General features: G+C 35.9%; 53 protein-coding genes and 1 other annotated feature (2 of these 54 cut by a window edge). Of the genes, 46 read left to right on the top strand and 7 right to left on the bottom strand.

The annotated features are described in order from the left end of the window. The 16 genes from secA to C7437_RS06520 form a co-directional block, all read left to right on the top strand. Positions 1 to 1748 carry the 3' portion of a preprotein translocase subunit SecA gene (gene secA / locus C7437_RS06600; protein ID WP_111438822.1) on the top strand. The gene continues 766 nt to the left of window position 1, outside the view, so only the last 1748 of its 2514 coding nucleotides appear in the window; its start codon lies off the left edge, out of view; the stop codon is at positions 1746 to 1748. A 96-nt stretch (positions 1749 to 1844) separates the two neighbouring features. After that, positions 1845 to 2946, top strand: a protein-coding gene (gene prfB, locus C7437_RS06595) for a peptide chain release factor 2 (RefSeq protein ID WP_111439014.1) whose coding sequence is annotated in 2 segments (ribosomal slippage) — positions 1845 to 1916 and positions 1918 to 2946 — 1101 coding nt in all. Because the reading frame shifts where the segments join, the coding sequence is not laid out codon by codon here. A gap of 213 nt (positions 2947 to 3159) precedes the next feature. Then, positions 3160 to 4029, top strand: a complete 870-nt coding sequence (locus C7437_RS06590) for a YitT family protein (protein WP_111438821.1) — start codon at positions 3160 to 3162, stop codon at positions 4027 to 4029. 50 nt (positions 4030 to 4079) lie between these two features. After that, the gene (cccB, locus tag C7437_RS06585; RefSeq protein WP_111438820.1) at positions 4080 to 4427 is read left to right on the top strand and encodes a cytochrome c551; all 348 of its coding nucleotides are present in this window, start codon (positions 4080 to 4082) and stop codon (positions 4425 to 4427) included. A gap of 278 nt (positions 4428 to 4705) precedes the next feature. Continuing rightward, positions 4706 to 5392, top strand: a complete 687-nt coding sequence (gene ftsE, locus C7437_RS06580; protein ID WP_111438819.1) for a cell division ATP-binding protein FtsE — start codon at positions 4706 to 4708, stop codon at positions 5390 to 5392. Beyond that, the gene (gene ftsX / locus C7437_RS06575) at positions 5382 to 6269 is read left to right on the top strand and encodes a permease-like cell division protein FtsX (protein ID WP_111438818.1); all 888 of its coding nucleotides are present in this window, start codon (positions 5382 to 5384) and stop codon (positions 6267 to 6269) included. The genes ftsE and ftsX overlap by 11 nt, the downstream gene beginning before the upstream one ends. A gap of 28 nt (positions 6270 to 6297) precedes the next feature. Beyond that, complete coding sequence (locus C7437_RS06570; RefSeq protein ID WP_111438817.1) at positions 6298 to 7707, top strand: murein hydrolase activator EnvC family protein; 1410 nt, start codon at positions 6298 to 6300, stop codon at positions 7705 to 7707. Between the two features lie 496 nt (positions 7708 to 8203). Beyond that, complete coding sequence (locus C7437_RS06565; RefSeq protein WP_111438816.1) at positions 8204 to 8782, top strand: peroxiredoxin family protein; 579 nt, start codon at positions 8204 to 8206, stop codon at positions 8780 to 8782. A 70-nt stretch (positions 8783 to 8852) separates the two neighbouring features. Beyond that, positions 8853 to 10274 (top strand): S41 family peptidase, encoded by a 1422-nt coding sequence (locus tag C7437_RS06560; protein WP_111438815.1) that lies wholly within the window; start codon positions 8853 to 8855, stop codon positions 10272 to 10274. A gap of 81 nt (positions 10275 to 10355) precedes the next feature. Next, positions 10356 to 11525 (top strand): PDZ domain-containing protein, encoded by a 1170-nt coding sequence (locus C7437_RS06555; RefSeq protein ID WP_111438814.1) that lies wholly within the window; start codon positions 10356 to 10358, stop codon positions 11523 to 11525. A gap of 10 nt (positions 11526 to 11535) precedes the next feature. Then, the gene (locus C7437_RS06550) at positions 11536 to 11799 is read left to right on the top strand and encodes a CsbA family protein (protein ID WP_111438813.1); all 264 of its coding nucleotides are present in this window, start codon (positions 11536 to 11538) and stop codon (positions 11797 to 11799) included. 392 nt (positions 11800 to 12191) lie between these two features. After that, complete coding sequence (locus tag C7437_RS06540; protein WP_111438811.1) at positions 12192 to 12413, top strand: hypothetical protein; 222 nt, start codon at positions 12192 to 12194, stop codon at positions 12411 to 12413. A 77-nt stretch (positions 12414 to 12490) separates the two neighbouring features. Continuing rightward, positions 12491 to 12790, top strand: a complete 300-nt coding sequence (locus C7437_RS06535; protein ID WP_111438810.1) for a hypothetical protein — start codon at positions 12491 to 12493, stop codon at positions 12788 to 12790. A gap of 69 nt (positions 12791 to 12859) precedes the next feature. Next, complete coding sequence (locus tag C7437_RS06530) at positions 12860 to 13423, top strand: hypothetical protein (RefSeq protein WP_111438809.1); 564 nt, start codon at positions 12860 to 12862, stop codon at positions 13421 to 13423. Between the two features lie 83 nt (positions 13424 to 13506). Further along, entirely contained in the window at positions 13507 to 13773 is a 267-nt protein-coding gene (locus C7437_RS06525; RefSeq protein WP_111438808.1) for a hypothetical protein, read from the top strand. Between the two features lie 145 nt (positions 13774 to 13918). Then, positions 13919 to 14512, top strand: a complete 594-nt coding sequence (locus tag C7437_RS06520; protein WP_111438807.1) for a hypothetical protein — start codon at positions 13919 to 13921, stop codon at positions 14510 to 14512. Between the two features lie 482 nt (positions 14513 to 14994). On the opposite strand, the gene C7437_RS06515 is transcribed toward C7437_RS06520, so the two are convergent. Then, on the bottom strand, positions 14995 to 15300 hold the full coding sequence (locus tag C7437_RS06515) for an AzlD domain-containing protein (RefSeq protein WP_111438806.1): 306 nt from the start codon (positions 15298 to 15300) through the stop codon (positions 14995 to 14997). Further along, a complete protein-coding gene (locus tag C7437_RS06510; protein ID WP_111438805.1) occupies positions 15300 to 16025 on the bottom strand; it encodes an AzlC family ABC transporter permease in 726 nt (241 codons plus the stop codon). Before C7437_RS06510 ends, C7437_RS06515 begins: the two co-directional genes overlap by 1 nt. Before the next feature lie 113 nt (positions 16026 to 16138). Between C7437_RS06510 and C7437_RS06505 the strand changes: the two genes are divergently transcribed. From C7437_RS06505 to C7437_RS06470, 8 genes are all read left to right on the top strand, one after another. Then, positions 16139 to 16780, top strand: a complete 642-nt coding sequence (locus C7437_RS06505; RefSeq protein WP_111438804.1) for a TVP38/TMEM64 family protein — start codon at positions 16139 to 16141, stop codon at positions 16778 to 16780. Then, complete coding sequence (gene lepB / locus C7437_RS06500) at positions 16773 to 17324, top strand: signal peptidase I (protein ID WP_211309976.1); 552 nt, start codon at positions 16773 to 16775, stop codon at positions 17322 to 17324. Before C7437_RS06505 ends, lepB begins: the two co-directional genes overlap by 8 nt. Positions 17325 to 17430: 106 nt before the next feature. Further along, positions 17431 to 20928 carry a helicase-exonuclease AddAB subunit AddB gene (gene addB / locus C7437_RS06495; RefSeq protein ID WP_111438803.1) on the top strand — a complete coding sequence of 1166 codons (3498 nt, stop codon included), beginning with the start codon at positions 17431 to 17433 and terminating at the stop codon, positions 20926 to 20928. 1 nt (position 20929) lies between these two features. After that, positions 20930 to 24631 (top strand): helicase-exonuclease AddAB subunit AddA, encoded by a 3702-nt coding sequence (gene addA, locus C7437_RS06490; RefSeq protein ID WP_111439012.1) that lies wholly within the window; start codon positions 20930 to 20932, stop codon positions 24629 to 24631. Positions 24632 to 24642: 11 nt separating this feature from the next. After that, entirely contained in the window at positions 24643 to 25839 is a 1197-nt protein-coding gene (locus C7437_RS06485; RefSeq protein WP_111438802.1) for a DUF418 domain-containing protein, read from the top strand. 46 nt (positions 25840 to 25885) lie between these two features. After that, positions 25886 to 26782, top strand: coding sequence for a fumarylacetoacetate hydrolase family protein (locus C7437_RS06480; protein WP_111438801.1), 897 nt, complete (start codon positions 25886 to 25888; stop codon positions 26780 to 26782). Positions 26783 to 26837: 55 nt separating this feature from the next. After that, entirely contained in the window at positions 26838 to 27200 is a 363-nt protein-coding gene (locus tag C7437_RS06475; RefSeq protein WP_111438800.1) for a YisL family protein, read from the top strand. A 155-nt stretch (positions 27201 to 27355) separates the two neighbouring features. Then, positions 27356 to 28789 (top strand): alpha-amylase family glycosyl hydrolase, encoded by a 1434-nt coding sequence (locus C7437_RS06470; RefSeq protein ID WP_111438799.1) that lies wholly within the window; start codon positions 27356 to 27358, stop codon positions 28787 to 28789. A gap of 82 nt (positions 28790 to 28871) precedes the next feature. Here C7437_RS06470 and C7437_RS06465 read toward each other — a convergent pair whose 3' ends face one another. Further along, positions 28872 to 29723 (bottom strand): DegV family protein, encoded by an 852-nt coding sequence (locus C7437_RS06465; RefSeq protein WP_111438798.1) that lies wholly within the window; start codon positions 29721 to 29723, stop codon positions 28872 to 28874. A gap of 21 nt (positions 29724 to 29744) precedes the next feature. Further along, positions 29745 to 30557, bottom strand: a complete 813-nt coding sequence (locus tag C7437_RS06460) for a Cof-type HAD-IIB family hydrolase (protein WP_111438797.1) — start codon at positions 30555 to 30557, stop codon at positions 29745 to 29747. A 135-nt stretch (positions 30558 to 30692) separates the two neighbouring features. On the opposite strand from C7437_RS06460, the gene C7437_RS06455 reads away from it, so the two are divergent. Further along, entirely contained in the window at positions 30693 to 31451 is a 759-nt protein-coding gene (locus C7437_RS06455) for an alpha/beta fold hydrolase (RefSeq protein WP_111438796.1), read from the top strand. 50 nt (positions 31452 to 31501) lie between these two features. After that, positions 31502 to 31816 carry a metal-sulfur cluster assembly factor gene (locus tag C7437_RS06450; protein ID WP_111438795.1) on the top strand — a complete coding sequence of 105 codons (315 nt, stop codon included), beginning with the start codon at positions 31502 to 31504 and terminating at the stop codon, positions 31814 to 31816. Positions 31817 to 31945: 129 nt separating this feature from the next. On the opposite strand, the gene C7437_RS06445 is transcribed toward C7437_RS06450, so the two are convergent. Then, positions 31946 to 32641 (bottom strand): Crp/Fnr family transcriptional regulator, encoded by a 696-nt coding sequence (locus C7437_RS06445; RefSeq protein ID WP_111438794.1) that lies wholly within the window; start codon positions 32639 to 32641, stop codon positions 31946 to 31948. 162 nt (positions 32642 to 32803) lie between these two features. On the opposite strand from C7437_RS06445, the gene C7437_RS06440 reads away from it, so the two are divergent. Then, positions 32804 to 34930 (top strand): ATP-dependent Clp protease ATP-binding subunit, encoded by a 2127-nt coding sequence (locus tag C7437_RS06440; RefSeq protein ID WP_111438793.1) that lies wholly within the window; start codon positions 32804 to 32806, stop codon positions 34928 to 34930. Positions 34931 to 34969: 39 nt separating this feature from the next. On the opposite strand, the gene C7437_RS06435 is transcribed toward C7437_RS06440, so the two are convergent. Continuing rightward, entirely contained in the window at positions 34970 to 35158 is a 189-nt protein-coding gene (locus C7437_RS06435; protein WP_111438792.1) for a DUF2929 family protein, read from the bottom strand. Positions 35159 to 35326: 168 nt separating this feature from the next. Here C7437_RS06435 and C7437_RS06430 point away from each other — a divergent pair, with 168 nt between their 5' ends. From C7437_RS06430 to C7437_RS17500, 8 genes are all read left to right on the top strand, one after another. Further along, positions 35327 to 36262, top strand: a complete 936-nt coding sequence (locus tag C7437_RS06430) for a beta-ketoacyl-ACP synthase III (protein WP_111438791.1) — start codon at positions 35327 to 35329, stop codon at positions 36260 to 36262. 27 nt (positions 36263 to 36289) lie between these two features. Next, positions 36290 to 37522 carry a beta-ketoacyl-ACP synthase II gene (gene fabF / locus C7437_RS06425; protein ID WP_111439011.1) on the top strand — a complete coding sequence of 411 codons (1233 nt, stop codon included), beginning with the start codon at positions 36290 to 36292 and terminating at the stop codon, positions 37520 to 37522. An 859-nt stretch (positions 37523 to 38381) separates the two neighbouring features. Further along, positions 38382 to 39392, top strand: coding sequence for an ABC transporter ATP-binding protein (locus C7437_RS06420; RefSeq protein WP_281269927.1), 1011 nt, complete (start codon positions 38382 to 38384; stop codon positions 39390 to 39392). Continuing rightward, a complete protein-coding gene (locus C7437_RS06415; RefSeq protein WP_111438789.1) occupies positions 39389 to 40336 on the top strand; it encodes an ATP-binding cassette domain-containing protein in 948 nt (315 codons plus the stop codon). The genes C7437_RS06420 and C7437_RS06415 overlap by 4 nt, the downstream gene beginning before the upstream one ends. A 1-nt stretch (position 40337) precedes the next feature. Further along, positions 40338 to 41300: an oligopeptide ABC transporter permease gene (gene opp4B, locus C7437_RS06410; protein ID WP_111438788.1), complete on the top strand. Its 963-nt coding sequence runs from the start codon at positions 40338 to 40340 to the stop codon at positions 41298 to 41300. A gap of 30 nt (positions 41301 to 41330) precedes the next feature. Beyond that, positions 41331 to 42242: an ABC transporter permease gene (locus tag C7437_RS06405; protein WP_111438787.1), complete on the top strand. Its 912-nt coding sequence runs from the start codon at positions 41331 to 41333 to the stop codon at positions 42240 to 42242. 22 nt (positions 42243 to 42264) lie between these two features. Beyond that, positions 42265 to 44031, top strand: a complete 1767-nt coding sequence (locus tag C7437_RS06400; RefSeq protein WP_111438786.1) for an oligopeptide ABC transporter substrate-binding protein — start codon at positions 42265 to 42267, stop codon at positions 44029 to 44031. A 64-nt stretch (positions 44032 to 44095) separates the two neighbouring features. Continuing rightward, positions 44096 to 44317, top strand: a complete 222-nt coding sequence (locus C7437_RS17500; RefSeq protein ID WP_484278508.1) for a YuzI family membrane protein — start codon at positions 44096 to 44098, stop codon at positions 44315 to 44317. On the opposite strand, the gene trpS is transcribed toward C7437_RS17500, so the two are convergent. Beyond that, positions 44274 to 45263, bottom strand: a complete 990-nt coding sequence (gene trpS / locus C7437_RS06395) for a tryptophan--tRNA ligase (protein WP_111438785.1) — start codon at positions 45261 to 45263, stop codon at positions 44274 to 44276. The genes C7437_RS17500 and trpS overlap by 44 nt on opposite strands. 39 nt (positions 45264 to 45302) lie before the next feature. Further along, positions 45303 to 45528, bottom strand: a binding site (T-box leader). Between the two features lie 206 nt (positions 45529 to 45734). On the opposite strand from trpS, the gene C7437_RS06390 reads away from it, so the two are divergent. The 11 genes from C7437_RS06390 to pepF form a co-directional block, all read left to right on the top strand. After that, entirely contained in the window at positions 45735 to 46943 is a 1209-nt protein-coding gene (locus C7437_RS06390) for a putative glycoside hydrolase (protein ID WP_111438784.1), read from the top strand. Positions 46944 to 47062: 119 nt separating this feature from the next. Next, positions 47063 to 47428, top strand: a complete 366-nt coding sequence (locus C7437_RS06385) for a hypothetical protein (RefSeq protein ID WP_111438783.1) — start codon at positions 47063 to 47065, stop codon at positions 47426 to 47428. A gap of 299 nt (positions 47429 to 47727) precedes the next feature. Next, positions 47728 to 48123, top strand: a complete 396-nt coding sequence (gene spxA, locus C7437_RS06380) for a transcriptional regulator SpxA (RefSeq protein ID WP_111438782.1) — start codon at positions 47728 to 47730, stop codon at positions 48121 to 48123. A 204-nt stretch (positions 48124 to 48327) separates the two neighbouring features. Continuing rightward, positions 48328 to 49974: a peptide ABC transporter substrate-binding protein gene (locus C7437_RS06375; protein ID WP_111438781.1), complete on the top strand. Its 1647-nt coding sequence runs from the start codon at positions 48328 to 48330 to the stop codon at positions 49972 to 49974. A 211-nt stretch (positions 49975 to 50185) separates the two neighbouring features. Then, on the top strand, positions 50186 to 51115 hold the full coding sequence (locus C7437_RS06370) for an ABC transporter permease (protein ID WP_111438780.1): 930 nt from the start codon (positions 50186 to 50188) through the stop codon (positions 51113 to 51115). Continuing rightward, complete coding sequence (locus C7437_RS06365; RefSeq protein WP_111438779.1) at positions 51115 to 52041, top strand: ABC transporter permease; 927 nt, start codon at positions 51115 to 51117, stop codon at positions 52039 to 52041. The genes C7437_RS06370 and C7437_RS06365 overlap by 1 nt, the downstream gene beginning before the upstream one ends. Positions 52042 to 52055: 14 nt before the next feature. After that, positions 52056 to 53111: an ABC transporter ATP-binding protein gene (locus tag C7437_RS06360; protein ID WP_111438778.1), complete on the top strand. Its 1056-nt coding sequence runs from the start codon at positions 52056 to 52058 to the stop codon at positions 53109 to 53111. Next, positions 53104 to 54024 (top strand): ABC transporter ATP-binding protein, encoded by a 921-nt coding sequence (locus C7437_RS06355; protein ID WP_111438777.1) that lies wholly within the window; start codon positions 53104 to 53106, stop codon positions 54022 to 54024. Before C7437_RS06360 ends, C7437_RS06355 begins: the two co-directional genes overlap by 8 nt. A gap of 245 nt (positions 54025 to 54269) precedes the next feature. Further along, complete coding sequence (mecA, locus tag C7437_RS06350; RefSeq protein WP_111438776.1) at positions 54270 to 54938, top strand: adaptor protein MecA; 669 nt, start codon at positions 54270 to 54272, stop codon at positions 54936 to 54938. A gap of 91 nt (positions 54939 to 55029) precedes the next feature. Further along, positions 55030 to 56175, top strand: coding sequence for a competence protein CoiA (locus C7437_RS06345; RefSeq protein ID WP_111438775.1), 1146 nt, complete (start codon positions 55030 to 55032; stop codon positions 56173 to 56175). A 50-nt stretch (positions 56176 to 56225) separates the two neighbouring features. Next, on the top strand, positions 56226 to 57671 hold the 5' portion of the coding sequence (pepF, locus tag C7437_RS06340) for an oligoendopeptidase F (protein WP_111438774.1). It continues 375 nt past the right edge of the window; 1446 of the gene's 1821 nt are visible here — the first part of the coding sequence; the start codon lies at positions 56226 to 56228; the stop codon falls past the right edge of the window.

Raw genomic sequence — 57671 nt, 5'->3', positions numbered from 1 at the left:
CAAAAGGTGTAACGTTAACAGATGCTGGCGTTGAGAAAGTAGAAAAAGCTTTCGGAATTGAAAACTTATTTGATTTAACACATGTTCGCTTGAATCACGCAGTAAATCAATCATTAAAGGCACATGTTTCGATGCTTATAGATGTAGATTACGTCGTGCAAGACGGAGAAGTAGTAATTGTTGATTCGTTCACTGGTCGTTTGATGAAAGGTCGTCGTTACAGCGATGGATTACATCAAGCAATCGAAGCAAAAGAAGGATTAGAAATACAAAATGAATCCATGACAATGGCAACAATTACATTCCAAAACTTCTTCCGTATGTACGATAAATTATCAGGTATGACTGGTACAGCGAAAACAGAAGAAGAAGAATTCCGTAATATTTATAATATGAATGTTATTGCGATTCCAACTAATCGTCCGATTAAACGAGATGATCGTGCAGACTTGATATACGCTTCTATGAACGGAAAATTCGAAGCAGTCGCTAACGATATAGCTGAAAAAAATAAAAAAGGTCAGCCCGTTTTAATTGGTACAGTTGCGATTGAAACTTCTGAAATTATTTCCAAGGCTCTATCAAAACATGGGATTAAGCACAATGTATTAAATGCGAAAAACCATGAGCATGAAGCAGAAATAATTGCCACTGCTGGACATCTTGGATCTGTTACGATTGCCACAAACATGGCAGGACGTGGTACAGATATTAAACTTGGTGAAGGTGTTGTAGAGGTTGGTGGACTTGCGGTTATTGGTACAGAGCGTCATGAATCTAGACGTATCGATAACCAGTTACGTGGACGTGCAGGTCGTCAAGGAGATCCAGGGGTTACACAGTTCTATCTATCCATGGAAGATGATTTGATGCGCCGTTTTGGTTCAGATAATATGCGTGCCATGATGACGAAGATGGGAATGGAAGATTCTCAACCAATTCAATCTAAAATGGTATCACGAGCAGTAGAATCTGCACAAAAACGTGTGGAAGGAAATAACTTCGATGCACGTAAACGTTTGTTACAATATGATGATGTATTGCGCCAACAACGTGAAATTATTTACAAAGAACGTTTAGAAGTATTAGAAACAGAAAATATGCGTGCTCTCGTAGAAACAATGTTATTTGAAACAATTGAGCGTTTAGTTGCTTCTCATACAAGTGCAGTTAATAATGCGGAATGGAATCTAAAAAGTATAGAAGACTACATTCATGCAAACTTATTGCCTGAAGGTAGTGCGAAAAATCTATCTTTTGAGGGATTAACAAGTTCTGAAGAAATCGTTGAAAAGATTAAAGAAGAAGTAATTCGCTTATATAATGAAAAAGAAGAAAGCATGACTCCAGAACGCATGCGTGAATTTGAAAAAGTTGTATTGCTACGTTCGATTGACTCCAAATGGATCGATCATATTGATGCAATGGACCAACTTCGCCAAGGGATTCACCTTCGTGCATATGGACAATCAGATCCACTTCGAGAATACCAAAACGAAGGATTTGCTATGTTTGAAGAAATGGTGCAATCCGTTCAAGAAGATGTTGCTAAATATGCGATGAAAGCAGAAATACGCAATAATTTAGAGCGTGAAGAAGTGGCAAAAGGTCAAGCAGTCAATCCGAAAGAAGATGGAGAAGCTGTGAAGAAACAACCAGTACGTAAAGAAGCAGCTGTAGGTCGTAATAACTTATGTCCATGCGGAAGCGGGAAAAAATATAAAAACTGCCACGGAGCAGTGCAATAACAAAAGCGGAAGCTCCTAGCTTTGCGCTAGACAGATACTCAGTAAGTTAACTATAACTAAATAGAATTTATAAAACTCGGAGGAACAAATATAATGATGGAAATTGCAGCGGTACGAAATGAATTAGATAGAACAGCGAAAAAATTGGTCGACTTCAGGGGGTCTCTTTGACTTAGAAAACAAAGAGGCACTTATGCAAGAATTAGAAGAAACGATGACTTTTCCTGATTTTTGGGACGACTCGCAAAATGCACAAAAAGTAATTAGTGAGTTAAATGCTTTAAAAGCAATTGTTGAAGAATATAATGATCTTGTAGATATTCAAGAAAACTTAGAAATGACGTTAGAATTGATCAAAGAAGAACCAGACGAAGAATTACAAGAAGAACTTGGTTCCGAACTAAAAGAGTATACATCTAAACTTGCGGACTTTGAATTGCAAATGTTATTAAGTGAAGAATATGATAAGCGTAATGCAATTTTAGAATTACACCCAGGTGCTGGTGGTACAGAATCACAAGACTGGGGTTCTATACTATTACGTATGTACCAACGCTGGGCAGATAAACGTGGGTTTAAAGTGGAAACACTCGACTATTTACCAGGGGATGAAGCTGGTATTAAATCAGTAACACTTCTTATTAAAGGGCATAATGCATATGGATATTTAAAAGCTGAAAAAGGTGTCCATCGTTTAGTTCGTATCTCACCATTCGATTCGGCAGGTCGTCGCCATACGTCATTCGTATCGTGTGAGGTTATGCCAGAGTTTACAGATGAGATTGAAATTGAAATTCGTACAGAAGATTTGAAAATTGATACGTATCGTGCAACAGGGGCTGGTGGTCAGCATATTAATACGACCGATTCAGCGGTTCGTATTACGCATTTACCAACAAATAGTGTTGTTACATGTCAATCAGAACGTTCACAGATTAAAAACCGTGAACAAGCGATGAAATTATTGAAATCTAAATTGTATCAATTGAAAATAGAAGAAAAAGAAGCGCAATTACTAGAAATTCGTGGAGAGCAAAAAGAGATCGGCTGGGGAAGTCAAATCCGTTCTTACGTATTCCACCCATATTCGATGGTGAAAGACCACCGAACTGGGGAAGAAAGCGGAAATGTAAATGGAGTTGTGGATGGAGATATCGATCCATTTATTCATGCTTATTTACGCTCAAGAATTGAATAAATAATTTCAAAAACCAATGTTATGTTTATCTAGCATTGGTTTTTTTGTGTCTAAGTATTGTACTGTAGCTGTGTTGTTCGTTTACTTGGAAGTGAAAATATTACAAACGTCCAATTCATCCCTTTACCGCGCCACACTATTGAAGTTCCCAAAAAGTATCCAAATTGTTATACTAATTGCAGATTAGAAAAAAGGTTGAAAGAGGATAGATGAATGAAAAGAAAACAAACTACAAGTAAAGCTCTTCCTTCCTATATCGAAAAAGGAAGAGATTATGTATATGTCATAATTGGAGCAGCAATAATTGCGATTGCCTTTAATGTATTTCTACTACCAAACCAAATCGCATCTGGTGGTGTTAGCGGTATTAGTACACTTTTACAATCCGTTTTTGGGTGGCAGCCTGGGATTGTTCAGTACGCATTTAATATTCCCTTATTTATAGCTGGTATCATTTTTCTTGGCAGTCAGTTTGGGTTGAAATCTTTTGTCGGCACACTCACACTTCCTGCAGTTGTTTTGGCAACGTCGAACGTTGAACCTTGGACAATGGATCCATTACTTGGTGCAATATTCGGAGGGATTTCAGTCGGACTTGGTTTAGGAATTGTATTTCGCGGTGGTGCTTCAACTGGAGGAACAGATCTTGCTGCACAAATCATTACAAAATACACAGGTTTTTCACTTGGCACTAGTGTTTTAATGATCGATGGATTAATCGTGTTTAGTGCTGCACTGGTTTTTGATATTGAAAAAGCGTTATTTGCTTTAATCAGTTTGTTTGTCACAACGAAAACAATAGATATTATACAGCTCGGATTCAGCCAATCGAAAATGGTGTATATCTTCACGAATAAACAAGAAGAAATGAGAGATACTATATATAAAGAAATCGATCGTGGTGTAACAAAAATACCTGCGATTGGAGGCTATACAGAAGAAGAACGTCCGATTTTAATGGTTGTTGTGCATCAAAGAGAGTTCACAAAGTTGAAACACTTTGTGAAAATGATTGATCCTAGTGCTTTTGTTATAGTATCGGATGCCCATGAAGTTTTAGGGGAAGGTTTCAAAAAGTATTAAGTTTGGTATAATTAGTATGTAATTCAATTATAATTGAGGGAGATAATGGCATGAATAAAAAATTATTAGCTGTACTATTTGGATCTGCTTTAATGCTAGCCGCTTGTGGTGGAGACGATAGTGCAAAGGAAACAGATACTACTAAAACTGAGCCAGCAGAAACAACTGAAACTGCTTCTGTTGATGCTGAAAAAATCGTAGGCCAAAGTTGTATTAGTTGTCATGGTACCAATTTAGAAGGACAAGGTAGCTTCCCTGCACTAAAAGACGTAGGAGCTCGTTTGTCAGAAGAAGAAATTTTAACTGTTATTGAAAAAGGTCGTGGAGCAATGCCTGGTGGAATTATCTCTGGTGAAGATGCAAAAGCAGTAGCACTATGGTTATCTGAAAAAAAATAATTATTTTTTATACAATATAAGAAAATCTGTTGCTCATTTTGAGTAACAGATTTTTTTTGAATTAATTAGAGAGAAATCGTGGATATGTATCGAATAAGGTAAATGGGTAATAAGTATATGCGTGATTAGACCTATCATAAACTATTTATCCATGCTAATTAGCAAAAGTGATTAAGAAATATGTTGAAATTGAAATGAAACTGTAACATTAGAATTGCTGTCAGGTGGTATAATAGGCATGTCGTATTTTTTTAAATGCAAAATTAGGTGGTTTATAAATGATAGAGATGATAAATGTTTACAAAAAATATCCAAATGGTATTGTTGCAGCGAATGGTATTAATGTAGAAATAGAGCAAGGTGAGTTTCTTTATGTAGTAGGACCAAGTGGAGCAGGTAAATCAACATTCATAAAAATGATGTATCGAGAAGAGCGTCCCACTTCAGGTGAAATAATCATCAATGGAACGAACTTAGCAAAATTAAAAGCGAGCAGAGTTCCTTATTTAAGAAGGCAAATCGGCGTAGTTTTTCAAGATTTTAAACTATTACCAAAGTTAAATGTCTATGAAAATGTAGCATATGCTTTAGAGGTGATAGAAGAGGCTCCTAGTGTGATACGCACAAGAGTTATGGAAGTTTTAGAATTAGTAGGGTTAAAACATAAAGCAAGAATGTTCCCGACAGAACTTTCGGGTGGAGAGCAACAACGTGTGTCGATTGCTCGTTCAATTGTGAATACTCCTAAACTAGTAATTGCAGATGAACCTACAGGAAACTTAGATCCTGAAACATCATGGGAAATTATGAATATTTTTGAAGAAATTAATGCTCGAGGCACAACAATTATTATGGCAACGCACAATAGAGAAATTGTAAATACGATTAAACATCGAGTGATTGCAATTGAGGGTGGCTTAATCACTCGAGATGATGCAAGAGGAGATTACGGTTATGAAGGCTAGAACATTAGGGCGTCATTTTAGAGAAAGTTTTAAGAGTATTGGTCGAAATGGCTGGATGACTTTTGCATCGGTTAGTGCAGTAACTGTCACATTGTTACTTGTTGGTGTGTTTGTCGTAATTATGATGAACTTAAGCAAAGTAGCCGATGATTTAGAAAAAGATGTTGAAATAAAGGTAATGGTAGAGTTAACAGCAGATGAAGCAGCACGTGCTACCTTAGAAGAAGAAATAACTAATATTAGTGGTGTTGCAGAAATTCTTTATTCTCCAAAAGAAGAGGAACTAAATGATTTAGTCATGGATTTTGGAGAAGACCTACGTTTATTTGAACAGGAAAATCCATTACATAATGTATTTTACGCGAAAGCAGTAAATCCACAAGAAACAGAAGCGGTAGCATTAGCGATCGATGAGTTAGACAATACGTTTGAAGTGAAGTATGGAAAAGGGAAAATAGAAAAACTATTTTCTTTCTTGAATACTAGTAGGAATGTTGGATTAGTGCTAATTATTGCATTGTTATTTACGGCAATGTTCTTAATTTCCAATACAATTCGAATTACGATTGTTGCTAGACGACGAGATATTGAAATTATGAAATTAGTTGGTGCGACAAATTGGTTTATCCGTATTCCATTTGTTTTAGAAGGTATTTGGCTTGGAATACTAGGTGCAATAATTCCGATTACACTCGTAACATTCCTATATTATAAAATTTATCATATGCTATCACCGAAGTTAGAACAGGGAAAATTATTTGAACTCCTTGAATTTTCACCATTTATTTACCAAGTGAATGCCTTAATCCTTTTAATGGCTGTATTCATTGGTATATGGGGTAGCTTTATGTCCGTTCGTAAATTCTTGAAAGTTTAAGAGATAGTTTGAGAGGAGCAAGAAAAAGTTGAAGAAGAATTCTAAATGGGCCCTAAAGATAATGGCGATTGCAACAACTGGAGCACTTTTAGTGACAGGTCCAAGTGCATTTGCAGATACATTAAGTGATTTAAAAAATCAACAACAGCAATTAGAAAAAAAGCAAGAAACGCTTAATTCAAACATTCAAGAAACAGAAGGTAAAATAAATTTAAATAGCTCAAAAGTTGATCAAATAATGGCTCAAATTAAAATGCTAGATACAAAAATTTTAGATACGGAAGCAAAAGTTGCTGAGGTATTAAGTCAAATAGAGTTAACTACTACTGAAATTGAAAAACTTCGTGCTTCTATTGATGCATTGGTAATCAAAATTGAGGAACGCGATGCACTTTTAAAAGAGCGAATTCGTGCAGTTCAGGTGAGTGGTGGGTCTGTTAGTTATATTGATGTTTTACTAGGAGCAAATAGTTTTGTAGATTTTATTGACCGTTTTTCAGCTGTCAATACATTGATGGAAGCAGACCGTAGTATATTAGAAGAACAAGCGAATGATAAGCTTGCTTTAGAAGAACAGCGAGCTAGTGTAGAGAAAAAACTAAAAGAACAAGAAGCTAGAAAAGCACAATTAGTTGAATTGAAAGCTTCATTAGATGCACAAAAGAACTCTAAAAATACGTTAATTGATCAATTAGAAGTAGAGCAAAGTAAATTGAACGAACAAAAAGAAGGATTAGAGGGACACTTAGACGAAGTATTAAATGTGAGTCAAGACGTTCAAAATAAAATTACTGCAGAACAAGTACGTATTGCAGAAATAGCAAGAAAAGCAGCGGAAGAGAAGAAACGTCAAGAAGCGGCAGAACGTCAGCGTCAAGCGGATGCAGAAAGTCAACGTCAAGCAGCTGCAAAAAGTCAGAGCCAGAGTCAAAGTCAGAGTCAGAGTCAGAGTCAAAGTCAAAGTCAAAGTCAGCAATCGTCAAGTGAGTCTAATACTTATACAGCAGCCCCAGTAGTTTCTTCGGGATCTTGGACGAAACCTGCCTCTGGGACATTTACATCTAGTTATGGAACAAGAATTCATCCTATTTCAGGTGTACGTAAAACACATTACGGAATAGATATTGCAAATAGTACTGGTACACCTGCAGTTTCAGCAGCTGATGGTATAGTTTCATACGCGGGTCCTTTTAGTACATATGGAAACGTAGTAATGGTAACACACTCGATTGATGGACAAACGATTACTTCATTGTATGCACATTTGAGCAGAATCAGCGTAAGTGTTGGTCAATCTGTTTCAAAAGGTCAGCAAATCGGAGCAATCGGAACAACTGGTAATTCTACTGGTCCACATTTACATTTCGAAATTCACATAGGAAACTGGCAAGGTATGGACAAAAACTCAGTAAATCCATTACGATATATTAGTCTTTAATAGCTAATTTGCATACTATTCATTGAGGAACGCTCTGGATAGTATGTAAGCCTTATACATTGGTTATTTAATAAGAAATAAAATGCCTGAGAAAGCTACTAGCGTCGCTTTCTCGGGCATTTCTCTTTTTAGAAATTATGATAATATACAGTAAAAAGCTGCGGAAAAATTCTTCGCAGCTTTTAATTGTATTTTTATAGGGGATTGTGTAACTTAGAGGCTTTGTGTGGAACTCGAGAGGATTTGTGTGTAACTTGAGATGCTTTGTGTGGAACTGAGAGGCTTGTGTGGAACTGGAGATGCTTTGTGTGTAACTGAGAGGCTTGTGTGGAACTTGAGATGATTTGTGTGGAACTCGAGATGATTTGCGTGGAACTGGAGATGCTTAGTGTGGAACTCATAGCACTTACGCTTTTGTCCCTAGCACTTATTATTAGTATTTCTATTGTTATTCGTCATATAATAAGAGCATTATGAGAAGTACGGGGGAAAAAATGTGAAGAAAATAATTGGGTTATTCGTTATTGCATGTTTAGTCGGGATAGCTACTTTTTCATTTGTGAAAGACAATGTGGATGAAGCAACTGGACTTTCCGATGCAGAACAAATGGGCACTGATTTAGCTTTAAATCCTGCAAATAAAGGGACTGGAAAAGGCGATCCTGCTCCAGGGTTCACTTTAAAAACATTGGATGGAAAAGAAGTCACTTTAGCTGATTACAAAGGGAAAAAAGTAATTCTCAACTTTTGGGCTACTTGGTGTCCACCGTGTAAAGCAGAAATGCCCCATTTGCAAAATTATTATGAAGACATGGCAGAACAAGAAAATGTAGAAATTTTAGCTGTCAATTTAACAAGTTCAGATTCCGGGATTGATAAAGTAGAAGCTTTTCAAAAAGACTATGCATTAAGTTTTCCAATTCCATTAGATGAAGAAGGTAATGTTGGGAAAACCTATCAAGCTATTACCATTCCGACAACTTATATGATCGATACAACAGGAACGATTCAAAATAAAATCGTTGGACCATTGGATGAGCAAATGATTACCGAGTATGTAAGTAATCTCAATTAATATCTGATTTTTGTGCGAGTATTAAACTCTTCTTTCTTCACATATATTGAAGAAAAACAGGAGGGTTAACTTGCGCAAAAGTCGGATTTTTTTATACGCATTATTACTTGTTATTTTATTGGGAGTTTTATATGTTTCGCTTGGAAAAACAGTGGGAAAAGAACAGTCAAGTGGAAGTGTTAGTGATAGTAAAGTAATTGATGAAGCTTTTCAGATTATTAAAAAACAAGCGGTATTTTCAAAGAGTGATAAATTGATAGTGGAGGGTGCTATTGAAGGTATGGCAGAGGCACTCGAGGATCCACATAGTACGTATTTAACAGAAGAGGAAGCAATTGCTCAGGAATCTTCGCTGGCAGAAGAACGGGTAGGTATTGGAGCAGAGATTATGAGTTCTACTGGTAAGTTCATCGTAGTTGCTCCTATAAAAGATTCACCAGCATTTAAAGCAGGACTAAAACCATTAGATGAAATTGTTCGAGTAAATGGAGAAAAATTAGACGGGAAATCAATGCGAGACCTTGTGCAATTGCTTAGTGGAGAAAAGGGAACTAATGTAAATTTAACTGTATTTCGGAGCAGTGAAGATCGACATGTCGAGTTACATATGAAACGAGCGTTGATTGCACAGCATACCGTGACAAGTGAAGTATACACATTAGATGATTTTTCTGTAGGTATTGTCACGATTTCTCTGTTTGGTGAAAAAACAGCAGAAGAATGGGAAAAACAAACGAAGTCTTTAATGGATCGAGGAATCGATGGATTGCTTGTGGATGTGCGAGGAAATCCAGGTGGTTATTTATTTAGCGTTTCATCTATTGTAGGGACGTTATTAGAAAATGGGTCCACTTTTGCTTATATGCAAGATTCAAAAGGTGTTTTAGAAATGCTCAAAACAGAGCAAAAAAATCCGTATTTAAATAAAATCCCAACGGTTTTATTACAAAATGGGGGAAGTGCTTCTGCAAGTGAGGTTTTAGCTGGTGCATTAAGAGATCATAAACGTGCAATGATTATTGGAGAAAAAAGCTTTGGTAAGGGTACAGTACAAGAAACACATCCTCTTTCTAACGGAGGAAAGTTAAAAATCTCTACACATAAGTGGCTCACACCAAAGCAAGAATGGATTCATGGCAAAGGAATTAGTGCGGGACTGGAAGTAGAACAGGATGAGTTGTTTACAATGGATGTGAAGTTCCAGCAAGGGGAATTTCAAGTAGGTGATTACGGGGAAGAGATTCAATATGTCCAGCAAGTTCTATCTACACTCGGATATAATATTATTCGCAAGGATGGATATTTTGGAGAAGACACATTAGAAGCAATTGAAGGTTATCGAAAAGAAAATAGTTTAAATAAGGGAACTGGAATAAATAATGAATTATTTCAGTCATTATCTAAAACGGTGACAGATTATAAAGCTAGAAAAGAAAATGATAAGCAGCTATTAATGGGACTTAGTTATTTACAACATAATATGAAAAAGTAATTAACCCAAAAATCCTATACGCAAAGCCCTCCTCGTTTGTTACAATAAAAGGAAGGATACAAGCAAGTGAGGAGGGTGCGTATGATAGAAGAAATTTTAATCGAATTGGTAAAAGGAATCGGACGGTTTTTCCTTCATCCAGTAGTATATATTGCGCTTCTTTTCTCTGTGTTATTAGGTTATTTTCGGGTCAAAAGAGAACGAAGACATTTCCGTACAAGAATTTTGTGGGGAGGTTCAGAAGCAAAGCATCTCCTATTAGATGGTTATGCATGGGCAATAATAGTTTCTGTGATTAGTATTGTAGTCGGATTAGTTATTCCTGTGTCGTGGTTACTTGTTTATAGTGCTTGTTTAGTATTGTTTATTTTACTATTTGTGTATCAAGCTGGATCCTCTATATATGCAATTGCTCTAGGAACAGCGATTATATATGGAATGTCTGTGTATGATTGGTCATTTTCCATTTTTTCGTATGACCTAATCGGTATGGATATAATGGATGAAGCGATTGTACCAATAGCAATTTTGGCAGGCTTCCTATTAATTGTGGAAGGAATATTGATTCAAAAGTATGGAGCAGATAATGCATCCCCTGCATTAGTGAAGACTTCTAGGGGTGTAGAAGCTGTAGAATATACGGCGAAACGATTATGGTTATTGCCTATATTATTAGTTATACCAGGTGATGTGATTTCTACATATATTCCATATTGGCCACAATTTACTTTAGGAGAGTCATCATTTTCCTTGATTTTATTCCCATTTGTTATTGGGTTCCAGCAGAAAGCTAGAAGAAGTTTAGCGGAACATTTCTTCCCTGCGCATGGAAAACAAGTTTTGCAGTTGGGTATTGTTATAACAATAGTTGCAGTGATCGGGTATGTCATGCCGCTAATCAGCGTAATTGCAATTGGTCTAGGTGTTATAGCTAGAGTTGTTATTTCGTTTGTTGCGTATAAAAAAGAATCACAGGGTGTCTATGCTATTTCACCTCAATCGAATGGAGTTATGATTGCTGGTGTATTAGCGAACTCCCCTGCAGAAAAAATGGGTCTTCGTATCGGAGAACGTATTGTAAAAGTAAATGGTCAACAAGTGACAACAGAAAAAGAGTTGTATGAAGCTATTCAAATAAATGCTGCACATTGCCGTTTAGAAGTACAAGATTATAATGGAGAACTCCGGTTACGACAACATATTTTGTTTAGACATGATCATTATCGTTTAGGTTTGTTAATGGTCAGATAGGAGAGTGGACATGGAAGCATTATCAATTGAAACTCAAATAACTTTAGCGATTATTGTTCCGGCGCTACTCGTTATTTTGTTCACACGTATTACTTTTAACCACTGGGTCGCTCTCATATTGACTGTTGCTTTGTTTGCTACATCCGTTTATGCGGGGTACACACATAAACTGTGGGTGTATGTTATTGATGCAGCATCTCTAACTATTGGATTTTGGTATGCTACACGAATGCAAAATAGCTATAACAGCAAAAAAGAAAAATCCCTCTCATAACATTTGAGAGGGATTTTTCTTAGTGAAATAAAGCGCTCCTAAAACCACCCCACCAAAAAATATTCGCAAATCCCAAAAATGGCCAAAATCCACATACGACATATTTTAAAATAAGTACAAAAACAGGAGAAAAGTCTATTTTTGCACTTAATTTCGGATAAGCCGTATAGTCATTTTGCTGTATTTTATAAAACATGACTAATTTTTTAAGGCTCTGCAAATAGGTTCCCCTTCATAAATTCACCTTGGATATTTATGTTAAAGTGTTCGCTTAAAGAAACTGATTTTTTGTAATTAAAAAATGGGTAATTATCTCAGAATTGGAACCTTAGTTCATTTTAAACGTATTAAAGGGAAGGTTAGTGAAGAAAGTTATAAAAGGGGTGGAGTATATGAGTGAACGATTTGAATTAAGTTTTAAAAACAAGGAAGTAAGAATGGGATTTTATTTGGCAGTGCCAACGTTTATTATAGGAAGCCTCATTATATTTTATGGTGAACAAAAATATCAGTTTATTTGTTTGTTATTGTTAGTAATAGCATGGACTTTCTTTTATATATGGCGTTTTTTTTACCGCAAGAAACAGAAGAAAGAAGTTAAAAATTCTTATTGAACTACAGTAGCGATTTGTTGAATTAAATTAATCATAAAGAGAAGCCAGAATGAATCATATAGGATGGTGAGAATAGAATGAGAACATTTTTAGAATTACTTCGCATAATATTTATTTCGGGAATACTTGGCGCATTAGGTTGGGGAATTATAGGAAGTATTTATACAAACAATGAAGCAACTAAATCATATTCATGGCTTAGTGCGATAGCTATTTTATTACTTATTTTTGTTTTGTATAGGAATAAGTTGCAATTTTCAGGGTGGTATATAGGTAAGGGAAAAGTGAAACTTCCAAAAAGTCTTACAGTAATTCTAATTTTAAGCTCTATATTGCTAATCGTCTTACCATTTGTATTAGGTTCTTTGTTAAGTTAACGGGTAGCCTTTAGTTCAACAAGACCATCATATCGATGGTCTAACAAGATAAAGTGGGGTGAGATAGTAATGAACCAAGTATATAAAAAAAATCAAAAATCAGACGTAATATTAATTTTCTGTCTATTAATTTTGGCGTTTGATGTGCTTGTTTTTTTGTTAGCTATTTTTGGTTATTACTTTACCTTTATTAAGTCGACTAATAATATCTTACCAATTCTAGTAACTTTAGCTGCTTTTTATGCACTAGCACGGGTCCGCAAAATAGAAAAATTTTGGGTTATTTTTTTAACGATAATAGTTGCACTAATATTAGGTTGGTTCTCATTAACTAATAACTCCTATGATACCATCAATTCTCCAACTGGTAATATTAAGGTAATGATAGGTCATAGAAATGTTTCTTTAGGAGAAACAAATCATTTCTACAATTTTTATCTTTATAGTTCCGTTCCTGGGTTAATGAAAAAAGTGAATGACGAGCCTCTGTTTATTATGTCTAGAGGTGGTAGTAATGACAGCTTAGAAGTGTTAGGAGTAGACAATGCTGAATGGGTAAAGGATGAAAAAATTATTTTTGATCCTTCCTCTTCCACCAATACGGGATTAACTCAAGTAGATTTGAAACGTTAATTTTTTTTCTGTGTTAGAAACAAACGGGAATGTTTCTGACATATGGACATTTCACGAAAGTAGCTTAAAGAGGAGAGATGGTTTTGAAAGAAAATAAACAAGCTCTATATTTTAATATGATTATGGGTACAATCGGAAATATACTCATTGCTATAGCTACAATGAGGTTTCTGTTTAAAGAAAATGATACTGTAGGATACGCAATTATACTTTTTGGTTTTGTATTATCGACTAGCTATATCAGTTACTTAGAAAAACAAGCAGGAATAAGTAAAAAATTCTATTGGATTCGAACTATTATTATAATTTTAAGTTTATTAATTTCCGCTTTATATTTCTTTAATTTCTAGTCATTATTTATTCAAGTAAGGGATGCTTTTGTTGAACAAGGATTATATTAAACAAACGAGTAATTTCTTTTTAAGAGACAATTACTATTATATTAATGTGTAAGTAAGACAGTTACAGTATATTAAAGGGAGGAATTGAAGTGCAGTGAAGTTTAAGTGGTTATTTTGGTTATCTATTTTAAGTTGTTTACTCTTAATTTTTCTGCAATTTTTTCAATGGAATCTTATCGAAATATTTACGCCATTTTTCATGCCATTTGTATGGTTTTTAGTATATGGATTTTTCTTAGTAGTTTTTATTGTGTCAATCATTTGGTTATTTAAGAAAAAGGATTGGAAGCCGTTTGTGGTGCTGATAATTACTATATTATTATTGTTTCTCATTCCATTCAATCAGATTATAATAGACAAAGATTTTAAGGAGAACAAATCGGATAGAAATGAAGTAATTTATAAAATAAAGGATGGAACCTTTGAACCGAATGTTTCTTATAATTCATCACTTATACACTTACCAGACGAGTATGAGCACTTGTCAAAGGGTGGTGGAGACATAGTAATTGAGAAACAAAGTGAAAGTTATTCAGTTTTATTCTTCACATTCCGAGGAGTGTTGGATGGTTTCTCTGGTTTTGTTTATTCTCCAAATGATAAAAAACCACAATTAGACTCATTTGGTGGAGATTTCAAAGAAATAGTGAAGATTGATGAATATTGGTATTTTGTTTCTTCATCTTAAAATAACGGGATGCTTTTGTAAAAAAAATATAGAAAAAAATCAACCATAAACTTTAACCTAGCCTAATTTAAATAGAAATATTAAACTTGTAGCAATGGTAGATGTCTAATTTGTCATTGAGGATCCACAGCCATGTAAGTCTAAGTATTTGGGTGGCTTTTGTGATCGCGCCAAGGAGTTAGCCACAAATTGGAGGGGCATTTGTGTCGAACTCCTGGGCGCTGTATTTGTTTTCTAGCGTGGTTTAGTAACCTGTCCCGGTGTTAGCCACAAATTGAAAAAATATTTGAGTCTAACACACAGGGACAGGACGCAGTTTCGTTTTGACTTTGTAGAGCCACACCTAGACAGAATCTTATTTTCTTCTAGTAACTTATGTAGGAAAGAATCTCAGCGCTGTTTTTTTCGTTTATTCTATTACCATAAGTTTTGTCCAAAGAGGACCGTAGAACTCCATATAGAGATAGGCGCTTCCGCTTTTCCTAAAATAAACTATAAACCGCCAAAACCCCGATCGTTCCTAGAACAACAACCATCACATTTGAAAACAAAAAAGCCAAAGCAAACGCTGTAATTATCCCAATAACCCCAAATATTAAATTACCCTCTTGTACATATAAAATAGCAGGGAATATCAACGCACCCAAAACCGCATAAGGAATGTTACGCAATACCCCAGAAATGACAGGAGGTAATTCCTTTCCTTCTAAAAACGTCAGTGGAAACGCTCGAGGAATATAAGTGACAAGCGCCATTCCTAAAAGTGTCCACCAGTACCATGATCCCATCAACTTAAGCTCCTTTCACTTTGTTTAGAATGCCGCACGTTTTTCTTTCTTGCGTAAATAATTTCAATGAATATAGAAGATGCTAATGTCGCTACTAAAATGGACCAACCTGTAGAAAGCAATTGTGTCCAATAAAAAATTCCATTAATAATAGCGGCAATCAGTGCAAGCATAACAACCTTCCGATTACCACGCATCGAAGGAACGAGTAGTCCAACAAACATCGCATATAAAGCAATTGACATGGCTGCTAACAAAAATGCCGGAAGATTAGCACCAATAACATGTCCAATCGCCGTGAAAACAACCCAGCTGAGGTATGCTATTAGTACAACGCCAAAAGCAAAAGGAGTGCGAATTTTGTCTTGTTTTTGAGTAGCTAACACGGAAAAAGATTCATCCGTTATACCAAATGCATACATTCCTTTGAGCCATTTTTTATCACTTTGCATCTTTTCATTTAGCGCAGCCGTCATTAAGAAGTGACGAATGTTAACGACAAATGTATTTAAAACAATTAAAATAGGATCAACACCCTTTGAAATAAGGGTCAGTGATATGTATTGTGCTGCTCCTGCATAAACAAAAATACTCATCGCAGTCGCTTCCATGATCGACAGCCCTGATGTTTTAGCTAGCAGGCCAAATGTTAGGGCAATCGGAAAATAGCCAATGGCAATACTAGTGCCAGCTTTTAAGCCTTGTACAAAAGAATTATTAGTCAAAATTTCACCGCCTAAAAAGCATTAGTTTAATTATACTATATCTTACTTCAAGGGGTTTTTGATTTAGTGAAATAAGGGAATAGTAAATATACATAGTTGTGGAGGAGTGCAAGATGCCTAGCTGGTTTTCATTAGAAACATTAACTAATTTAACACAAGAATATCGAGCGCTTGGGCCGATCATAGGTCTTCTTCTTCCTTTTTTAGAAGCTTTCCTCCCTTTTTTACCTTTAGTTGTTTTTATCATAGCAAATGTTAGTGCTTATGGAATCTTGTTTGGATTTTTACTTTCGTGGGCAGGATCCGTGGCAGGAGCTTATACCGTCTTTTTAGTTATTCGTAAATATGGACGAGCTAAAGTGTTGGGCTTTATTACAAGGCATGAAAAAATACAAAAATTAATATTATGGGTAGAGAGGAATGGTTTTGGCCCACTTTTTTTACTGATCTGTTTTCCATTTACTCCGTCAGCACTCATAAATATTGTAGCTGGTTTGTCCAATATGAAAAAAAGCACTTATTTATGGACGATTACTTTGGGTAAACTGATCATGATTTTAGTTGTTAGTTTTATTGGATCAGATATTCGAGCATTAATTACACAGCCAATACGAACTGCAATTGTTTTAGCTATTATCGGAATTCTATGGTTTGCTGGAAAAGGAATAGAAAAAAGAATTGATAAAAGAGTAGATGCTGATTTTCGAAGTATTAGTAAGGAAAGAAAGTTAAAAGAGGAGAAAACTAGTGAGTAATGCAAAAAAAGAAATGATGGAATGGGTTATTGCCATTCTTATCGGATTAGTAGTAGTGATGTTATGCAGAATGTATATCGCTACGAATTATGAAGTAATTGGAAAGTCTATGATGCCGACACTAGAGGATCATGATAGAGTAATCGTTACTAAATTATCCAATATAGATCGTATGGATATTATCATTTTCAAGAATCCCAACACAGAAGCTTATGTAAAGCGTGTGATCGGTTTACCCGGAGACTCGATTAAATATGAAAATGATGAACTTTATATTAATAACAAAAAAGTAACAGAAACGTTTCTATCATCCAATTTGGCCTATCAGCATCCAGAAGAAAATTTTACAGAGGATTTTGAGCTAGAAGCACTAACAGGACAAAAAACGGTTCCTGCAGATAAATTATTTGTATTAGGTGATAATCGAATATCTAGTTTAGATAGTCGTTATTTCCATTTTATCGATGAACAAGATGTTATTGGTGAAGTGGCAGCAAGATATTGGCCTCTACCTGATGCAACAATAAATTTAGTTACCGAATAGTTTCCCTCTCTCCTGTATGTTTTGTACAATAGAGAGAAGGAATTATTCGGTTTTTTCTATTCTATAGCTAGTAGGATGGCCTAAGTTAAAAGGAGGTTTGACTATATTGTCTTTACGAATTGTGAGTGGACGATCTGGAACTGGTAAAACAAGGTTTATTCAACAAGAGATAATCGATACATTACAGGAGTCTCGTCTAGGTGATCCGATGTTTTATATAGTACCAGACCAAATGTCTTTTTCTGCCGAGTACCAATTGGCAGTAGATTATGGATTGAATGGATTAATACGGGCACAAGTAACTACGTTCAAACGATTAGCTTGGCGCGTCTTACAAGAGACTGGTGGAATCGCGAAAGAAGAAATTAGTGGCTTTGGCTATCGAATGTTAATACGTAGTTTGCTAGAAGAGAATAAGGATCAATTTAAATTGTTTAAACGAGCAGCAACAAAGCGAGGATTTACGGATCAAATTGAAGTGTTATTAAAAGAATTTAACCGATACTGCATGGACTTTCAAACGATGTCAAATGTTTTAAATGATTTGACACATGTAAATGCACCGAAAACATTAATCGATAAATCATCTGATTTAGTGATGATGCTCGATTTGATGGAGCAAAAACTAGGCACGAGCTATATTGACGGGGAAGGTTATTTAACACTGCTTGCAAATAACATCAAAAACTCGACATTGTTATCGACAAGCGACATATATATTGATGGATTTACATCCTTTACAACGAGAGAGTTTGAAATTATTCAAGCGTTAATGAAACAAGTGAAACGTATTACGATTTCACTTCCTATGGAGTCACTAGCTGATGCACTGGATGAACAGTCGCTATTTTATCAACCTGCAAATACATGTAGCCGATTATTGGACATTGCACAGGCGGAACATATTGACGTAGAAGAGACAGTACACTTAGCGGAGTCCAAAAGGTTTAATAACGCTGAGCTCGCTCACATGGAACGGAATTTTGACCAACTTCCCCCTACAGAAATTGCGACAGAAGGAAATCTGCATATAATCGAAGCAGCAAATCGTCGCGCTGAAATTCATGCGACTGCTCGTCATATTCGAGAACTTATGCAAAAGAGGGATGTTCGCTATAAAGAAATGGCGATATTACACCGTGATGCCGAGATGTATGAAGGGTTAATCGAAACTATTTTTCCGCAATATGATATACCAGTTTTTATTAGCCAAAAGAAAGCGATGTTACATCATCCACTGATTGAATTGAGTCGCTCCGTTTTAGAAGTCGTAAGTACAGGCTGGAAATATGAGCCGATGTTTCGTGCGATAAAAACAGATTTATTTTTCCCATTATTTGCTCCTAAAAACAATTGGAGAGAGCGAGCAGATCGTTTAGAAAACTTTGTGCTGTCGTTTGGGATTTACGGAGATAGATGGTGGGATGAGAAGCGTTGGATTTATAAAAAGTACCGAGGGCTTGAATTTTATTCGAAGGTTCAGACAGACGTAGAATTAAGCATACAAGCGGATATTCATGAAATCAGGGATTTGGTCGTGCCTCCATTAAAAACGCTTGCAGACCAACTAGAAACCAGCCAGACCGGCATTCAAATTGCTACAGCACTATTTACATTGATGGAATCATTAAATGTGTATGATAAATTGCAAAAAATGAAGATTGCCGAGGAAGAAAAAGGCCAATTACTACTCGCTTCTGAACATGATCAAGCGTGGAATGAGTGGGTCAATGTATTAGATCAATTCGTATTGATGTTTGGTGACAAAGAAATGACTGTAGAGGAAGCTGCGAAAATTTTGGACGAAGGATATGATCAACTTACATTTTCCCGTATTCCTCCAACCGTCGATCAAGTAATTGTGGCAAGTGTAGATATTGCCAGACTGACGAAGATGAAAGCAGTATTCGTACTTGGTGTAAATGATGGTGTATATCCAAAACGAATGGATCATGAGGGGTTACTATCTGATACGGAACGCGAGTGGTTTACGCAAATTGGATTTGAATTAGCACCGACTTCAAAAATGCGGTTACTAGATGAGAACTATTTAGTATACAAAGCCTTTACATCTGCAGCAGATTATTTATATGTGTCGTATCCAATTGCAGATAGCGAAGGGAAGGCATTACTACCATCCATGTATATAAAAAGATTGCATCAGCTAGTGTCAAATGTTTCTGTAGAGCTTGCAGTCATAGACCCAAGTGATTTACCTACAGAAGCAGAGGCAATACAAACAATTAGTCATCCAAGAACAACACTTCCCTATGTTGTGATGCAGCTTCGAGAAGCGATGGAAACGGGTGAATTACCAGAAGTTTGGCAATCGGTCTATCACTATTATTCAGAGGATCCTTATTGGTCAAAATTAATGGATAGAGTTTTGAAACCACTATTCTCTGGCAATAAAACCGAAAGACTAACGCAGGAAATGACCACTGCTTTATACGGAGAAACAATTACGTCAAGCGTGTCCCGTGTAGAAAAATATTATAGTTGTCCATTTGCGCATTATGCAGCATATGGCTTGAAGTTGGAAGAACGCTCTGAATACCAGTTAGAGGCACCGCAAATGGGAGACTTATTCCATGCTGCACTAAAATGGATTGCAGATGAAACGAAGCGTTTGAAACTCACATGGGCACAGCTTTCTAAAGAGCAGTGTGTGCAACTTTCGAAACAAGCGGTCGATCAAATCGTTCCGATCTTTGTGCACCAATTATTACTCAGTACAAATCGCTATCGGTATATTCAGCGTAAATTAGAGCAAATTGTCTCATCTACGCTTATTGCACTTAGTAAGCATTCCAAAGTATCTGGATTTGTTCCAGTGGCTATAGAGGCAGGATTTGGTCCTGGTGAAGCACTACCAGCATTAGAAATTCCTTTGAAGCATCAGCGAAAAATGCAATTGCGAGGAAGAATTGACCGAGTGGATGCAGCGAATGTGGATGGTAAAATGTTCGTCCGAATTGTAGACTACAAATCTTCTAGAAAAGGCATTGATTTGAATGAGGTTTATAATGGTCTATCCCTTCAAATGCTGACATATCTAAATGTGGCAATCGAAAATGCAGAAATTTGGTTAGAAGAGGATGCTTCACCTGCTGGAGTCCTATATGTGCATCTTCATAATCCTTTTATCCAAACGAAAAAGGAATTGCAACAAGACGAGTTAGAGGATGCAATTTATAAATCTTATAAAATGAATGGACTATTAATAGATAACTCGGAAATTATAGTAGAAATGGATGATCAAATCGAAGGCTTTTCAAAAGTCATTCCAGTTCGTATGAATAAGGATGGAAATGTATCAAAGGGCTCTTCAAAAGTAATAGATCCAGAGAATATGAAACTTCTCCAATCCTTTGTACGTAAAAAGCATGAACAAGCTGGAAATGGGATGAATGCAGGTGATACACGCGTATTCCCATATCGCTTAAAAGATAAAATGCCTTGTACGTATTGTGCGTATCAAAGCGTATGTCAATTTGATTCACAAGATCCAACGCAAGCAATACGACAGTTAAAAGTAGAAAAACCCGAAGAAGTGACGAAAAAAATTCGAGAGGAGATGGGTAGTACAAGTGAACATTCCTAATATGCCTGAAGGAAAAACATGGACACCTGCACAATGGAAGGCTATATGGGCAACTGGATCTGATGTACTAGTCTCGGCAGCAGCAGGTTCCGGGAAAACAGCAGTGCTCATTGACCGACTCATTCAGAAAGTAATTGCGGAAGAAAATCCTATAAATGTCGATGAATTATTAGTCGTTACATTTACAAATGCATCCGCAGCTGAAATGCGCCATCGAATGGGAGAAGCATTGGAAAAAGCGATTGCCCAAGATCCATCATCGAATCATTTACGTAAACAGCTAAGCCTGTTAAATAAAGCCCAAATTTCCACACTCCATTCATTTTGTTTGAATATCGTTCGCCAGTATTCCTATATGCTATCCATTGATCCAGGTTTCCGTATTGCAAATGAAACAGAAGCTGCATTAATGCGAGATGATGTGCTAGCAGATGTATTAGAAGAAGCATATCAAGTGGAAAATCCTGAAGCGATGTACCGACTATCGGATAGCTTTACATCTGACCGAGATGATCAGTCCATTGAAACGATGATCGATAAATTATATACGTATGCCCGGGTACATCCAGAACCTAAAAAGTGGTTGCTAGCAATCCCTGAGGCATATGAGCTAGACGAAAATGTAGAAATTGAACAACTGTCATTTATTGAACCATTAAAACTGGCTATTATTAATCATTTAGAGGAAGCAATTGCTGGAACCGAAGAAATTAGGAAGCTTGCAAATGTTCCGAATGGTCCAGCTCCACTTGCAGAAACAGCAATGACTGATCAAGCGATGATTGGGGAAGCAATCCACTTGATGAAATTTGCGTCTTGGCAAGATGTGTATTTCTATTTTCAAGGGATCAAATGGGTGAAAGCAGCTACTATAAAAAGAGATACTTGTGACGAGGATCTGAAAAAACAAGCAACCAAAAAACGAGATAAAGTAAAAAAAATAATCAATGAATTAAAAGAGAATTATTTTACAAGAACACCTGAAAGACTTTTAGATGAAATGAGATTAATGGCACCTCAGCTCCGAACACTAGTTGATTTAGCGATTAAGTACGGGGAACGATACTCTGAAGCGAAAAATGACAAAGGACTAGTCGACTTTTCCGATTTAGAACATTATGCATTAGAAATTTTAACCGTGCATCAAGAAAACGGTGAACTTGACCCATCTGATATTGCAAAGGAATACCAGGCGCGCTTTAAAGAAGTTTTGGTAGATGAATACCAAGATACAAATCGACTGCAAGAAACCATATTGCAACTTGTCAAAAGTGGCGATGAGCGAACAGGTAATATGTTCATGGTTGGAGATGTCAAACAGTCTATCTATCGATTCCGCCTAGCAGAGCCAATGCTATTCCTTGGGAAATATCTAAAATTTGATCATGAACCAATAGATGCAGGAGTGAAAATAGATTTAAATGCAAACTTCCGAAGCCGAAAAGAAGTGTTACATGCGACGAACTATATTTTCCAGCAAATCATGGGTGAAAAAGTTGGGGAAATCAATTATGATGACGCGGCATCTCTAAAGCCAAAAGCACCTTATGACGATATAGAAGTTCCAGTCGAACTTGCCGTTTTATATGAAGTAGCAGATGGTAGCGTGGAAACGATAGATGAGGATTCGGAAGATCTAGCAGTAAATGCGGAGGAAGAACTAAAAAAATCCCAAGCAGAAGCTCGTTATATCATTTCGTCTATACAAGAGCTGATGAATAAAGGTACAACCGTATACGATCCTTGGAAGAAAACAGAACGGCGTGTAGCGTATAGCGATATTGTCATATTAATGCGTTCCATGACATGGTCACAAGAAGTAACGGATCAGTTTAAAGAAGCCGGTATTCCTTTGTATACAGAATTATCAAAAGGATATTTTGAAGCGATTGAAGTACTTATTATGATACATACGCTTCGCACTATTGATAATCCGTACCAGGATATTTCGCTGGCATCCGTTCTTCGCTCCCCATTTGTTGGCTTAACGGAATCAGAACTTGGACTCATTCGTTTAGCTGCTCCTAAAGAGTCTTTTTACGAAGCTTTAAAGACTTTCGTATCAACGGGTGGAACAGGGTTAACTGCTACTACTGCAGAAAAGCTACAACGTTTTTTACTGCAATTTGAAGACTGGAGAAACTTGAGTAGACGTGGATCGCTCGCGGATCTTATTTGGCAAATTTATTTGGATACAAATTATTATGAAATGGTTGGTTCCATGCCTAATGGGAAACAGCGACAAGCCAATTTACGCGTGCTGCATGATCGAGCAGTCGATTATGAAAAAACCTCGTTCCGGGGATTATTCCGATTCCTTCGTTTCATTGATCGCATGCGAAAACGCGGAGATGATTTGGGAGCAGCACGTGCCATGAGTGAAAGAGAAAATGTTGTTCGTTTAATGACGATTCACTCTTCTAAAGGGTTAGAATTCCCAGTCGTATTTTTAGGGGGAATGGGAAGACCATTTAACCAAATGGATTTCAATGAACCGTATTTATTTGACCAAGCATTTGGATTGGCTGTAAAAGCAATTGATCCAGTGAAACGAATATCATTTACTTCTCTGCCGTTTTTATCGATGAAAGAAAAGAAACAAATGGAGTTAAAAGCAGAAGAAATGCGTGTATTATACGTGGCTATGACTCGTGCAAAAGAACGATTATTCCTAGTAGCTTCCGTAAAAGATTTGGCGAAAACGTTGGCAAAATGGGAAGATGCGCAAACATCCTTGTCTTCTGACATGTTACCAAATTATATCCGTGCAAAAGCAAAAGGGTATTTAGACTGGATAGGTCCAGCAATTGCCAGACATGCAGACTATAAGCAACTAGGAAATATTGTAGAAGCGAATGTGGTCGAAAGTGAATCTAAATGGAAACTCGTAGCAAAAGGTATGAATGAGTTGAAGAAAAGTTCACAAACAGAAGAAAAAGAAGTCATTACGTTGCAATCACTCATAAATACAAAAGAAACAAAATTACTTCCTGAAATTCAAGCTCGTTTTGATACTGTATATCCTTTTGAATTTTCAACGCATAAACGGTCGAAACAATCCGTAAGTGAAATAAAGAAAATTCAGCAGCTGACAGAAAAAGAGGAAAATGATTTCTTCCAAACTCATATAGCTTCTACAAATGCTACTAGACTAATGAAGCGCCCGTTCTTTATGCAACAGGAAGAACAATTGACAGGAGCAGAAGTCGGAACTGCCGTACATGCGATGATGCAACAAATCGATTTGAAGGAAGTTAAGAACGAAGAACAAGTAACTGCTTTTGCTGAAGCATTGTTTGAACGAGAAATTCTTACGAAAGCAGAGCAATCAGCTATTAATCCGAAAAAAATAGTGCCATTTTTTAATTCTGAAATCGCTAGTAGATTGCGTTCTGCAAAAGAAATTATGCGAGAGTTCCCATTTACGTATGCTACTGCAGATGCGGAAGGGGATAGCCAAATTATTCAAGGGGTTGTGGACTGTTTGTTTTTAGAAGAAGACGGAAAATGGGTATTACTAGACTATAAGACAGACCGAGTTCAACACCTTTTATCAGATGAGGCACTTTTGAAAAAAGAAATGTCTAACCGTTATGCAGTACAATTATCTTTGTATGCACAGGCAATTGAATCCATTATGCAAGTAGAGATTAAAGAAAAAGTTCTCTATTTGTTTGATGCCAATAAAACCATTTCGTTATAGGAGGAATAAGAGTGGTAATTCGTCCCACAGAGGGAAAAGAACGAGTAGTAGCAATCGACGTTATGCGTGGATTTGCGCTACTTGGAATTTTCATCGTTAATATGCTGTTCTTTCACTCTCCGTATATTTATGTAAATCCATATACTTGGTTTCATATTCCTGGAGATTTTAATACGTATAAATGGATTGATATCTTCTTACAAGGCAGTGTGTACCCGCTATTTTCCATGTTATTTGGGTATGGGCTTGCGATGCAATTTATGAAATCAGAGTTAAAAGGTACATCCTTTAACAAGCTAGCAACTCGTAGACTATTAATCTTGTTAGTAATAGGTTGTATTCATGCATTTCTCATCTGGTCTGGTGATATATTAATCACGTATGCACTCGCTGGTTTAGTACTAATCTTACTGATGCGCTTAAAACCTGTTTGGTTATTTTTAATAAGTGCGATCCTATTTTTAGTGCCAAACGGATTAATGAATGGGTTAGTGTATGTTTTATCTAAAGTTAGTCCTGATGACGTGATTATTTATACGGGAATTCAAGAAATTGAAAATTCAATTGTTGCTTATTCACAAGGAACATGGATTGATATTTTTTGGCAACGACTAGCTGATTGGTTATATATGACGCAGTACGGTGCAATTCTTATTACGATTTTATGTATCATCGTTCCCTTTATGCTAATAGGAGCTGGAGCAGCCAAATTGAAATTAATCGAGCGCGCTCGTGAGTTAAAGGTATTTTGGATCGTGACAATTGTCATAACGCTTGCTGCTGGGCTTGTGATTAAGTGGATTCCATATAATACAGAGGCAAATCTATTTACGATGTCTATTCAAGATACATTTGGAGGACCGTTACTTGCCATTGCATATGCTGGTATACTTGCGCTAGTTTGTAGCATTCCTTTTATGGGGAAAGTACTTTCACCAGTTGCAAAAGCAGGGCGTATGTCGATGACGATTTACTTGATGCAATCTGTAATCGCTACAACTATTTTCTATGCGTATGGTTTCGGATTATATGGGAAAATCGATATAGTGGCCGGAACTTGGATGGCAGTAGGCATATATGTATTGCAACTTGTTTTTGCAGAGGCTTGGTTTATGAAGTTTAATCAAGGACCAGTAGAAGCATTGTGGAAGAAACTGATTTATTCAACTATTTTGTCGAAAAGGGATGAAAAAGATTCCAACTTGTAATAGACTAAGAATAAGATTCAAAATCATTTAAGGGAGTGTCGGAAAAGTGAAACTATTATCATACAGTTTAGACGGTAAAATTTATTTCGGACCAAAAGTAAAAAAAGAGGAAGCAGTATGGGATGTACTAAGCATACAAGAAACGCTTCAAGTTTTACCTAATTTCCCGACTACTATTGTAGAAGGTGTTAGCCTTGGAATAGATTTCGTTGAACAAGTTCGCAAACTTGTTGAAGCTGCTTTAAAAGACGAAAATGTTAATAGTTTCAAACGTCGCTTTACTGAAATTGAATGGTTATCGCCAATTCCACGTACTCCAAAAAATATTTTTGCAGTAGGTAAAAACTATTCTGATCACGCAAAAGAAATGGGAACGGAAGCAAATGAATTTGTCGTTTTCACGAAATCACCTACAGCAATTGCTGCTGATGAACAAACGCTATCTGTTCACGCAGACCTAACTTCTTCTTATGATTATGAAGGTGAACTGGCAATTGTTATAAGTAAAAAGGGAAAAAATATTCCTACAAAACAAGCATATGACTATGTATTTGGTTATACAATTGCAAATGATTTAACAGCAAGAGACTTGCAAACAAAGCACCAACAATATTTCTTAGGGAAGAGTTTGGACGAATCTTGTCCACTAGGACCCTATGTTGTAACGAAAGATGAGCTTCCAAATCCACAAGCACTATCCATTGTGACAAAAGTAAATGATGAAATTCGTCAAAATGGCCAAACGTCGGATATGGTATATTCAGTGGAACAAATTATTTCAGAAATTTCAAAAATAGTAACACTAGAACCAGGGGATGTAATTTTAACTGGTACTCCAGCTGGTGTTGGTAATGGATTTAATCCACCTAAATTCTTAAAATCGGGCGATATTGTGAAAGTTTCGATTGAAGGAATAGGAACATTAGTAAGCAAATTCGAGTAAAATCTCGGTATAAATGGTAAGATAATAAAGTGAAAATAATTACTGAGGTGAAATAATGGATTTTTTAGCATCAACACATTTACACATTACTACATGGGTAATAGCACTAATTTTGTTCTTTGTGGCTTTAGCAACTGCTAAGCCAAAAGTAGTTCATATGATTCTACGTTTAGATTATCTGTTGATTCTTATCACTGGTATTGCGTTATTTATCGATGGTATGGCTTTAGATATGGGAATGCTTTACGGATTAAAATTAATAGCTGGTCTTTTAGTAATCGCTATGATGGAAATGACTTTAGTTAAAAAGAGTAAAGGAAAACCGTATACAACATTCCTTATATTGGTATTCGTTTTCTTCTTCATCGCTCTTTTCCTAGGTTTCAAATTACCAATGGGTATTAATTTCTTAGCTTAATATTTAAAGAGGCTTTTACTTCGGTGAAAGCCTTTTTTTTTTGACACAGTTTGTACTAATTACAAATTGTTTTTGCGGGTTTTCAGTATTAAGGATAGCGATTAAAACAATGCTTTGATAAAATAATATTGATATGTTCATTAGGAGGACTTAACTTGAACTTAAGAAAATGGGTTGTAACAGGCTTTTTAATAAGTAGCCTATGGTTAACAACTTCTCAAGCGACACATGCAGAAGAAGTTGATGCATCTATACATAACGAAAGTATTTATGAATTATTAGTGGATCGTTATTTTAACCAATTGGGGACTAACGATTATAACGTCGATACAAAAGATCCAAATGCATTTGCAGGTGGAGATTTCGTAGGAGTAGCTGAAAAAATGGACCATATTAAAGATATGGGCTTTACTATTATTTCTTTAGGACCAGTATTCGCAACGGAAACATACGATGGCAAGCGCATTTTAGATTTTAATACATTAGAGAGACAATTTGGGACAGAAGAAGAATTCACTGAATTAATCGCAGCTGCTCATAAAAAAGACATGAAGATTATCGTGGAGTTACCTTTAAATAATTATAGTGTCAATCATACTTGGAATTCTGACCTTGAAAAAGAAGATTGGATTATTAGTGAAGAAGATGGTGTAATCCAATTAGATCTTGAAAGCACAGAAGTGCAACAAGGACTAATTGAAACAGCTGTAAGTTTTGCCGGAAAATATAAAATCGATGGCGTAAAATTATCTGCATTAGAGGGTGCTCCGACACCATTCATAAATGATATGATTACATCCTTGAAAGAAATTCGAGAGCCTATGTATGTCATTGCATTAGAAGAATCAGATGCTTCATTTGATGTGAATTATTCGGATGAATTACTTGTGGATTTTAGAGATACATTTAAAAATACAGATTTACCATCGGGTATAATTACTGAAACAAAAGAAAATGATTTATTATTAATTGATAATTTGTATACGGAACGTTTCACATACTTTAGTGCATTTGAGAATATGTTCCCACCAACTCGTATTAAAATGGCAATTGGAACGATGCTTACATTGCCGGGAGTTCCCTATATGACGTACGGAACGGAAATAGCGATGAATGGTGTAAATACCGAAGAAAGTCATCAGGTGATGAATTTTCGAGTGGATGAGGAAATTATGGAATACTTGAAGGACATCAATTCGATTCGAAATAAATCCGAAACACTTCGAACAGGTGAGATGGAAGTATTAAAAAATGAAGATGGTTATGTTGTGTATAAACGTTATACAGATGAAGAAACATTTATCGTTGTTGTAAATAACTCAAGCGCCACTCAACGAATCGATTTATCTAGTGATATCGTTGGTGATGATGTGGAGTTAAGAGGCCTTTTCGAACAAGACATCGTTCGTCAAACAGATGAAGGTAAGTATCGTTTAGTGCTTGATCGTGAAATTGTCGAGCTATATCAAGTAACAGATCGTAAAGGATTAAATACTTCTTATATTGTTGCAATGGGTCTTGCTTATCTTTTATTCATGGTATTTTTAGTAATCGTATGGAGAAAAGGAAAGCAAAGTAGAAAAAAGTAAATGAATAAATAAAAAGCACTTTTGTAGTCAGCTTGATCTGACTATAAAAGTGCTTTTATTACGAGACTAAAAATATATAAAATTATGATAGTTTATTCAGGAAGTATATTCCGATCGTACCTGGACCAACATGTGCACCTATAGTGGAACCAATAAGATGGATTTCAATAGCTCTTGGATGGAATCTTTCTTCAATTAATTGCTTTAACTCTATAGCAACTTCTTCCACGTCACCATGATTGATTGCAATTATTTGTTCATCTAACTGATCGCCACGCTCCTCCATTAAATCGACTAGGCGCTTGATCACTTTTTTATGACTTCGTATTTTCTCAATTGGTATTAATTTCCCATTTTCTACGTGAAGAATAGGTTTAATATTCAATAATCCACCTAAAAATGCACTAGCTTTCGAAACTCTACCACCACGAGCCATATAATCTAAGTCTTCCACTGTAAAAAGATGTTCCATATGCTCTACATTGAATCGAATTTTTTCTTCAATTACTGCCAAATCTTCTCGATTGTCCCGAAGTTTAACAGCTTCTTTTACTAATAGTCCGCATCCAAGGGAAGCACATTTAGAATCAATGATCGTTAACTTCAAATCTGGATATGTTTCTAATAGTTGCTCACGCATCATAACAGCTGTACTATAAGTTCCGGAAAGAGCAGAGGAAAAAGCGATATATAAACCTTCTTCTCCTTCTTTTGCAAGTTCTTCAAAAACTCTCAAGAAATATTCTGGAGAAACTTGTGATGTTTTTGGTTGTTGCCCTTGCCGAATAGCTTCATATACTTCTAAAGGGTGAATTCCGACAATATCTTCGTATTCTTTGTCCTCGATTTGTACGCGTAAAGGCAACAACTGAACATTGTTCTCTTCAAAAAAAGATTTCGGTAAATCACATGCACTATCAGCGATAAGTTTCATATTGATCCTCCTATTACTTTGTTATTTAGTTAAATTTAATCTATCTATTAAGAATTCTGCTATACCATCTTCATTATTAGATAATGTAATTTCATTGGCAATATTTTGTAGTGGTGAAATGGCATTTCCCATAGCAACGCCAATCCCTGCATATTCAATCATTTCCAAGTCGTTGTCTTCATCCCCAAATGCAATGATTCTGTCTTGTGGAATATTTAAATACGAGGAAACATGAGAAATTCCAACTGCTTTGTTTAAACCATTTCGAATAATTTCGATTACATCCCATGGAGCACCCCAACGACGATGATCAATCACTTCTGCATGCACATCTTCCAAGTGTTTTCTTATTAAAGAAACCGATTCTTCTTCTGCATGAATGAGTAAACTAGTTGGATCATTGACTAAAATAGTGCGTAAATCTCCAGTCGTAATTTTGGGATCTCCAAGTGAAAATGCGGATAACATTTTTTCATCATGATAATGTAAGTATACGTCATCTAATACTTCCGCAAGCATGTTTTTTATAGGGAAATTTTGCACAGCTTCTAACACTTCTTTTACTACTTTTAGCTCGATTGGTTTATGTATTACGTTCCAAGAAGTATCTATTGGATGATGTACAAAAGCCCCATTAAAATTAACGATTGGCGTTTGGAGTCCAAGTTGTTTATAATACATTTCGCTCGATCTATATGGTCTACCAGTAGCAATCATAATTTCATGTCCAGCATCTTTTGCTTGTAATAATGTATTTTTCGTTTTTTCTGAGATGACTTTCTCATCGGTCAGTAAAGTGCCATCTAAATCTAGGACTATTAAGTGACGTTGCATGTGTAAAACTCCTTTCATACTACTGTAAAGTGTATCGTTTAAATGTTTGAACGTCAAAAGCAATAGTCTATTCTTTTTGTAAATTTTAAATTGCTTTGTTAAAATAATATTAACAGATGAAAGGTGTGTTAGAAAATGATCGTGCAATCAGAGTCTTGGGCTAATATCCCTTTATTACATATATATAATGAAGAAACTACTGTACATTCACCAATCGTATTGTTTTTACATGGTTTTGAAAGTGCCAAAGAGCATAATCTACATTATGCATACCAATTAGTAAATCAAGGATGCCGTGTTATTTTACCAGATGCACATTTACATGGTGAAAGAGAACAACCATTAGATCAAGTAGAATTGAGTCTTCGCTTTTGGGAAATTGTATTAACATCTATTGAAGAAGTAGAAGTACTTAAAGAGCAATTGGAACTAAAAGGATACTTGACGGACCAAAAAATAGGGGTTGTAGGAACTTCGATGGGGGGGATAACTGCTTTAGGCTGTTATACTGCATACCAATGGTTGGATGCTGCAACAATATTAATGGGAACACCCGGTTATGTACAATTAGCCAAATGGCAAATTTCGGGATACGAACAAAAAGGGTTTAACATCCCATTAAACCAAGAAGAGCGAGAGAATATGTTTCAAACTTTAGCAAGATTCGATGCGACGAAACATATGAGCAACATCGCGAACAGACACATCCTTTTCTGGCACGGAGAAAAAGACCAAGTAGTTCCTTTTGAACCAACTGCACATTTTGTAGATGCGTTAATCGATCAGTACGGAGAAAAGCATGTAGCATTTTTACATGAAAAGACAGCTGGACATGCAGTTTCTCGAAAAGGAATGCTGTCATCTACTAAATGGTTAGCAGACCATTTGGCATAAACAAGCTAATTTGTTATGATTAAGATAAGTAGTGAAGGAGGTTTTTTAAAATGGATCAAGATCAAGATATGAAAGATAGTATGATGGCCGCACTTGAAAATGTAATCGACCCAGAGTTAGGAGTCGACATTGTCAATTTAGGTTTAGTATATGATGTAGCTCTAACGGACGAAGGTGTAGCTTTTGTTACGATGACACTAACTTCTATTGGTTGCCCAATGGGACCAATGATTGTGGACCAAGTAAGAACTGCATTAGCTGAATTGCCAGAAGTGAAGGAAACAGAAGTGAATGTTGTTTTCAATCCACCATGGTCAAGAGACAATATGTCAAGATATGCAAAAATCGCATTAGGCATAAGATAATAAAATAAATAAAAAGCAGTTCCTTCTATAGTTTTTTATAGAAGGGACTGCTTTTTACAAAGTATAAGAATTTCATTGACTTGGAACACGGTATGTCCGATTATTTTTAGAGCGCTTTGCACAGGTTTTCTAGTCAACCCGGCATATATCTATTGGGCAATTATCGCATTCAATTTCTTTCCTCAAAAAAGCAAAATCATGAATCGTAATAATACCTTTTTGAAAAGAAATAATCTGATTGTTTTTTAAATCATTTAACATTCGATTAACTACTTCTCTGCTTGTTGCACAAAAGTTCGCTAGTTCTTGATTTGTTAACGAATAATTAATCAAAATACTACCATTCTCTTGCTGAACCCCATACGTATTAGATAACCGAACTAAAGTTGAAAATAGGGCACCTTTTTTACCATGTAATAATAAGTCTCTAAAGCGAGTTTCATTTTTTAAGTTATGGGCTTGAATTAATTTCATCCACTCCATCATATTCACAGGAGAAGTGGTTAATAATTTTTCTAGTTGTGAACGGGATAGTGCTAATACTTGTGTGGGCTCAATTGCAGTTGCTGAAACAGAATGATAAATAGTTTCGCAAAAAACAGAAGCTTCACCGATGAAAGTTAGAGCTCCACTAATTCGAAGTGTAAGAATTCGTCCACTTTCCGTATCTTTACTAATACGAACAGAACCTGATTGTATAAAGTAAACCTCTTCAGAACGTTCACCTTCTGAAAACACTGGCCGGTCTTTTTCAATCTTAATTATGGAACCGAAATGCTCGAATAATGAATAGAGATTAGTTGCTGTAACATCGTTCTCTTTCAAATAAACTCACAACCCTTCCATGCTTACATATTTAATATAATACCATATTTCCCTATGGTAATAGGGGAATATAAAAAAACACATTTCTTTACAAATGGGAAAATCCGACTTATAATTAAATTAGTCAAAGATAGTCAAACTATTTTTAAAGGGGATGTTGGGATGCAAATGAAACAACAAGACGAAAAAAGTCCTTTAGAAACATACGGTCGTAATTTAGTTACAGCAGTAAAAGAAGGAAAAATGGATCCAGTAATCGGTCGGGATCAAGAAATTCGTGACGTTATTCGAATTTTATCGAGAAAAACAAAAAATAACCCGGTGCTAATTGGTGAACCAGGTGTAGGTAAAACCGCTATTGTAGAAGGATTAGCACAACGTATTGTAAGGAAAGATGTTCCAGAAGGATTAAAAGAAAAAGAAATCTTCGAATTAGATATGGGCTCTTTAATAGCGGGTGCAAAATATCGAGGGGAATTTGAAGAACGTTTGCAAGCAGTGCTTAAACAAGTAAAAGATAGTGAAGGTCAAATTATTTTATTCATAGATGAGATTCATACAATAGTAGGAGCAGGGAAAACAGAAGGAGCAATGGACGCAGGAAATATGCTAAAACCAATGCTTGCACGCGGTGAACTACATTGTATCGGTGCTACAACTCTGGATGAATATCGCATGAATATTGAAAAAGATGCGGCATTAGAAAGACGATTCCAAAAAGTTTTAGTACGTGAACCATCAGTGGAAGATACAGTGTCAATTCTACGTGGTTTGAAAGAGAGATTTGAGTTACATCACGGAGTTCGTATACATGACAGAGCAATTATCGCAGCTGCAGAACTTTCCAATCGTTATATTACAGAACGCTTTTTACCAGATAAAGCAATCGATTTAATCGATGAAGCTTGTGCAATGATTCGAACAGAAATTGACTCTATGCCACAAGAACTAGATGAAGTAACAAGAAAAATGATGCAGCTTCAAATAGAAGAACAGGCATTGATCAAAGAAAAAGATGCAGCTAGTCAAAAAAGATTGGAACAATTACGAACTGATTTGAAAGAATTAGAACAATCCACTAGCGAAATGCGAAATAAATGGAATAAAGAAAAAGAATCAATTCAAGTTATTCAACAAAAAAGAGAAGTACTAGATCGTTACCGTAGAGAATTAGAAGAAGCTGAAAATAAATATGATTTAAATAAAGCAGCAGAACTTCGTCATGGAAAAATACCTACATTAGAAAAAGAACTTCTTGTATATGAAGAAGAAATTAATGGTGCATCAGAATCTCGTTTATTACGTGAAGAAGTAACAACAGATGAAATTGCTTCTATTGTTTCTAGATGGACCGGAATTCCAGTGACAAAATTGGTAGAAGGTGAAAGAGAGAAACTTTTACGTTTAAAAGAAACGCTTGGGGAACGTGTTGTAGGACAAGACAATGCGATTCAACTAGTAACCGAAGCTGTATGGCGTGCTAGAGCTGGTATCAAAGATCCGAATAAACCAATTGGCTCATTCTTATTTTTAGGACCAACTGGGGTTGGTAAAACAGAATTAGCTAAATCTTTAGCAGCCAATTTATTTGATTCGGAAGAGCATTTTATCCGTATCGATATGTCCGAATATATGGAGAAACATAGTGTTTCTCGTTTAGTTGGAGCACCTCCAGGCTATATTGGTTATGAAGAAGGTGGACAATTGACGGAAGCTGTCCGCAGAAATCCCTATTCTGTTGTTTTATTGGATGAAATTGAAAAAGCGCATCCAGATGTAGCGAATATTTTGTTGCAACTAATGGATGATGGTCGAATTACAGATAGTCAAGGTAGAATAGTCAATTTTACGAATACAATTGTCATCTTAACTTCAAATATTGGTTCTCAATATCTTGCGAATACAACAGGAGAAGTAAAAGAACAAGAAGAGGCACTAGTAATGGAAGCTCTTCGGAATCATTTTAAACCAGAGTTGTTAAATCGTATGGATGATATTATTATGTTCCACTCGTTAAATGCACAGCATTTTGAAAAAATCGCAGTGAAATATGCGAAACAACTTCAAAATAGATTGTTCGATCAAGAAATTACGTTGAAAGTAGAAGACTCTGTTATTAAGTGGATTGTGGAGGAAGGTACTGATGCAGCGTATGGTGCAAGACCTTTGAAACGTTTCATTCAACGTCATTTAGAAACTGCTGTAGCAAAATTACTAATCGGCGGAACAGTGCTTCCAGGTACTACTATAGTAGCTTCGATTGAAGAAGGTAAATTAGTTTTAAATTAAAAAAATCGACTCCCATGAAGAATGGGAGTCGATTTTTTTTTAGTGTTGTTCAGTAGGGTTTGGTTCGTTTGGAATAATTGCAGTGATGATAAAGATCATAATTGCAACAAGTATAGACATGATTAATCCATGACTAAGTATAAATGGTACGTTATTAACAGAACTTACTACGTAGTTCAACATTGATACTAAGAGAACTGACCAAAGAATTGTCATAATATATTTCATGTAATTTCACCTCAACGCTAAATTTTACTATATGTATCATAGTACCATAAGTATGCCCAATTCAAAAGAATATTTCATGTTTTAAACTATGTTGTTGAAAAATGTTCATAAATTCGTTATTATTATTACCAGGTACTAATATTAGATTATAAGAAAAGAGGGAATTTCATGAATGCTGGAATTATTGGGTTGGGGACATATTATCCAGAACAAGTTTTAACAAATGAAGACCTTGAAAAAAGATTAGATACATCCGACGAATGGATAAGAACTATGACTGGAATAGAAGAACGTAGAATTGCACGACCTGATGAAGAAACTTCAGATATGGCGGTGAAAGCTGCAAGAGAAGCAATTAAAGATGCAGGCATTTCACCTGAACAAATTGGCCTAATCTTAGTTGCCACAGTTACACCAGATCAGCCATTCCCAAGTGTATCAACTATGCTCCAAGAACAATTAGGTGCTGTAAATGCTGCAGCAATGGACATATCTGCTGCTTGTGCAGGATTTATGTATGGATTAGTTACTGCGAAACAATTTGTAGAGTCAGATACTTATTCCCATGTACTTGTAGTAGGGGTTGAAAAGCTTTCTAAGATTACAGATTGGGAAGATCGAAATACAGCTATTTTATTTGGCGATGGTGCAGGAGCAGCAGTCGTAAGTAAAGTATCCGAAGGCCGTGGAATATTATCATTTGAGCTTGGTGCTGCTGGAAGTGGTGGTAAGCATTTATACCAAGAGGGACCGCATCTTAAGATGAATGGTCGTGAAGTATTCAAATTTGCAGTAAGACAAATGGGTGAGTCCGCAGCTAGTGTAATAGAAAAAGCAGGACTAAATAAAGAAGATATCGATATGTTAATTCCACACCAAGCAAACATACGTATAATGGATGCATCAAGAGAAAGACTAGGTTTACCAGTAGAAAAAATGTCTAAAACGATTCATAAGTTTGGAAATACATCTTCAGCCTCTATTCCACTTTCTTTAAATGAAGAAGTTATTAATGGTAAAATAAAAGATGATGATGTAATTGTTATGGTAGGTTTTGGTGGTGGTTTGACTTGGGGAGCAATTGCTCTTAAATGGGGAAAATAACGATTAATTTCGGAGGGATGAATGTTCATGACTAAACGTAGAGTAGTAGTAACTGGAGTAGGCGCTGTTACACCATTGGGTAATGATATAGAAACAACATGGTCTGGTATTAAAGAAGGTAAGTCTGGAGTAGGAATGCTTACACGATTAGATGCAGATTTATTTGCAGCTAAAGTGGCAGCAGAAGTAAAGGACTTTGATATAGAGAAATATATTTCGAAAAAAGACGCTCGTAAAATGGATCGCTTTACTCATTATGCGCTAGCAGCTTCTATTATGGCTGTGGAGGATGCAAATTTAACGATTACAGAAGAAATTGGTCTTCGTACTGGTGTTTGGATTGGATCTGGTATCGGTGGAATGGAAACGTATGAATCTCAGTTCCGTTTATTCCTAGAAAAAGGCGCACGTAGAGTAAGTCCATTTTTCGTACCAATGATGATTCCAGATATGGCTGCTGGCCAAGTTTCCATTCACTTTGGTGCAAAAGCGATTAATTCATGTACCGTAACTGCATGTGCTTCTGGTACAAACTCAATTGGTGATGCTTTTAAAGTAATTGAACGTGGTGATGCAGATGTGATGATTACTGGTGGAGCTGAATCACCTATCACGACTATGTCTGTGGCAGGTTTTTGTTCGAACACTGCACTTACATTAAATACAGATCCTGAAAAAGCATCTAGACCATTCGATGCAAACCGAAATGGCTTTGTTATTGGGGAAGGTGCAGGGATTATTATTTTAGAAGAATATGAACATGCAGTTGCTCGTGGGGCAAAAATTTATGCAGAGATTATAGGTTATGGTTCTACTGGAGATGCGCATCATATTACCGCTCCAGCACCAGGAGGAGAAGGAGCTGCTAGAGCTATGAAACAAGCACTTGCAGATGCCGGTATTACTCCTGACCAAGTAGATTATATAAATGCACACGGAACAAGCACACCATACAATGATGAGTTTGAAACGTTGGCAGTAAAATCTGTTTTTGGAGAACATGCATACAAGCTTGCGATGAGTTCAACTAAATCGATGACAGGTCATTTACTTGGAGCAGCAGGTGGTATAGAGGCAATTTTCACAGTGCTTGCATTAAAAGAAGGTATTTTACCTCCGACTACAAATTTAGATACACCTGATCCAATTTGTGATTTAGATTATGTGCCGAATGTTGCTAGAAAAGCAGACATCCAATATGCAATGAGTAATTCGCTTGGATTTGGCGGACATAATGCAAGTATATTATTTAAAAAATAAATCGTTCTAAAAAGCATTCCCAATTATTAAATTGGGGGTGCTTTTTTTATGAGAAAGTATAACAATTTCCTCTACCTCAAACGAACCTACCCCAAAAAAAGTCCGCAACTTCATAAATGTGCAAAACTTACACACGACATATTTTAAAATAAGCACAAAAACAGGAGAAAAGTCTCTTTTTGCGCTTATTTTCGGATAAGTCGTATATTCAAATTGCTATATTTTATAAATCATGATTATTGATTTAAATAGAAATATTAAACGTGTAGTAATGGTAGGTGTCTATCTAGTCACAGTACTTGTTTTTTTCTGTGAGCGCGCCCAGGAGTCAGCCACAAATTGAAGGGGCATTTGTGTCGAACTCCTGGGCGCTGTGTTGGTTTTTCTGGCGTGGTTTAGGAATCTGTCCCTGTGTCAGCCACAAATTGAAAAAACATTTGAGTCTGACACAGGGACAGTACGCAGTCTCGTTTTGGTTTCCATTCCTATGAAGTGACAATTCCAACTTTTTTAAACAATCAACCAAACAGAACTACTTTCCCGCCCCTGTATTTATGAGCTGTGACAGTCACGTAGCTTCTATTTCCTTAGATTTCCTAAAAATGATGATGTTTAATACTAATTAAATATGTAAAAGCTACAAAGTAACACTGAAGTTTATAACTATCCGATATGGACTTGAATTTGTACTGTTTTCAAGCGAAAAAAATCGATAAAGTTTTTTTCGAGATTGTAATCTTACTGGAATAGACTTCACTCTCAAGCAATAGAATAATCAGAGATACAAAAAATAATCAAGTCCAAACTTTCACAGGTAGTAGATAAATTTATAGTCGATTGAATGAAAGGAGTTTTACTTTTGGTCATTTCAGAGGAACTTTTAACGATAAGAGATTTACATACAGGTTATCGAATAAAAGACATATATTATGATGCAGTCGATGGTGTATCAATTTCGTTAAAGAAAAACGAAATTCTTGCAATAGTTGGAGAATCGGGATGTGGAAAAAGCACATTGGCTACTTCCATTATTGGACTACATGATCACAATAAAACAAGAGTACGAGGTGGAATTTATTACAAAAATAGTAATTTAGCTTCTCTTGATGAAGAAGCATTAAATAATATTCGCGGAGAAGAAATCGGAATGATATTCCAAGATCCATTATCTGCATTAAATCCACTGATGCGAATTGGAGAGCAAATTGAAGAAAGTTTAATATACCATTCCAAACTTTCAAAAGAACAGCGGATACAACGCGTACTAAATTTGCTGTATCAAGTAGGTATTCCTAACCCTGAGAGAACTGCAAACCAATTTCCACATCAATTATCGGGTGGTATGCGTCAACGTGTCATAATCGCAATAGCAATTTCATGTAAGCCAAATATTATTATTGCAGATGAGCCTACTACAGCTCTAGATGTAACAATTCAAGCCCAAATATTAGATTTACTAAGTGAACTTCAAATGGAAACAGGAGCAGGTATTATCTTAATAACGCATGACCTTGGTGTAGTAGCGGAAGTAGCGGACCGTGTAGCGGTTATGTATGCTGGCCAAATTATTGAAGAAGCACCTGTAGAAGAATTATTCTCAAATCCAAAGCATCCATATACTCGGTCATTATTGAATTCCATTCCACAAATGAACAGTGAAAATGAAAAACTGCAAGTAATACAAGGACTAGTACCGTCTTTAGCCAAATTACCGAGAACGGGATGTCGTTTCTCCCCACGTATTCCATGGATACCAGAGTCAAATCATGAAGCAGAACCATCACTTCATGAAGTTTCTCCAGGTCATTTTGTCAGATGTACTTGTTTTAAATACTTCCATTTTGAAAGCGAAGGAGGAAGTTTACGATGAGTTTTATGCAGATTAGAGATTTACATGTCCATTATCCAATTCGAGGTGGGTTCTTTAATGATGTTGTGGATCATGTACTCGCAGTTGATGGCATTAGCTTAGAGTTTGAAAAAGGAAAAACATATGGATTAGTTGGAGAATCTGGATGTGGTAAATCTACAACGGGAAAAGCCGTTATTGGGTTAGAAAAAATTACTTCTGGTCGTATTATATACGAGGGAGAAGATGTGACGAATAAACGCCGCAACCGAAACTCAAGCTTTAATCGTGATATTCAAATGATTTTCCAGGATGCAAATTCAAGTTTAAATCCACGCAAACGGGTGCAAGATATTATTGCAGAACCAATACGCAATTTTTTAAAGCTTTCCGATTTAGAAGAGAAGCGAAAAATTAACGAATTACTAGCGATTGTCGGAATGCCGGAAGATGCAAAATTTAAATATGCTCATGAATTTTCAGGTGGACAAAAGCAGCGGATTGGTATTGCACGTGCAATAGCTACTAATCCTAAGTTAATTATTGCAGATGAACCTGTTTCTGCACTTGATCTTTCCGTTCAAGCACAAGTATTGAATTTTTTGAAAGATATTCAAGATGAATTAGGACTAAGCTATTTGTTTATTTCGCATGATTTAGGTGTTGTAAAACATATGTGTGACTATATTTCCATTATGTATAAAGGTCGTTTCGTAGAATCGGGAACGAGAGAAGATATCTATCAGTCTCCCAAACATATTTATACGAAGCGATTATTATCAGCAATTCCAATGATCGAGCCTGATACAAGGCAAGCACGTAAAAAGGAACGCATTCTTGTGGAAGAAAATTTTCATAAAGAACAACATCAGTATTTTGATGAAAATGGGAGAGTGTTTGATTTACATCCAATTTCAGCTACGCATCAAGTAGCAATGACTGCTAAAGAAAAGTGGGTCATCTAGTATGTGGAAAACATTATTACGACGAGTACTTTCAATGATCCCTCAGTTATTGATACTTAGTTTACTCATTTTTATAATGGCTAAGCAGATGCCAGGGGATCCATTTACTGGTTTAATCACACCAGAATCAGATGCGAATCGTATTGAAGAATTACGGGAAGAAGCAGGCTTTTATGATCCGTGGTATGTGCAATATGCTAACTGGATTATAGGGGTAGCTCAAGGGGACTTCGGAAAAAGTTATACATATAAGGTACCAGTAGCTGATTTAATCGGAGAACGTGCGATGAATACGCTTTGGTTGTCCTTATTAAGCGTTGTCCTACTTTATTTGATTGCCATTCCGTTAGGGGTATTAGCAGGGAGATATCAAGATACACTTGTAGATAAATCGATCGTTTTATATAGCTTTGTCAGCTATGCTATTCCAACATTTGTATTAGGGTTAATTTTTTTGTTTTTATTTGGCTATCAACTTGGCTGGTTTCCTACGGCAGGAACGGTTGATATTAAATATGAAGAAAGTACGAAAGCGTATATATGGAGCAAAATTTATCACATGTTATTACCTGCAATTACGTATGCAGTTTTAGGTACAACCGGTGTCATACAATATCTTCGTTCCGAAATAATCGATTCCAAATCAATGGATTATGTGAGGACAGCTAGGAGTAAAGGTATTCCAATTCGTAAAGTGTATAGCAAACATATATTTAGAAATTCATTATTACCAATTGCTGCTTTCTTTGGATTCACAATTACTGGACTACTAGGGGGATCCATTTTTATCGAATCTATCTTTGGTTATCCAGGAATGGGGCAATTATTTATGCAGTCTATCTCTTCCCGAGACTATAGCGTCATTACAGCATTAGTATTACTTTTTGGCTTCTTAACATTATTAGGTAGTCTATTATCCGATATCATCATGAGTATTGTAGATCCTCGCATTAGGATAGATTGACTTAAAATAAGCGCTTAGGAGAGAGGCAAAATGAGTGAGCAATTAGTAAATACAAAAAGTCAAAATGAATATGCGATGAGTTCTCCACCTAGTGGTTTTCAAGTAATTATACGAGAGTTTAAAAAAGATAAATTAGCAATGTTTTCTTTAGTCGGTTTATTTGTCACTCTTCTCGCCATTTTTATAGTGGCTAATTTTATAGATCAAGATCAACTAATGAAAGTCAGTCCTCGAGATAAATTTGCAGAGCCGGGAGAAAAATTTTTCTTTGGAGCAGATCAGGGTGGACGGTCTATATCAGGACAGCTGATTTTAGGTGCTCGTAACTCTATTACCATTGCTTTTTTCGTGACGCTTATTACTGGATTTATCGGCATTGCAGTTGGACTAATCACGGGTTATTTTGGTGGATGGATTGATAATATCTTCATGCGAATCATAGACTTCTTTATAACGATACCTTCTCTCATGATTATTATTGTTTTGGTGACTATGATACCCAAATATACAGTAACTGAATTTATCTTCATCATGAGTACATTCCTCTGGGTGGGTACTGCCCGTCTAGTAAGGAGTAAGTCACTAACCGAAAGTAGACGTGATTACGTCAATGCATCCAAAACAATGGGCACTAGAGATACAACAATTATTTTCAAGGAAATAATGCCGAATTTAAGCTCTATATTAATCGTAGAAATGACACTTAACTTTGCAGGGAATGTAGGGCTTGAAACGGGATTATCTTATTTAGGTTTTGGTTTGCCACCATCTGTTCCTAGTTTAGGGACACTTGTTAGTTATGCAAATAATCCACTTATATTAGAAGAAAAATGGTGGGTGTGGTTGCCTGCATCATTGTTAATCTTATTCTTGATGCTAGCAATCAACTATGTTGGTCAAGCTATTCGCAGATCTGCAGATGCTAAACAGCGTCTCGGATAACATATATCTAGGGAGGAAACGAATGAGTAAAAAACTTTGGACAATGCTTGTACTACTGATAGCCCCCATGCTAGTTCTTGGTGCATGTACCGGCAATGATGATTCTTCTGGACCAGCAGATTTAACTAAATTCCCTTTAGTTGTAGACAATGAAGGAGAAGCAATTGAGGGTGGAACTTTAAAAGTTGCACTTGGAACGGACACTCCTTTCCAAGGGATTTTCTCATGGGTGTTGTATGAAGATAGTTATGATGCTGACATTATGGGATACGCAAGCAATGTCATTTTTGAAACGGATGGAGAATTTTTAGTGAATGATCAGGGAATTGCCTCGCTAGAAGTTGATCAAGCTAACAATAAAGCAATCGTGAAAATCCGTGAAGGCATAAAATGGTCTGATGGACAAGCACTTAAAATTGAAGACTTAATCCAACCATATTTAATTATCGGTCACCCTGATTACGAAGGTGTACGCTATGATGGTGATTTCCAAAACATCATTGGTGCAGTTGACTATCATAACGGAAAAGCGGACACAATCTCAGGATTGAAAAAAGTAGATGACACTACGTTAGAAATTTCATTTACTAAATTATCACCTGCAATCTTCTCTATTGGTGATGGACTCTGGGGCTATGCTGAACCAAGTCATATTATGAAAGGCATTCCAGTTGGAAAGCTTTTGGAATCTGATGCAGTGCGCAAAAACCCAGTAACATTAGGTGCATTTAAATTTGATAAAATCGTACCAGGTGAGTCGATTCAATTCGCAAGAAATGAACACTATTGGAAAGGTGCCGCAAAACTAGATGGCGTAATAGTAAAAGTAGTACCGACTAGTTCAATTGCAAAAGCGATTGAAACAGGTAAATATGATATGACCGCTGGTTCATTACCTGCAACAACATATCCGGAAGTAAGAGATTTTGAAAATATTACAATTTTAGCTCAACCAGAACTTTCCTATTCTTATTTAGGGTTTAAATTAGGTAAATACGATACAACTACAGGTATTTCAACAATGGATCCACAAGCTAAAATGGCAGATGTAAAATTAAGACAAGCAATGGGGTATGCACTTGACATTGAACAAGTAAATGAAGTTTATTATTACGGTTTACGTTCTCGTGCAAACTCTTTAATTCCACCAGTATTTGAATCATACTACGATGAAACATTAGAAGGATACACATACAATGTAGATAAAGCAAATGAAATTCTTGATGAAGCTGGATATGTAGATACAGATGGGGATGATTTACGTGAAACTCCAAAAGGGGAAAAACTAGAGATTAAGATGGCTTCCATGGCAGGTGACCCGATCGCAGAAGAGATGACCACATTTTATATGCAAAACTGGGCTGACGTTGGTCTTAATGTAGTATTATCAACAGGTCGATTAATTGAATTCAATTCGTACTATGATAAGGTACAATCGGATGATCCAGAAATTGATATCTTTATGGCTGCATGGAGTACAGGTACTAACCCATCTCCAGCAGGGTTATATGGGAAAGAATCAGCATTTAACTTCAGCCGGTACACAACTCCGAAATTAGATGAGTTAATCGCTGCAATCGATTCAAAAAAAGCTTTTGATATAGATTATCGAGCAAATGCATTCCATGAATGGCAATTATATATGGAGAAAAATGCACCCGTTATCCCAACTCAATTTCGTACAGCTATTTATACGATCAATGATCGTGTAAAACACTATGACGTAAATTTGGAGACAGATTTCGATTTAAACCAAATTGAACTAACTGCTGAAGAACCAATAAAATAATTTATAAAAAAACCGTTTCTAAACGAAAGTTTAGGAACGGTTTTTCATATGGTTAAAGAAGGATGTGAAAGAATTGAGATTACTAATCTTTTTAATAAGTTACGGAGTAGCAGTCATAAGTTGCTCGCATGTAGTTTTGTATTTGAACTTCTTATCATTAGGGTACTCTTGGAATGCAGTGCTCATGTATATGTTTCGCTCTACAGACTTTATGATCTTTATTAGTTCACTGTGCATGTTGACTATTGTCGTCTTCTTCCGAGGCCCATTGCGTCTTCCATCTTAGCTAAGGTAGCTTTAGCTAGAACGTTTGCTTTTTCTGCCCCTCTATCTAGGATATCATCAAGCTCAGAAGAATTAATAAGCTGCTCATATCGAGCTTGGATTGGTGCAAAATGTTCAATAATTACTTGCGCAACAGAAGCTTTAAAATCGCCGTAGCCTTTGCCATCATATTTTTGTACAAGCGTTTCAATAGAGACATCCGTTAATGCAGATTCAATTGAAAGTAAATTGGACACACCAGGTTTATTTGTTGGATCATATGCAACAATTCCTTCAGAATCTGTCATTGCACTTTTCACTTTTTTCTCAATTTCTTTTGGTGTGTCTAAAATACGAATAGTTGCTTTTTGATTTGGATCTGATTTACTCATTTTCTTCGTAGGTTCTTGAAGTGATTTAATTCTTGCTCCACTTTTTGGTAATTGAATTTCAGGAATCGTTAGCACTTCTCCGTAACGCTTGTTAAATCTTTCTGCTAAATCACGTGTTAGCTCAATATGTTGTTTTTGGTCATCTCCGACTGGAACAATATCGGTTTGATAGATCAGGATATCAGCAGCCATTAATGGTGGATACGTCAGTAATGCTGCAGAGACAGAATCTTTTCCATCTGATTTATCTTTAAACTGTGTCATTCTTTCTAATTCCCCGATAGAGGAAATACATTGCATGATCCATCCAGCTTGTGCATGAGCGGGTACTTCTGATTGAACAAATAAAACAGACTTTTCTGGGTCAATTCCTACAGCAAGATATAGTGCTGCAAGGGACCTGATATGTTTTCTTAATTGTTCTGGATCTTGCGGCATTGTAATGGCATGCTGGTCGACTATACAAAACACACATTCATAGTCATTTTGTAGTGCAGTGAACTGTGTAAATGCTCCAATGTAATTCCCTAAAGTAATGGTTCCTGTAGGTTGGACACCTGAAAATAATTTTTTCATTTCTTTTCCTCCTCAAAATAAAAAACATCATGCCTCCCTAAAAGGGACGAATGATGTTAAATCCGTGGTACCACCCAGTTTGCTAATAATTGAACTATTAGCCACTCGTCTTCGTAACGTGAAGGATCCGGTAATATGCTACTTGCTACTAATTCACATAAACTGCTCAGAGGTCCATTCCATTTGCTATATGTTCTGTTTACACCACCCACAGACTCTCTTTTCATACAGATTCAAATGTACTACTCCTCGTCGAAGCATCGTTATATACTTTTGTCTATTATAATATAGACGAAATGTATTAATCAAGGTAGAGACGTATTTGTTTGGTCTCTCTCTAGCGCAAGCTCGTCGCAGAAGAACGGTGCCCCTGCGCAGTAATAGGCGCTTGCGCTTTTCTAAACATAATTCTCTTTCATTCGATATATACTATTGTTAGAATAAGTTCATAAAGGTGAAAGGAGGATTCATATGAGAAAATCTATGAAATGGGTTGGGTCTTTGATTGTAGCAACCTGCATTTTATTACCACAGACCGTTCTAGCAGAAGAAATATTATTTTCGGAGGATTTTTCAACGAAGGAATATGGATTTACTAATATAGACGAAACAATTGTTGCTACATCAAAGTTATTTATGTTTGATTCTGGACTTACATTCGAATATCCAGATGCTGTTAGAGGTGTATACGTAACAGGACATTCGGCTGGAGGAGCAAGATTTAACAAATTAGTTGAACTAATGGATGCTACTGAGTTAAATGCAATGGTGATTGATATTAAAGATGATTTTGGAAATCTGACATATGTGCCTAATGAACAATCGACTTTAACGAAATATGCTATTGGTAAGCCGTACATAAAAGACCCACGTGCAATGTTAGAAGTAATGGAAGAAAAAAAAATCTACCCAATAGCACGTGTTGTAGTATTTAAGGATACGGAACTTGCAGAAAGAAAGCCGGAATGGTCATTTGTTGATGGTTCTACAGTTTGGAAGAATGGACGTGGAGAAGCGTTTGTAAATCCTTTTTTGCAAGAGGTTTGGGATTATAATGTAGAAATAGCAATTGAAGCTGCTAAAATGGGCTTTAAAGAAATTCAATTTGACTATGTTCGTTTTCCTGAAGGATTTGAAAATAGAGATGATACTTTAACTTATTCGATGGGTAAATACGAAAATTCTGAGTTAGATCTTACTCAACGTCGTGTTCAAGCTGTAACAGACTTTGTAGCTTATGCTAGAGAACAATTGAAGCCTTACGGAGCCCAAGTGTCAGTGGACATATTTGGATACTCTGCAACTCTCCCTGAAGCGCCTGGGATTGGACAAAATTTCTTGAAGATTTCAGAAAATGTAGATGTTATTTCTTCTATGATCTATCCGAGCCATTGGACATCTTATTTTGGTATTGCAAAACCTGACTTGGAACCATATCGATTGGTACAAGAATATGCCAAAATAGAAAATGCCAAGTTAGGGGAATTGAAATCACCACCTTTGTCGCGTCCATGGCTCCAAGATTTTACTGCTTCCTATTTAGGTTCGGGGAATTATCAAGTTTATGGGAAAGAACAAGTACAAGATCAAATTAGGGCTTTAAGTGAAGCTGGCATAAATGAGTATTTATTATGGAATGCAGGTAATAATTATTCACAGGGTGTAGACTATACTCCCTAATTTTTAAAAAAAGTATTAGAATTTCCTCGACTTCGAAAACAGGTTGTACGATTTTTCTAGAACGCTCCGGACAGTACGAAAGACTTACACTTAAATTAAAATAGGAGGAGCTGAAGAAAATGACTGCGTCACTTTCTTCAGCTCCTCCTATTTTTAGTAATCATGTAGTTTACGACCGTCCACCGCTCTCCAAAAATAATCGAAATCACTTTGTGAAAGCTTTTGTTAAGAAGAGAGGAGCCGTATGCTTACCTAAAGAGGACGCCGAAGATGATATTTCGGCTGTCATTTCACGCCTTACTTGGATGAATGCTCCTCGATCTTTTTCTCGTTTATTCTATGACAATAAGTTTCGTCCAAAGCGAACCGGCGACGTCCATATAGAAAAAGGGCGCTTTAGCACTTTTCTTCATATTTTCATATTTTTTTATAAAAAATATGAAAATATGAAACTTTTTTTCAATCAATTCGTATTATTAGTATAACAGGCATTTTCAATTTGATTTTCTAAATGAGAATCCGATTTATTTTTACGTTTTTATGTTTAAAAAGGAAAAGAGATGGGTATAAAATAAGTAGGCTTCATACTTTACCGATATACAAGCTATAGGAAGATAATTTTATCTAAATTGTGTCAAAGCAATTAAATAGTAAAATTTTTCTTCTAAATGTATTTTAAATAATAAAAAATTGGTGTATACTTAAAAAATAGACTACTTAATTAAACTAATTATAATCTAATTTATATAACAGAATGACTAATTGAAGGGAAGTGTTTGTATTGATGGTAACATTATTTACTTCACCAAGTTGTACTTCTTGTAGAAAAGCTAAAGCGTGGTTAGAAGAACATGACATTCCGTATACAGAACGGAACATTTTTTCAGAGCCACTTACTATAAGTGAAATTAAAGAAATTTTAAGAATGACGGAAGATGGAACAGATGAAATCATTTCAACTCGTTCGAAGATTTTCCAAAAATTAAATGTCGATGTTGAAAGTCTTCCATTGCAACGGTTGTATGAATTGATTCAAGAACATCCAGGGTTACTACGTCGTCCAATCATTTTGGATGAAAAACGTTTGCAAGTTGGATATAACGAAGATGAAATTCGTAGATTCTTACCAAGAAAAGTTAGAGCGTATCAATTACTTGAAGCGCAAAGAATGGTTAATTAAAAGAAAATAAAAGTTGGTTGTTTTTCAAAGAATATTTGAGAAATAACCAACTTTTATTAAATTACAAATGTAAGGGTTTTCAAAGCGTGATAAGGTTTTGTGAATTTGGGGTTTTATTTATTTAGAATCTTTGTTATATTAGATTGAAGCTGCGTTCAGAAGTCTGACGTCAGTCGATTTTATAAAAATATTGGGGGTATTAAAATGTCGAAGAAGAAAAATTATTTATTATTAACACTACTAGCGATAGTTACTTTGGTATTAGCCGCTTGTAATTTCGGCGGTGAATCTACAGATGATTCCGATGTAGGTTCAAAAGATAGTTCTGCAAAATCAAAAGAACTTAATCTTGTAATTCCATCTGAGCCACCAACATTAAATCCGCAGTTAGCTACAGATTCGACTTCGGGAGCAATTTTAACAAATGTTTTTGAAGGTTTAACACGTTTAAATAAAGATGCTGCCCCAGAGAACGCAATGGCAGAAAAAATTGAAGTTAGTGAAGACCAATTAACATATACATTCACATTACGTGATGCGTTATGGTCAAATGGAGATCCAGTTGTAGCAGGAGACTTTGTCTATGGTTGGGAATTTGCCTTAAACCCTGAGAATGCTTCTGAATATGCATCTCAACTTTACTATATTAAAGGTGCTGAAGCCTTCAACTTAGGTGAAGGTACATTCGAAGATGTGGCTATTAAAGCAGTTGACGAAAAAACACTAGAAGTAACATTAGAAAATCCAACACCATATTTCTTAGAGTTAACAGCATTTTATACGTACATGCCAGTTAATGAAAAAGTTGCAACAGCAAACCCAGATTGGTACGCAGATGCTGGGGAAGACTTTGTAACAAACGGACCTTTCACATTAAGTGATTGGAGTCATAGTTCTAACATTAAGTTAAAGAAATTTACTGAATACTGGGATGCAAAATCAGTTAATCTTACTTCTGTAAACATGGATATGGTAGATAAAGAGAATACGGCAGTTACTATGTTTAAAGCCGGGGATATTGATTTCTTAGGTGCTCCTTACCAAACAGTAGCATTAGATTCAATAGATAGTTTTAAAGAAGATGGTTCACTACAAATAGATAACTATGCTGCTATTTATTGGTATAAACTTAATACTGAGGGTGAATTTACATCAAATGCAAACATTCGTAAGGCATTAACATTAGCTATTAACCGTCAAGAATTAATAGATAATGTAACTAAAGGAGAACAACAGCCAGCACTAGGTATGGTTCCTGCAGCTGTCGAAGGATTTGAAGATGATCGTGGTTATATGAAAGATAACGATATTGAAGGAGCTAAAGCAGCACTTCAATTAGGGATGGATGAGCTAGGAATTAAAGATCCAAGTGAAATCAAAATTGGTCTTTCTATCAATACAAGTGAAGCACATGCTGCTATTGCTCAATTTGTTCAAGAAGGCTGGAGCAAAAACTTAGGTATTGAAGTAACGATTGATAACTCTGAATGGCAAGTTTATTTAGAAAAAGTGAGTGCACTAGACTACAATGTAGCTCGTATGGGATGGATTGCAGACTACAACGATGCTTATTCATTCTTAGAAATGTATTCAACAGCTGCCAATGGTAACAATGATACAGGTTGGGAAAATGCAGAATATAAAGAATTGATGCAACAATCGTTAGTGGAGACAGATTCAGCTAAACGTCTTGATATTTTAAAAGCAGCTGAAGCAATCGCAATGACTGAATTTCCAGTAGCACCAGTTTACTACTATACAAGTTTATTTGTGAAAAACGATAAAGTGAAAGATATGGCACCAGACCCAATTGGAAACGTTCAACTTAAATGGGTAGATATTGCCGAATAAGTTCTAAACTAACTAATGTTTATTAAGTGGGTATTTTTCTGACGTTAGAGAGTTGGCTTATATGGTGTCGTTCAACCGACCTATATGCCAACTCTCTTTAAAATTTTTTATACTCTCAAACAAAATTCTCGCACTTGTACATAGTTTGAAGTGCAAGAATTTCAACTTGTAATTTCTTTTGTCATTTGGCAAAGATAAGGAGGAAGTTCAAATGATAAGCTATATTTTTAAAAGGATTATCTATATATTACTAGCTTTGTTCATTATTGTGTCCGCAACGTTTTTCTTAATGCGTATTGCGCCAGGTAGTCCATTTGCTAGTGAAAGAGATTTCCCACCTCAAATTGAGGAACGTTTAAATGAAGCATATGGCTTAAATAATCCTTGGTACATACAATATAAAGATTATTTAATCGATACAGCGACTTTCGATTTTGGTGAATCTATGAAATACAAAGCACGATCGACGAATGACATGATTTCAGAAAGTTTCCCTGTGTCATTAACATTAGGAATTGAGGCTATGTTAATCGCTGTAGGTTTAGGTGTGCTAATTGGTGTTATTTCATCACTGTATCACAATCGATTCCCTGATTATTTAGCTACAACAATTGCGGTACTTGGTATTTCTGTACCATCTTTTATTCTTGCAGGATTGATGCAGTATTTCTTAGCGTTTAAGCTAGGTTGGTTTCCGATTAGTGGATGGAAGGGATTTATATACAGTATATTACCTGCACTAGCTATCGCAATTACACATATGGGATTCATAGCTAAACTAACGCGATCAAGCATGCTAGAGCAAAATAATAGTGATTATGTAAAAATGGCTCGTGCAAAAGGTATCGGAAAATGGACAATTGTGTATCGTCATACATTACGTAACGCTTTGTTGCCTGTTGTAACTTATCTCGGACCACTTACTGCAGGAGTAGTAACAGGTAGTTTCATCGTTGAACAAATCTTTGCAATTCCAGGTCTTGGAAAACACTTTGTACAAAGTATTACAAATCGTGACTATACTGTCATTATGGGTACAACGGTATTCTATTCAATTATTCTACTTTTTGCTGTTCTGATCGTAGATATTTTATACGGCATTATTGATCCGCGAATTAAGCTGAAAGGAGCGAAAAAATAATGTCACAACATGATCAAAAAATTGATAAAGAACTTTTTAGAATCGTCGGTGTCCAAAACGAAGAGGCAGAAAAATTATCTAATAAGTCGGTATCTTTTTGGAAAGAAGTTTTTCTTCGCTTTTCACAAAATAAATTAGCGATTATTGGTTTAATTGTATTAATGGCCGTCATTTTAATGGCCATCTTTGTGCCTGTATTTTCACAATACAATTATCGAGAGCAATTAGGTGTATATAACGCAGCACCATCTTTATCTCACTGGTTTGGAACAGATGATTTGGGTCGTGATGTTTTCGTACGAGTTTGGGAAGGTGCAAGAATTTCTTTATTCATCGGTATAACCGCTGCTGTAATTGATTTAATAATAGGCGTATTATGGGGAAGTATTTCAGGTTTAGCTGGTGGACGAGTTGATAACATCATGATGCGTATTGCAGATGTCTTAACAGCTGTTCCTTATCTCCTAGTAGTTATCGTATTATTAGTAGTTTTACAACCAGGTCTCGTTCCAATGATTATTGCTCTTTCGATTACTGGTTGGATCAATATGGCACGTATTGTACGTGGTGAAGTTCTTTCCATAAAAAATCAAGAATATGTACTTGCAGCCCGTACATTAGGTGCTAATACGAAACATTTAATTATTCGTCACTTAATTCCAAATGCATTAGGAGCTATTTTGGTAACGATGACTCTGACAGTTCCATCAGCTATCTTTACAGAATCTTTCCTAAGTTATTTAGGTTTAGGTGTTCCTGCTCCAACAGCGAGTTGGGGAACCATGGCGTCTGAAGGTAACAATGCGATTACAAATGCGCCTTGGCGTTTGTTATTCCCAGCATTATTTATATCACTGACAATTTTTGCATTTAACGCAGTTGGTGATGGATTACGTGACGCACTTGATCCAAAATTACGTAAATAAAGAGGGTGTAGAGAATGAGTGAAACAATATTAAAAGTAAAAGATTTAAAAATTAACTTTAAGACATATGCAGGTATTGTACAAGCGGTACGTGGAGTGAATTTTGAGTTAAATGTTGGAGAAACACTTGCAATTGTTGGAGAGTCTGGATCTGGAAAAAGTGTAACAAGTAATGCATTGATGAAGCTAATTCCACAACCTCCCGGCATTTATGAATCTGGGGAAATCCTTTTTAACGGGCGTGATCTTATTCCTTTATCAGACAAGGAAATGACCAAAGTCCGGGGAAATGATATTGCGATGATCTTCCAAGACCCGATGACTTCTCTAAACCCGACAATGAAGATTGGACGTCAAATTACTGAAGTAATCTTAAAACATAAAAAAGTAACCCGTTCAGATGCGAAAAACCGTGCGATTGAACTTCTAACACAAGTCGGTATTCCGATGCCAGAAAAACGATACAATCAATATCCACATGAATTTTCAGGTGGAATGCGACAACGTGTGGTTATCGCAATTGCTTTAGCAGCAGATCCAAAGTTATTAATAGCAGATGAACCAACAACTGCACTTGATGTAACGATTCAAGCTCAAATATTAGAACTAATGAAGGAAATTCAGAAAAAGAGCAATACATCGATCATATTTATCACTCATGATTTAGGTGTAGTTGCAAATATTGCTGATCGAGTAGCTGTCATGTATGCAGGACAAATTGTGGAATATGGCACAGTAAATGAAATATTTTACAATCCGAAGCATCCATATACTTGGGGATTATTAGGATCAATGCCAGACTTGGATAACAAATCAGATGAGCTATTGCGTACGATTCCAGGATCTCCACCAGATTTAATACATCCTCCAAAAGGAGATGCTTTTGCACCACGTAATGAGTTTGCTATGGCAATAGATTATGAAAAAGAACCACCGATGTTTCAAGTAAGTGAAACTCATTTCGCTAAAACTTGGTTACTTCACCCGGATGCACCTGAAATTCCAATTCCTGATGCAGTTGCTAGACGTATTGAAGGTTTCTTAGCGAAGGAGGATCAAGTAAATGGCTAAAAAACTAGTAGAAATAAAAAATTTAAAGCAATATTTTGGGTCTCCGAGTAATCCGATAAAAGCCGTTGACGGTATTAGTTTCGATATTTATGAAGGAGAAACACTTGGTTTAGTTGGGGAATCTGGTTGTGGAAAATCAACAACTGGGCGTTCTATTATCCGCCTTTATGATATTACCGGTGGAGAAGTTCTCTTTAATGGTGAAAATGTTCATGATAAAAAATCAGGCAAAGATTTAAAGAAATTTAACCGTGAAATGCAAATGATTTTCCAAGATCCTTATGCGTCTTTAAATCCACGGATGACTGCTGGTGAGATTATCGCTGAGGGCTTTATAATCCATGGGCTATATAAAAATAAAAAAGAACGACAAGAAAAAATTACTTCTTTGCTCGAAGCAGTTGGGTTAAATAAAGAACATGCCAATCGTTATGCTCACGAATTCTCAGGTGGTCAACGTCAGCGCATAGGAATTGCCCGTGCTCTTAGTTTAGATCCTAGTTTTATTATTGCGGACGAACCAATTTCTGCTCTTGACGTGTCAATTCAAGCACAAGTAGTTAATTTATTAAAACAGATACAAAAAGATCGTGGATTAACCTATTTATTTATCGCGCATGATTTATCAATGGTTAAGTATATTAGTGATCGCATTGCTGTAATGTATAGTGGCAAAATTGTTGAAGTGGGACCTGCAGATGATATTTACAATTCCCCTGTACATCCATATACAAAATCACTATTGTCTGCTATTCCACTTCCTGATCCTATTTCTGAAACAAAAAGAACAAGAATTCCATATACACATGAAGAGCAAGATGAAACAGCTAGTTTCCATCCAGTAAATGATAAACATTTTGTATATGGAACAGAGAAATCTTTTCAAAAGTGGATGAATAATACTTCTATATAGTAATCCTCTAAGTAAAGGCTGTCCAAGGTCATATAAGTGACATTTGGACAGTTTTTTTGCTTGCGCTTTTCTTATACAAAAGTATAATTAGCTTGCTTAAATTATTATTTTTTTTTATAATGCATATAATTCATTAATAGATTGAAAAGGTGAGTAGGAATCCTTTTCTTTTTTTGTGAAACGACATACAATAGAGGTAGACACTGCATTATTGAAACGGTAAGAAGCGAAAGGAGATGTGTTAAATGGATATCGAGCGTATCAATGAGAACACTTTCAAAGTATACATTTCATACATCGACATTGAAGAAAGAGGCTTCAGCCGCGATGAAATTTGGTTTAATAAAGATAAGAGCGAGCAGTTATTTTGGGAAATGATGGATGAAGTAAATGATGAGGATGATTTCGAAGATCTAGAAGGTCCATTGTGGATACAAGTCCATGCTATGGAAAAAGGTCTAGAAGTAATTGTTACCAAGACTCACTTGACTAAAGATAATTCATCATCGAATTCCTTATTTGATATGCATGAACGCTCAAAACAAAATTTTAAAAACGGTGCTTCTAGTTCAATCGAGACGCATGAATATGATGATTTAGCTGGTTTCTTTGAGGATTTTGAGGAAATACCTTCAGAATATGTATATGAATTTGCAAACTTTGATGATATTTTACCACTTGCTAAAAAAATGGTGAACTATAGTATTCTATCATCTCTACACCATTACAATGATAAGTACTATTTGTATATACGTTACATTAATGAAGCTAATGAATTAGTAAATATATTAAATATTTCTAGTATTATCGCAGAATATGCAACAAAGTCACCCACTACTATTCATGTGATACAAGAGTATGGTAAAGAAATAATTTCAAAGAATGTTTTCAATGAGTTAAATAATTTCTTTTAAACCTTCTGTAACAAGAAGGTTTTTTTTACTTGCATTTCTATCTGAAAATTCGTACATTTAAAGGAGGAGGTGCATATATATTCTAACTGCCATGACCAATGAAGGAGAAGTTATCATTCCGGCCCAAGTCCCTAAGCATGATCTACATCAACTTCGGGAGCAGCACAGTTTTCTTTGTATGCAATGCAAAGAAAAAGTCATTTTAAAAATTGGATCCATATTAATTCCACATTTTGCACATCAAAAAAATTCATCCTGTTCTCATTCTTTTTCAGAAGGAGAGACGGAAGATCATTTGAATGGAAAACTACAACTGTTCACTTTTTTTCAACAGAAGCTTTTAGAATGTGAGCTCGAATCATTTTTACCCGAGATAAAGCAAAGACCAGATATTTTGGTTCAAAGTAATGGAATCCCATATGCCATTGAATTTCAGTGCAGTAATATATCTAGCTTTCTCATGTTAAATCGAACAAAAGGCTATGTAAACAACCAGATTACCCCGATCTGGTTACTAAAATCCCCAACGCTTAATGAGTTTCCAACAAGGGAAATTGGCAAAATGCAACTATCTGCATTTCGTCAGAACTTTTTCACCGTACATCCTAAATATGGAAAAATGATTCTAACATATTGCCCCCAAACAAAAAAATTCTACTATATTAGTAATCCGCTTCATATACGAGCAAACACCTATATCGTTAAAGTAAAAAAATTAGACATAGAAAAACAAACCTGGCCTTTTGCGGTAGTAAAATCAATAGCTTTTTATGAATTCCAATCGTACTTAAACATTTATAAAGAAGAAAGAGTAAAACATCTATCAAACTTGTATCATTACAATAAATTCGGCGTACAATCACCATTTCTACGAATTTGTTATAGATGGCAAATGCATCCTAAGCACACCCCACTGTTTATCGGGATACCGACGCCTTTCGCCGAAGCTTTTCAAGTCCATGCAGTAGAATGGCAGATTGCATTATTAGATTATTTATATACGATGAAAGTATCGATTAATCAAGTATCTAAAAAGCATTGTGAATCATTTTTATATGTAAGGTCGTATGGTGGAGAGAGAATAAAAGAGAAAGTAAAGGCAGTAACACTCTATATCAAATTATTAAAAAAATGTGTTATACGAGAAGAAGATGCTATCTGGTTATCCACCATAGATCTACCCAAAATGAATACGTACTTGTATAGTGAATTCCTTGCAAAGGGAGCAGAGTATTGAGAAAATAAGAAGTGATTCGAATTTCGAAACAACTGGAAGGGGAGTTCATCTTGTCAACAGAAACAAACAATAAGATTTTGACTCGTGAAGAAGTAGCAGAACATTTAACGTGGAAATTAGAAGATATTTTTGCTTCTAATGACATATGGGAAAGTGAATTTAAAGATGTTGCTACATTATCTGAAAAGGCATCCTCATTCCAAGGGACGCTAGGAAATGGTTCGGGCGCTTTACTGGAAGTCCTAACTTATCGCGATGAGCTTACAGGTCGTTTACGTAAGCTATACACGTATGCGCATATGCGACATGATCAAGATACAGCAAACAGTACGTATCAAGCAATGGACAGTCGTATTAAATCGCTTTATGTGAAAGTTTCTACGGAATTATCATTTCTAATTCCAGAAATATTATCCTTAGATGAAGCTACCATTTCTAGTTATTTGAACGAAAATGAAGATTTGAAAATTTACAGTCAATTATTAGAAGAAATTAATACAGAACGTCCTCATGTGTTATCGAAAGAACAAGAAGCTTTACTAGCACAATTCTCGGAAGTAGCAGGAGCTTCATCTGATACTTTTGGAAAACTAAATAATGCAGATCTTGAATTTCCATTTATTAAAGATGAAGATGGAAATGAAGTACAGCTTACACATGGCCGATTTTCTCGCTTTTTAGAAAGCGGAGATGGACGTGTACGTAAAGATGCATTTACAGCTATGTATGACACATATGGCAAGTTCCGTAATACATTTGCCTCTACGTTAACTGGTAATGTAAAAGGCGACAATGTAAACGCGAAAATTAGAAATTATGCGACTGCACGTGAATCTGCCATGTCTGGAAATCATATTCCGGAAAGCGTATATGATAATTTAGTTGAAACGATTAATAAAAATCTCCACCTTCTTCACAAATATGTAGGACTTCGTAAAAAAGTGCTTGGTTTAGAAGAGCTTCATATGTGGGATTTATACACACCACTAGTAAAAGAGCTAGATATGGAATATACGTATGAAGAAGCATGTGATACAATGCTTAAAAGTTTCGCTCCTCTCGGGGAAGAATATGTTTCTATCGTTAAAAAAGGTTTAGAAAGCCGCTGGGTAGATGTTGTAGAAACAAAAGGAAAGCGCTCTGGAGCTTATTCTTCTGGAACGTATGGTACCAATCCATATGTCTTGATGAACTGGCAAAATAACGTGAACAACTTATTTACTTTAGTTCATGAATTTGGTCATAGTATTCATAGTTATTACACTCGTGCAAATCAGCCTTATGTTTACGGTGATTATTCAATATTCGTTGCGGAAGTTGCTTCTACTACGAACGAATCATTATTAAATGATTATTTATTAAAAACAATTGAAGATCCTAAAAAACGTATTTATTTATTAAATCATTGGTTAGAAGGTTTCCGTGGTACAGTATTCCGTCAAACGATGTTTGCAGAATTTGAGCACATCATTCATCAGTTAGATCAAGATGGGGAA

This window comes from Psychrobacillus insolitus (genome assembly GCF_003254155.1).
GTDB lineage: Bacteria > Bacillota > Bacilli > Bacillales_A > Planococcaceae > Psychrobacillus > Psychrobacillus insolitus.
Note: the sequence above shows the minus strand (reverse complement) of the source record. Positions and strands in the feature narration are given on the sequence as shown.

Excerpts from the sequence above, each read along its gene's own strand:
- C7437_RS06590 (WP_111438821.1), top strand. The coding sequence starts at position 3,160 with ATGAAAAGAAAACAAACTACAAGTAAAGCTCTTCCTTCCTATATCGAA.
- cccB (WP_111438820.1), top strand. The coding sequence starts at position 4,080 with ATGAATAAAAAATTATTAGCTGTACTATTTGGATCTGCTTTAATGCTA.
- ftsE (WP_111438819.1), top strand. The coding sequence starts at position 4,706 with ATGATAGAGATGATAAATGTTTACAAAAAATATCCAAATGGTATTGTT.
- ftsX (WP_111438818.1), top strand. The coding sequence starts at position 5,382 with ATGAAGGCTAGAACATTAGGGCGTCATTTTAGAGAAAGTTTTAAGAGT.
- C7437_RS06555 (WP_111438814.1), top strand. The coding sequence starts at position 10,356 with ATGATAGAAGAAATTTTAATCGAATTGGTAAAAGGAATCGGACGGTTT.
- C7437_RS06550 (WP_111438813.1), top strand. The coding sequence starts at position 11,536 with ATGGAAGCATTATCAATTGAAACTCAAATAACTTTAGCGATTATTGTT.
- C7437_RS06540 (WP_111438811.1), top strand. The coding sequence starts at position 12,192 with ATGAGTGAACGATTTGAATTAAGTTTTAAAAACAAGGAAGTAAGAATG.
- C7437_RS06535 (WP_111438810.1), top strand. The coding sequence starts at position 12,491 with ATGAGAACATTTTTAGAATTACTTCGCATAATATTTATTTCGGGAATA.
- C7437_RS06530 (WP_111438809.1), top strand. The coding sequence starts at position 12,860 with ATGAACCAAGTATATAAAAAAAATCAAAAATCAGACGTAATATTAATT.
- C7437_RS06515 (WP_111438806.1), bottom strand. The coding sequence starts at position 15,300 with ATGGGATCATGGTACTGGTGGACACTTTTAGGAATGGCGCTTGTCACT.
- C7437_RS06505 (WP_111438804.1), top strand. The coding sequence starts at position 16,139 with ATGCCTAGCTGGTTTTCATTAGAAACATTAACTAATTTAACACAAGAA.
- addA (WP_111439012.1), top strand. The coding sequence starts at position 20,930 with ATGCCTGAAGGAAAAACATGGACACCTGCACAATGGAAGGCTATATGG.
- C7437_RS06475 (WP_111438800.1), top strand. The coding sequence starts at position 26,838 with ATGGATTTTTTAGCATCAACACATTTACACATTACTACATGGGTAATA.
- C7437_RS06465 (WP_111438798.1), bottom strand. The coding sequence starts at position 29,723 with ATGAAACTTATCGCTGATAGTGCATGTGATTTACCGAAATCTTTTTTT.
- C7437_RS06460 (WP_111438797.1), bottom strand. The coding sequence starts at position 30,557 with ATGCAACGTCACTTAATAGTCCTAGATTTAGATGGCACTTTACTGACC.
- C7437_RS06455 (WP_111438796.1), top strand. The coding sequence starts at position 30,693 with ATGATCGTGCAATCAGAGTCTTGGGCTAATATCCCTTTATTACATATA.
- C7437_RS06450 (WP_111438795.1), top strand. The coding sequence starts at position 31,502 with ATGGATCAAGATCAAGATATGAAAGATAGTATGATGGCCGCACTTGAA.
- C7437_RS06440 (WP_111438793.1), top strand. The coding sequence starts at position 32,804 with ATGCAAATGAAACAACAAGACGAAAAAAGTCCTTTAGAAACATACGGT.
- C7437_RS06435 (WP_111438792.1), bottom strand. The coding sequence starts at position 35,158 with ATGAAATATATTATGACAATTCTTTGGTCAGTTCTCTTAGTATCAATG.
- C7437_RS06430 (WP_111438791.1), top strand. The coding sequence starts at position 35,327 with ATGAATGCTGGAATTATTGGGTTGGGGACATATTATCCAGAACAAGTT.
- fabF (WP_111439011.1), top strand. The coding sequence starts at position 36,290 with ATGACTAAACGTAGAGTAGTAGTAACTGGAGTAGGCGCTGTTACACCA.
- C7437_RS06415 (WP_111438789.1), top strand. The coding sequence starts at position 39,389 with ATGAGTTTTATGCAGATTAGAGATTTACATGTCCATTATCCAATTCGA.
- opp4B (WP_111438788.1), top strand. The coding sequence starts at position 40,338 with ATGTGGAAAACATTATTACGACGAGTACTTTCAATGATCCCTCAGTTA.
- C7437_RS06405 (WP_111438787.1), top strand. The coding sequence starts at position 41,331 with ATGAGTGAGCAATTAGTAAATACAAAAAGTCAAAATGAATATGCGATG.
- C7437_RS06400 (WP_111438786.1), top strand. The coding sequence starts at position 42,265 with ATGAGTAAAAAACTTTGGACAATGCTTGTACTACTGATAGCCCCCATG.
- trpS (WP_111438785.1), bottom strand. The coding sequence starts at position 45,263 with ATGAAAAAATTATTTTCAGGTGTCCAACCTACAGGAACCATTACTTTA.
- C7437_RS06390 (WP_111438784.1), top strand. The coding sequence starts at position 45,735 with ATGAGAAAATCTATGAAATGGGTTGGGTCTTTGATTGTAGCAACCTGC.
- C7437_RS06385 (WP_111438783.1), top strand. The coding sequence starts at position 47,063 with ATGACTGCGTCACTTTCTTCAGCTCCTCCTATTTTTAGTAATCATGTA.
- spxA (WP_111438782.1), top strand. The coding sequence starts at position 47,728 with ATGGTAACATTATTTACTTCACCAAGTTGTACTTCTTGTAGAAAAGCT.
- C7437_RS06375 (WP_111438781.1), top strand. The coding sequence starts at position 48,328 with ATGTCGAAGAAGAAAAATTATTTATTATTAACACTACTAGCGATAGTT.
- C7437_RS06370 (WP_111438780.1), top strand. The coding sequence starts at position 50,186 with ATGATAAGCTATATTTTTAAAAGGATTATCTATATATTACTAGCTTTG.
- C7437_RS06365 (WP_111438779.1), top strand. The coding sequence starts at position 51,115 with ATGTCACAACATGATCAAAAAATTGATAAAGAACTTTTTAGAATCGTC.
- C7437_RS06360 (WP_111438778.1), top strand. The coding sequence starts at position 52,056 with ATGAGTGAAACAATATTAAAAGTAAAAGATTTAAAAATTAACTTTAAG.
- C7437_RS06355 (WP_111438777.1), top strand. The coding sequence starts at position 53,104 with ATGGCTAAAAAACTAGTAGAAATAAAAAATTTAAAGCAATATTTTGGG.
- mecA (WP_111438776.1), top strand. The coding sequence starts at position 54,270 with ATGGATATCGAGCGTATCAATGAGAACACTTTCAAAGTATACATTTCA.
- C7437_RS06345 (WP_111438775.1), top strand. The coding sequence starts at position 55,030 with ATGACCAATGAAGGAGAAGTTATCATTCCGGCCCAAGTCCCTAAGCAT.